The organism is Pseudarthrobacter adonitolis, assembly GCF_055412845.1.
Genome location: NZ_JBVAYW010000021.1, coordinates 1 through 57,379, shown reverse-complemented (window position 1 = coordinate 57,379; position 57,379 = coordinate 1). Strand labels below are relative to the sequence as shown.

The window sequence follows — 57,379 nt, the reverse complement described above, 5'->3', positions numbered from 1 at the left end:
CCTGCTCGCCGCGTCATTGCTAGTCATGTCCCTCGGCGGCCAATCCACGGCGTTGGCCATCGTGTTGTTCGTGAGTTGGGGACTGTCCTACGCCGCCCTGCCGGTCTGCCTTCAGGCCTGGGTGCTGAGCTCGGCACCGCATGCCACCGACGCCGCTTCCTCGTTGTACGTCGCGGTCTTCAACGCCTCGATCGCACTGGGAGCCCTCACCGGAAGCTTTGCGGTCGAATCGGCCGGCATCGCCGCCGTCACCTGGCTCGGTGCTGCCCTAGTCGGCATCGGCCTGGTGGTGGTGACCATGTTCGGCACAAACACGGACAACCAGCCCTCTGATCATGAGACCCCGGAAATGAACGAGAAGAACGTCGACGCATAACAACGCACAGCACTTCACCCACCCTTCGTTCTGTTTTGAAAGGATGACTACGATAACGACCACTATTGAAACCTCGTACCCACTCCACACAGATCTCCACCCGCCCGTCGACTACGACCACGATGAGACCGTATGCCTGGTTGGCGACCGGTTCTCCGGCATGGCGGCGGTGCCAAGAGTGCAGACATTGAGCCGGTTCTTGGCGTCAACGCGTGGGTAGATATATCGCACGTTAGCCATACGAGATGTCACAGGGGTGTCTTGAAAAGCTTTTGGTTTAAGAGGCAGAAGCATCTGGCGCGGTCTCGGCGAGCTCCGCAGTTGCTGCAGGTCCGGAGGCCCGCGCCGGGGCGCCGGCCCTTCTATCCTGGGCCGGGTATCTCATCCGTTTTCATTGCTCCTGGGTGCTAGATTCTTTGCGTGCAGAAGGACTAGGGAATCTGCTTGGTCCAGGAGGCTTTTTCGCTCAGCGGGCGAATAGTCGGCGGCACCGATGGCGTTGCGCATCCGGCCCAGGTGGTCCAGGACCTCAGTGCGGTATCGGCCCCTTTGGTCGCACCAGGTGAGCTCGTGAAGCAGCTCCAGGAGGCGCGCTGCTACAGCCGAATCTGCCGCTCCGTATTGCCGGGGCTGGTTCATCGCCATTTCGAGAAGGTCCTTTAGCTCAGGAAGCGAAACCACCACCCTCACCCGACCGTCCTCGTCAGTGAGATGCTGCTGACCGGGATCCCTCTGTGCCAGCCTGCACAGGAGAACAGAGAGGTGCCCGATAATGTGCACCGCCGTGGTGGGGTCGTTGATGCCGGGAGAGAGCGCACGTGCGGCCACATCCACCAACTGGCGGAACCCGAACCCGACGTCCTGGACGTGGGTGCGTTCAAAGCCGGTGGCCACAGCAGCGTTAGCATCTTCGGTCAGCTTTTCCAGGACTTCGGGTGCAAACCTTGATCCCGGCTTGGCGGGCCAGGCGGTGGCGAAGGGAACGCCTTTCACCAGGGAGCTGCCCGGCTCCCGGTCAATCCGTATCACTGCCCCCGCATCTTCCGCCGCCCGCATCAGTGCTCCCTTGGCGAAGGAGGTCAGGAACCCGGAGCTGGTGGAGTTGATGAGGTACGTTTCGGACACCGGGACTGGATTCTGCCCCGGTGTAGGGCGGTCTTCCGGGAAAACGCGGTCGATGGTTTCCTGGGTTTCGACATTGACCCTGCGCATCATGGTTTCCACCCGGATCTCCCGCGTAAGGTGCGCCAGGAAGAGCACCAGCCCGATGACACTGGCTATCGCGAGCACGAACGCGACGGTGACGGAAATTTCAGGTACGAACGGGCTTGTTCCGTTGCTTTCACCACGAACGCTTCGAAGGACGGTCAACGCGAAGGCGAAGGCAGCTAGAAAGAGGGCCAGCGTACCGTGGACAAATGGGTCGGAGGTGAAAGTCCGAAGCAGTCGCGGGGAGAACTGGCTGCTGGCCAGCTGCAGCGTGACCACGGTAAGCGAAAAGGTCAGGGACGTCACCGTGATGAGGGATCCCGAGATCGCCTGCAGGACAGACCTGGCCGCCTCCGGTCCTCCGCTGAAGAGAAAAACAGTAACGCTTTCGGGCAACTCTCCGTCAACTGCAGCATCCAACGCGGGCAACGCTGTCCCCAGGACCAGCGCCAGGACAACCGCTAATACCGGAAGAGGCCACAGCTGTGTCCGCAAAGAGTCCATCCACTGCGCACCACGCCCAGTCATCCGCAGACATCCGCTGGCATTACAGGTGCTTCAGTCATTGTTTCTGCTCTCGTAAAAGGACCAGTGGCCGACAGGAGTTTTCGCAGTTCGCCCTACCCCGTCCGTCGGCTCGAAGCTGGCTGAACTGGAAATACTAAGCGTACTGTCAAGTAGTTCCTCTGTCCGTGGTAGCAGCCCAAAAACTCCAAGCTCGAAGGAGCGCCATGCTGATGAAAGCCCAAGTACTGCTGGAGACAAGGCAGGAATCGTATGTGGTTGACTCCTGGGCGGAGATCCTGCGCGTCCTGATTATCGGCTCGGTTTCGTATGCAGCCTTGGTGGTGCTCCTCCGGGTCTCCGGCAAAAGGACCCTGGGGCAGCTGAACGCATTCGACTTCATCGTCACAGTCGCCTTCGGCTCAACCCTGGCAACGATCCTGCTCAGTTCCGACGTCGCCTTTCTTGAAGGACTGACGGCGCTGGTGCTGCTGGCTGCGCTGCAGTTCGTCGTCGCATGGGCGTCCGCGCACGTGCCCGGAGCAGGGATCATCAGAGTGATCCCGGAGAGCAAACTCGGCAACAGCTCAGCCCTCAAAGGCGTCCAGGGCGCGCCCATGTCAGAGGGCCCATGACCGGCTCTGGACGAGGCCCCGCGCCCGGCGGTGGCACCGCCGGAAGCGACCGGCTACGCACAGCTGAAGTATTGGCCCGCCGTCTGGATAAGCCCATGGGGATCCTCGGCGTCATTTTCCTTTTTGTGGTCCTTGGCCAGCTCATTGCAACAGAGCCGGTCATGGCGGGAGTTCTCGCCGTCGTGGGATGGCTGTTCTGGGCAGTGTTCGTGGCTGAATTCCTGCTACGCGCCTACGTCGCAGGCTTCAGCAAAGACTTCTGGAGGAGGAGCTGGTGGCAGGTGGTCTTCCTCCTCGTACCGTTCCCTGAGGTTCTTCCGTGCTCTGCAGGCGCTCAGGCTCGTCCGCATCGCCAGGCTGGCCCGCTATGGCTCGATCCTCTCAGCAGGGGTTCGCGGCTCCCGCTCGGCCGGAAAGCTTTTGACCAGCAGGATTGGATGGTTAACCGCCGTCACAGCGGTGGTCATCCTGGCATCAAGTCAGCTCCTCTATGCAACAGGCGAACACGCCTCTTACGCCGAATCCCTCTTCGAGTCAGCCATGGCCGCCATCACGGGCACCGGAATCACGGGTTCCAGCATCTTTTCCCGCATCATCCAGGTCCTTCTGGCCATCTACTCGGTGGCAGTCTTCGCAACCCTCGCCGGTACCCTGGGCGCATTCTTCCTGAGAAAGAAGGACTAAGCGTCACTACGGGCCTTAGAGCATCCAAACATAGCAGCAGCTATTTCTCAGGGCGAGTCGTCCGTGGAGATGCGTTCCGGTAGGGGACCCTGCAAATGTGCGGACCGAAGGTCACGGGCGGCGGTCCTCTTCGTAAACGTCCGGGATGCCGTCCCGGTCAGTGTCGATGGCCTCTTCCGCTTCCACAGCACGGTACTGACGATTCCGGGCGCCCAAAACTACCGCAGCAAAAAGTGCCGCCAGCAGCGAGGCGGCGAGGATCCCCACCTTGGCGTGGTCATCGTGGGCGCTGCCTTGTCCGAAGCTCAGCTCGGCCACGAGGAGCGAAACTGTGAAGCCGATCCCGGCCAAAAGGGACACCCCGAATACATCGATCCATTTCAAGGACCGGTCCAGGGACGCTCTCGTTGCCTTGGTGAGGAGCCAGGTGGTGCCCATGATCCCGACCGGTTTGCCCAGCACCAACGCCACGATGATGCCGATGGCTACAGGGTCAGTCACTGCCGAGATCAGGCCGTCCCAGCCGCCCACGGCGACACCGGCGGAGAAGAAAGCAAAGACGGGGACCGCGATCCCGGCGGAAATCGGCCGGAACCGGTGTTCGAAGATCTCGGAGAGGCCAGGACCCGCAGAGGGGCCGCCGCTGGCCTGCGACCGGATCACAGGGATGGCGAAACCCAGCAGCACACCGGCGACGGTGGCATGGATACCGGAGGCATGCACCAACACCCAGGTGATCACGCCCAGCGGAAGAAGGATCACCCACGCCGCAGCGGGTCTGGTGCCGAAGAACCGGCGGTACTTTTGGGCCAGGAAGGTATATACCGCCAGCGGAATGAGGGCCAGGAGCAGCGGCCCGGCTTGGATGTCGCTGGAATAGAACACCGCGATAATGCTGATGGCCAGAAGGTCATCGACCACGGCCAAAGTCAGCAGGAAGATCCGCAGTGCGCTGGGCAGGTGCGAACCGATGATCGCCAACACAGCCAGGGCAAAAGCGATGTCCGTTGCCGTAGGGATAGCCCAGCCCCGCAGGGTATCGGGACTGGTCAGATTGATCAGTGCATAAATAGCCGCAGGAACTGCCACACCACCGACAGCCGCTGCAATGGGCACCACGGATTTGCTGAACTGGCGGAGGTCTCCGGCCACAAACTCACGCTTGAGTTCCAGCCCCACGAGGAAAAAGAAGATCGCCAACAGTCCGTCGGCAGCCCACGCGCCCAGGCTGAGTTCCAGGTGCCACGGCTCGTACCCGATGCGGAAATCACGCAACGCGAAATAGCTAGCGGAAACCGGGGAATTTGCCCAGATCAGGGCAATGACCGCTGCTGCGACCAACAAGATGCCGCCAACGGTTTCCTTCCGCAGGATCTCACCGATGCGCAGCACTTCGCCGTAGCTTCCCCGTCCCAAAACGGAGGAACGCGGAGGAACAGACAAATTCTCACTCATAAAGGCGTCCTAAACATAGGTTCGACAAAGAGCATGCCTACCAGACCTCCCGGCTCACCTGCATCAGTCTAGTCATCGGCATCGCTCAATGACTGGCAGCTGACAACTGCGCCTGGTCGGACTCAAGCGGACCGATTATGACCGGCATGCTGAACCGTACCGGGTTTGATGCCGCTTCCTTTTTTGTGAAGGATAGCGATTATGCCCACGCGATACCCCAGGATCAGCGTGAGCGTGCCGTGCGGATGGTCCTGGACCATCTCGGTGAGTACGACTCCGTTTTTGCCGCCTGCTCCGCCATCGGACCGAAGCTGAACATCGGCAGGGAGTCCCTGCGCCGGTGGGTTCTCCAGGCCCAGATCGACGCGGACGAACGCCCCGGCGTCAGCAGTGCCGAGCAGACCCGGATCAGGGAGCTGGAGAGGGAGAACAGTGAGCTGCGGGAGGCAAACGAGATCCTGAAGAAAGCCTCGATTTTCTTCGCGAGGGAGCTCGACCCTCGCCGCCGCAAATAGCCGGATTCATCGACGAACTGCGTGCCGATGGCCACGGGGTCGAGCCGGCCTGCAAGGTCCTGCGTGAGCAGGGCGTGCAGGTCGCCCCGCGGACCTACCGGTCCTGGAAAGCCAAAGCACCCGCTGCCCGGACTGTCACGGACGCTGCTATCGTCAACGCGCTAAAGGACACGGCGAAGATACCGGAATCCCTGTACGGACGGCGGAAAATGACCGCCTGGCTGCGCCGTGAAGGCCATGACGTCGGCCAGATGCACTGTGGACCGGCTCATGCGGGATGAAGCCATGAACGGCCTGATCCGGGGCCGGAAACCCAAAGCCGGTGCAGCCCCGAAGGACTCCCCGCGTGCCCCGGATCTGCTGAACAGTGACTTCACCGCGGCCCGGCCGAACGCCGTGTGGGTCACCGACTTCACCTATGTCAGGACGTGGTCCGGCTTTGCGTATGTGGCCTTCGCGATTGATGTCTTCTCCCGGGCGATCGTGGGCTGGCACAGCGCCACGATCAAGGACACGGATATGGTGCTCACCACCTTGAAGATGGCGCTCTGGCGCCGGGACCAGGCCGGAACGCCGGTCCCTGCGGGCATGGTCCATCACAGTGACGCCGGATCCCAGTACACCTCGATCCGGTTCGGAGAGGCACTGCTGCTCGAAGGCCTGGCGGCTTCTGTCGGCAGCGTCGGCGATGCGTACGATAACGCCCTCGCGGAATCCACGATCGGTCTGTTCAAGAACGAATGCGTCCGTAAAGGCAGCCCCTTCCTGAAAGGCCCGCTCAAGCAGTTGGCGGATGTGGAGAAGGCGACCATGGACTGGGTCCACTGGTACAACACAGAGCGGCTGCACAGCACCTTGGCCATGATCCCGCCCGACGAATTCGAGCGGAACTACTATGCTCAAATAGACGCCTTGTCAGACGACGAGGCCACCAGCAAGAAGACGGCCTAAAACCCGGTACGGTTCACTCACCCCGTACGGCGCGACTCTGGCGCGCGGGGATGGAGAGAGACGATGGTTCGCGGGAGGAAGACGCCGAGCAGGGGGCCCATGCAGAGCGCGACCAGGATAGTGCCGATGCCCAAAGTTCCGCCCAGCAGCCAGCCAGTGGTGGCGACGATGACTTCGATGCAGGTTCTGACGCGCCAGACGGGCTGGCCAGTCGTCCGTGTGAGGCCGGTCATGATCCCATCGCGGGGTCCAGCCCCGAATTGCGCCCCCAGATAGACCGCATCGAAGAAGGCCAACAACACAAGCCCGGACACAAGGTAGACGACTTGCGCCGTCAGGGTGTCGGCCGCCGGCAGCACCAGCGCAGTCCAGTCGGCAGCGAGCCCGACGAGACACACGTTGAGCAGCGTCCCAAGACCTGGCATCTCCCGCAGGGGAATCCACGCGAGCAACACGACCACGGCGATCGCATTGGTCGTCCAGCCAAAGCTCATTCCCGTCTGTCGGGCGACGCCCTCGGTCAGGACATTCCAACTCGCCGCTCCGAGCCCAGACTGGACCAATGTCATGACGGCCGCGCCATAGCCGACCAGGCCGACCAGCAGTTGGATGAGTCTGCGCGCCGTTCGACCGGCGCGCAGCTGTTCGACGGCGTTGAGGTTGAGAAGCGTCGGAGAGTCCTTCGAAGGCGTAGTGGTCATGCCCCATCTTCTGGGCAGCTGGACTGGTATTCCATAGCCAGATGAACGATGCTGGACCCGTGAACACGTCCCCCCACGCTGTCGCAAGGAAGATCGCCGACTGGCGCTCCGCCGATGGGCCAGCTCACCACAAGCTGGCGGCTGCTCTGCGACTCGCCGTCCTTGACGGCCGTATTGCCCTTGGTGACCGCCTGCCCAGCGAACGATCCCTGGCGCAGGCGATCGGGGTCAGCCGAACCACCGTCACCACCGCCTACCGAGATTTGGCCGACAATGGGTTTCTGTCCACCTCTGAACGACGTCGTACACTGGCGAGCCTTCCGCCGAGCCGTCTGGGGCCCGAGCCCGACACGCCCGCCACCGATGTGATCGACCTGTCCACGGCGTCACCTCTGGCTCCCGAACGCCACATCCACGCCGCCTACTCACACGCCCTCAACCGCCTGCCGGCCCACCTTGGCCACACCGGCTATGACCGCACTGGAATCCCTGAACTGCGCGCGGCAGTCGCTCGATGGTTCACTGCTCGAGGGCTGGTCACCGCTTCAGACCAGATCCTCATAACGCATGGCGCTCAGCACGCCCTGTCCTTGGTGGCCCAGACCCTGCTGAGCGCTCACCCGCGCATCCTGGTCGAACATCCCACCTACCCCAACGCTCTCGAACTGTTCCATCTGCTCGGCGCCCGGGTGACAGCGACGCCACCCGTGAGGAGCCCCGACGACCTGGATCTATGGCGCCCTCTGCTGCAGCAAGCCGACCTCGTCTACGTTGTGCCGGACTTCCACAACCCCACTGGAACCAGTCTGCCGATCTGGGCGCGTGAGGCCCTGCACACGCCTAACCTGTTGGTGGTGGATGAGTCCATGGTCGCGCTCGGCCTCGACGGCCAGTGCTTGCCCGATAGCCCGCCCATGGCCTCGTTCCACCCTGGAGCCATCACCGTCGGATCCGCGTCGAAGAGCCTGTGGGGAGGGCTACGGGTCGGGTGGCTGCGGGCGCCCCGTCCGCTCATCACCCGCTTGGCACGTCGACGTCCCGTTTCAGACTTGGGGAACTCCGTGCTCGATCAGCTGGCCGTTGCGGACCTGCTCGATGCCGGCCTCGCAGTCGACGAGCAGACCTCTTGGCAGCGAACCGAGCGCTGCGACCACCTCCGGGCCGCGCTGCTCGAATCTGCTCTCGACGTCAGCACCATCGAGCGACCCAGCGGCGGCTTGGCGCTCTGGGTGCAGCTCGAGGAACCCGTTGCGGCTCTGATGGCCACTCGCGCCAGCGCCTACGGGCTTGAGCTAAGCGCGGGCCCTCGGTTCAGCCCTCTCGGAGCTTTCCAACGCCACCTTCGTATCCCCTACACGCTGCCCATCGCACAACTCGACCAGGCCGTCAGCCGGCTCGTTGCCTTGCGTGCATCCGTGGGTTTGAGGAGATAGGGCAAAGACTCAGGCCAGGCTCGCGCGCACCCAGGGTGCTCTGCCTCCACGAAACCGAGAGGCCGGTCGGTTCCACGGCTCGTGGGAATTGTGCCCGGGCCATCCAGGCCCGCCGAGCAGGCACTGAAGGGGTTTCCTAGGTTCCGTCCGCGAGAAGTACAGGCCCTGCTTGCGGCAGCCGCCGCCTCCCTGGTAGCAGTGCAGCAGCCCGCCGAACACCTCGATCATGGCCACCGCATTCCCAGTCACGGTGAAGCTGCCGTGACCGGGAATGTTCGCCGCCAGGCTTTGGCCAACCGTCGGGAACGCCATCAACCAGGCCTTCTCATTGATGATGACCATGGGTGGACAGTGCCGGTTCGGCCTCGGTTTTTCGCCCGCTGGGGTCGTGACGGCCTTGAGCGTCACGTCGTCGAGTTTGGGGAGCGCATGCCCGAGCCGATGCTCGGCATCCCGGACGGTCTCTTCAACCGCCGACAGGGTGTTGTCGGCAACAATGACGGTTGCCGCGCCCTGGAGTCGGTGCCGACCCATTGCAGCTGCAGCCGTGGCACGGACAGAATGCCGGGCGTGCCCTCGAGGGTGGTTTGCGCGCGGGCGACGAGGTCGGGTTCGATGCCGTCCATGAGCCGGCGGCCAACGCTGCGTACCGTGCCCCACAGCAGGGCGATGATCGCCACGGAAATCAGCAGGCCAATGATCGGGTCGGCAAGCGGGAAGCCGAGCATCACGCCCACGGCGCCGAACACCACGGCGAGGGAGGTGAATCCGTCGGTGCGTGCGTGCACGCCATCGGCTACGAGTGCGGCCGACCCGATCTTTTGTCCGACCCGGATGCGGTACACCGCCACGATCTCGTTGCCGGCGAATCCGATCATACCTGCCGCGAGCACCCACCAGAGGTTTTCGAGCGGTTGCGGGTTGAACAGCCGCTCGATCGACTGCCATGCGGCAAGGACGGCGGACAGGGCGAGGACCACGACGATGAACAGTCCGGCCAGGTCCTCGGCCCGCCCGTAGCCGTAGGTGTATCGTTTAGTGGCCGCCCGGCGGCCCAGGATAAACGCTATCCACAAGGGCACGGCCGTCAGCGCATCTGAGAAGTTGTGGATGGTGTCTGCCAGCAGGGCCACGGAACCGCCAATCGCCACCACGATGACCTGTAGCGCCGTCGTGGCCAGCAGGATGACCATGCTGATTTTCAGTGCCCGGATGCCTTCCTTGCTTGCCTCCAAGGCATCATCGATTGAATCGGACGAGTCGTGGGTGTGTGGCACAAACAGTTCAAACAGCCAGCCCTTGAAACCCGAGTGGCCCTATGCCGTTTCGGTTTCAGGATGACCGAGAAAGGCCGTGGAGGGAGTGCCTGTGCATCCCTTACAACAGGGCCGAGACCACATGGCTGGCATCGCGCCCAACTCCCCGGAGCGTTGCCGAGGCAAAAGTGCGTTGTCCTTCAAGTCCGACAAAGCCCAGACGGGGAACCACCGTTGAGACGCCTTGGGTATGTAGCGGCATCCCGGACGGATCCAAGGCGCCACTTTGGGCCAGGTATTTTCACATGGGGTCGGAAGCCCGTGGCAAAAATCAGGACATCGATCGGTTCAATGGTGCCGTCGTCCCATTCCACCCCTTGAGGGTGGATCCGATGGAACATACGACGTTGCTCTGGCTTACCGCCGGCAAGTTGCCGACGGTAACCGTTGCCGTCGACCACGGGAACCGACCGAGGGACCCACGGAGACCGATCAATTCCGGTCTTGGCCAGCCACCAATGCAAATCCTTGCCGAGCATCCGCTGGCGCTGCCAGCGAACGGGGCTGCGCGTCACGAGGCTCACCCGCGCAGTCTCCGCCAGTTCGACGGCTATCTGGACCCCTGAGTTCCCACCACCCACCACCAAGACCCGTTGCCCGGCAAACGGTTCCGGCGATACGTACTCCGATGAATGCAAAACCTTTCCCTGGAAATTCGGAAGTCCGGGGATCTGCGGGGTGTAGGGCGAATCGAAGTTGCCGCTGGCCGCGACCACCCGGTGAACACGATGGGTCACACCGGCTGACGTAGTGACTTCAAAGGAATTCTCGTTTCGGGTAAGGGCCGTTACTTGCTGGTTCCACAGAAAGTCGGCGTCCAGACTGCCGGCATACCTGGTGAGATACGAAACCACTTCGTCTCGCCCGGGGTATCGATCCTCGTCGCCAGGGAAGGGTAAACCGGGCAGCGAGGAAAAACCTGCCGGGGAAAAGAGGGTAAGCGAGTCGTAGTAGCTGGCCCACGAGCCCCCGGCGCTTGGTGCCTTGTCCAGGACCAGCGGGCGGATGCCCTGCTGCATGAAGGCGTACGCGGCGACCAATCCCGATTGACCCGCACCAATCACCACAGCGTCATGTGTTTTCATGCCGCCAACATATCGTAATATCGCGACATGACGAAATTAGGCTATTCTGACTGCATGACTACCGAGGCCCAGTTTCCCGACATAACGACGACCTTTCTCAAGGCGTTGGCAAGTCCGGCAAGGCAGCAGATTCTGATGCTTTTCGCCCAGGGACAGACGCTGACGGTCGGGCAAGTGGCCAAAGCCTGCGGCATTGCCTCGTCCACCGCATCCGAGCAATTGAGCGCACTACGAACCGCCGGCATGCTTACCTCGTCCAAGCAAGGAAAAGTGGTTGAGTATCGCCCGAACGTGGAAGGACTGAGGGAGCACCTCAAAACCCTCGAAAGTTATCTCTTGGCATGCTGCCCGACACCGGATGCCACCTAGAGCTCGAAAGGTCGGCTCGCCCTCCTTGTCGCCATCGCATCGGTACTGCGCGGCCATTCTGCACCACCGTCCCCACCCATGAACGCAGGGAACAAACCCTCGCCAGGCACCTCGCCCAGTGGGCAGAACAGCCCTACCGTTAACTAGCTGTATTTTGTACGACAATTACCCGACTTACTCCCCCCCGGCTATCCAGCATGAGCGGAGATCCGGGGCAGCGACCGGCATGCTCAGCTGTCAGATTTTGATATTCACGATTAACTGCTCACCTTAACTCCTCACGCTCGTCAGGCTCTGCCCATTCGAGTGCGGCCACGATATGTCCTTCATCCGGCAGTATGTGCTGCTCTGCTGAAGGAAGTTTGTCGTAGGTGTAGGCGGCGACGGCCATTGGTGAGGTGGAGCGTCCGAGGCTGTAGCGCACGCGGCGGTCATTTTTGGTGCCGCAGATGAGGATGCCGATGGTTTCGTTGTGGTGGTCGCGCCGGAGCATGTCGTCCACGAGGGCGACGTAGAAGTTGAGTTTCCCGGCAAATTCTGGCTGGAACTTGCCGGTCTTAAGCTCGATGACGACGTACCGGAGCTGCTCGATGTGAAAAAACAGCATGTCTACGTAAAAATCGTCCCCGTCAACATCGAAGTGGACCTGCCGGCCGACGAAGGCAAATCCTGGGCCCAGTTCGCGGAGGGTTTCCGTGATCCTGCTGGTGAGGGCATTTTCGAGGTCGCGTTCCGCCACTTCACCGGAGAGGCCGAGGAATTCGAAGTTGTAGGGGTCCTTTGCCACCTGTTGAGCAAGCTCGGAGTCTCGCGCAACAAGCTGTTGCGCGAAATTCGAGGGTGCTGCCCCAGTACGTTCCAAGGTCTTGTTCATGATCATGTTCATCAAGACGTTTCGGGACCATCCGTACTCGACCGCCGCCGATGCGTACCAGTCCCGGTCCTTCTGGCTCTTGACCTTGTCCAGTAGCAGGGTGATGTGGCCCCATGGCAATTGCGCAACAGCCTGTTGCGCAATTGAGGTCGACCAGGCTTTGGCGAAGGTGGTCATGTACTGGAGGTTCCGGGGAGAGAATCCCTTCATCTCGGGGAACTCAGCGGCCCTGTGAACGGCAAACAACACCTGCCCCACCCGTGAGGGCCTGCCGGGGCCCGCCCCGCACACGGAAGCCCCGACCGACCTGAACACTCACGAAAATCAAGGATCGATCATGCCCCGCATCCCAGCACACACCGTCGACAGCGCCCCTGAAGGCTCGAAGGAAATAGCCGGCACTCTGGAACGCCGGATGGGTAAGTTCCTGAACATCCATGCCGGATGGCCCACTCACCGGCCGTCCTCGGCGCCTATGACGGGATTTCGCAGGCCATCACCGCCCATGGATCCTTCGACGCGCGCACCAAGGAAGCCATCGCCCTGGCGGTGGGAAATCGTGATCCGGAAATTTTGGGTGGCGCTTGCGCCGGTGAAGGACCGGCTAACGGGCACGTAGCCTGCGATTGTGAGGCACCATGGAGTCATGGCTACGAGACCACGAATGGCGCCCCAGGCAGGTACGGTGCTCGACGCCCTTGAGAACTCACTTGGTGCTAAGCCGACGCAGCGAGAGCTGGCGATGCTGAGTCTCGCCGAGCTAGACCAGCTCGCGGCTGTGCTGGAGGAGTTTTGGCTGGCTCAAGCAGACGAGGCGATCCCTGGTGGCGCCTCGCTTGTTGGCGGATGGAGGAGCGCCTACGGGAGTGAGCCATCTTTTCGTGAGGATTTGAGTGACTCACTGCTGTACTACCCGAGGATGCTGTTGCTCGACCCGCTCGCCAACTTTTTCGATGATCGATCCGCGTTGCCCGACCCTAGGGGTATCCGCTATCGACGTCGTGATGGGGTCGACAACGTGGTTCATGCCGGGGCCAAGATCTGGAGCCGAGCCGGCTCCTATGAGTCGATGCGGGAGGACCCCGCGTCGGCCGCCGCCCGGTTCGCCGGAATTGTCCATAACCTGTATGCCCTCGAGGGACTGATTCACGATGGCGTTGTCGTGCTCCGCAGCCAGTGGCCGATTCTCACCCGTCGTAGGGTGCAGCTGGAAGCCGTCGTCCGGCACGATGTTGCGTCGAAGGAGCTCCAGGACTTATCGCGTCGATCCCGCCGGACAAGATCGGGCCGACGGCCTGGGACAACCTGCAAGGTCTGTCGTCGTTGTCGCTTGACGGCCCGATACGTCCCGCTGACGAAAAGTGGTGAGCTGAGCCGTTCTTCTACTACATCGACAAGATGCTCGCGATTGCCGACGCGTTCGACGCGCAATACGTGCCGTCGTCAGAAGCCGATCTGAGCTTATTGAGGAAGAAGGTCACGATTGGAGCGCATCGTGTGCACCCCGAGGCGATGCTCCGAGAGGTGTCTCGCGTCGCGGTGCCGTCGATCGAGGTGTCCGTCCGGCAGGCGGCCGCAATCCGCAGATCATCGAGCGACTTCGAGGACTGGCGCAGTGTCTTGCGGAGCATCCAGCGCGGAGCGTCAGGCGACTCACCCGACGAGCTGCGGCCCCGAGTGAATAAAGTGCGCCGCGACCTCGAGAGCTCATCGCTTAGGGACCTCGTGCGAACTGACGGCACGGACGTAATCATCGATGGCGCTCTTGGGTTCTCTGTTGCCTTCGCGACCCAGGAGCCGCTTTGGGGAGCAGCCGCCACCGTCGGTTCGGGGGTTTTGCAGTGGATACGCAAGGCGTACACAAGGGACCGGCCGACTGGGGCGGATGCTGTGTTGACCACCCTCCTACGCGACCGGAAGTAGGGGTGACGGGGAGCTCAGGGGTCCCGTAAAAGTTCCTCATGCTGGGCGACCCACGCTGCAGCGAATCTGTCCCGCTGGGCGTTCCCGTTACGGACAAGTAGTGGGGGCCGTGCGGACGACGTTGGACATTTCGTGCAGACGACTTCGGAAAATGACAATTGAGGACGTCGGTCGGCGATAGGCTCTACGCCTAGTCGAGTTGAGCGGAGAGGCCCCTGGCCTTACAAGGCGCCGGCTATCGGCCCTGTTGGAGCTTGGGCGCCGGGGGCTCCTGGACAGAGCCACCATTCTGCTGTCGATTCCCAGCCAATTCCAAGGTTCAAGAACGAATAATGGACCGAAGCTTCGGTCAACCGCTATTTGACCGGAGCTTCGCCAATTGAGCGGCTCCGTCGGGCCGTCTGCATCTGCCTGACAGGCTCGAAGGTACGCCTCCGCCGTAACGAAAATGAACAAACGCTGGGGTCATGCACCGATCTGCCATGATGGGGCATGCGTGATCACTCTGTAGAGCGACAGGACAAGACCCAAGTTGCGGCCGCTTCCAGGCTCACAGGTCCACAGTCATGACGGTAAATGAACTGGTACGGGACGCAGTTCTGGCAGAAACCGGACTTCCAATCCCTGGGCCGGACCTGGAGTTAGCTGCCCCGATTGCATCGGAACGGCTACAGAATCTGGTCGAGCTGGCCCGAACGGTATGTGGGCAGCCGGTGACGGCGATCAACATCATCACCGAGGACCTGCAGTACCAGGTGGCAACCGCCGGCATGGAGCCGCATATGTGCGCCCGCGAAGACTCGATGTGCGCCGTCGGCTTCCTCAGCGGCGCCCCGACGGTTCTCGAAGATGCCTCGCTCGACCCTCGGTACAACACCAACCCCTATGTTGACGGCCGCAGGAGCAGCATCAGGTTTTACGCCTCCATACCGCTTGTCACCGAGGACGGATTTGTCCTGGGCACATTATGCGCTGGCGCCCATGAAACGGGACGGCTCAGTGACGAACAGATCCGGGGTTTGGAAATCCTGGCAGCCCAAGTCGTTGACGTCCTGCACCTCGAACACCGTTCCCGGCAACTGGCCAAAGCTCTGGCCGAGTCCCAGCGCAGCAACCGCCTTCTCGCGGAGTTCGCAGGGCGGATCAGCCACGACCTGCGCAACCCGCTGACCTCCATCATCGGGTACGCGGAACTATGCGAAATGGACATCGAAGCAGGCCTCGACGGACCGATGTCAGAGTACTTGAGGATTGTCGGCAATACGGGACGAAGAATGCTGTCCATGGTCGAGGACGTCCTCGCCTTCGCAACAATCGGCGGAGACCTCCACCCGAAGCAGGTCTTCCTGGCGGAGCTGGTCAAGGACGTGATGGAGGATTTGGCAGCCGCCCTGGATGAATCCGGCGCGTCTGTCGACTGCGGCGACCTGACATTCACCGCGGACCCCGTCCAGACGCGGGTACTGCTCCAGAACCTGATCCACAACGCCATGGCCTACAGCCGCCCGGGCGTCCCGCCGGTCATTCACATCACCGGTCACCGCGGCGAGGACGGCGCAGTCCTACGCGTGATCGATAACGGTAAAGGCATCGCTTTAGCTGACCGTGAGCGCATCCTGGATCCCCTCGTGCGCCTCCACCGTGAGGGCGACCCTCCGGGATCCGGGCTGGGTCTGGCAACTTGTTCACGCATCGCTGCAGCAGCCGGCGGAAGGATCGAGATCGGCCCTGTCCCCGGCGCAGGAACCATAGTGGCCGTCCACCTCGGACCGCTCAGCTGACACCAGCAGGCGGAGCATGTCTTGCGATTTCTTCTGCGGAGCTCAATATGACGGTCTTGCCGATGCCTCTGGCCAACTTCGATGTTGGGGATGCGTCTCGGAGCGTTCGCCCCTGGAGGAGGCCATACTCGAATTCGGCCAACATCCGGCGCGTCCGATCAGGTCCGGCGGCGTGGCTCCGGCCGTAGGTTTGTGGGTTCCGTACGGGGCCAGCCAGCCTACCAACACTCGTCAGGGTCGAGGCGTGCATCCGACTTCTCAGGGGCAGTTACTCACGATGTGGGAGCGTTGCGTTTCATCTGATGGTTTCACGTAGCCTGATTTTTATCCCACCCGCGGTGGATTGTGGCGATTCGGGCAGAGCCGGCATGTATCTGACGCGGTGCGGGGACTGTGCAAACCCCAACATCCGGCACTGAATCAAACCCTTGGAAGAAGCTACTTTGCATAATATTATCGGCACATGAAAAAGCGCCGGGGAGCGTCGGAATGTGGCTGCTCTAAGCAAACAGTAGGTGTCTTTGAGCCATTTCGCCGCTCTCTTTGAATCCGCTCCACGCCCTCGCACGACCCGTAACGTCGATCACCAGCAGTTCACCGTTGCCATCGATGGCGGCTTTTAGATCATCACGAACGGCGGCGGCGGTTAGCGGTGTGTTGACCCCTGGTCGGCGTCTGTGGCGGGGACGTCGGCCGCCCCTTCGCGTGCGCGGCTGAAGTGAACGTGCGCCGGTGACACGAGCAGATGAAGGACTTCTACGTCGTACCTGTAGCTTGCCGTCATGCCCTAAGGCTATCCACCATCGCGATGACCGGTGCACTTGCCCGGCTCGACTTCAGCCGCACGCCACACGGGCCGCCCGCACCACCGCCGCGTCCGTCACGTAGTACGCCATTGGATCGGTTCCATTCCAGGCGCCCAGTGAGAAAGCGCGGGGTGCTGTGGGGGACGCTTTCTGCTTAGCGGACAGGTGCACGGCGTCCGTCCCGGAACGCTTTACGGCCGGAATGTCGGCAGTCCTTAGCCCTCCGCCGGCCATCACCTGAAGGCGTCCGGCAGACCGCCGGGCCATCCGCGCGAGCATGTCCAAGCCTTCGTGCACTGACGCGGACTGGCCGGAGCTCAGTACCCGGGTGAAGCCGAGGTCCACCAGTACGTCCACGGCTGCCACTGCATCAGGGGTCTGATCGATGGCGCGGTGGAACGTAAGCTGCGCCATCGGGTTTGAGTTCCGCGCGGACTCAGCGAGGCGGCGCGTGGCGGGAATATCCAGTTCCCCGCCGGGCCTCAGTGCCCCGATCACCACCCCGTGTGCCCCCTGAATCAGCAGGCTGCGGATCTCGCGCTCCATGGTGTCCAGCTCAGCGGGGGAGTAGCTGAAATCTCCGGGCCGGCAGCGGATGAGCGGATGAATCTCCAGCCTGCCGTCAACCTGTTCCGCGGCCGCCTCCATCAGGCCCTGGGACGGCGTGATGCCGCCGAGCTCCAGGCTGCTGCACAGCTCGATCCGGTCTGCACCCTCAGCGGCGGCAATCCCCGCACCCTCGGCACTGACCACGGCAATTTCAAGTTTCACGGAAAGCTCCTGTGGTAAGGGCGGTCAGCCGGTCCGGCCCACCCGGTCAGAATCGAGTCCGAGTATGAGGCCAAAGAAACCATTGCTTATTGATTGTTAGTATAGTTTACTAACAATCATGAACGAATCTCCAGGTGTTCGCACAGCCGGCTCGGCTAGTGGCATCCTTCCCTCCGATGGCCGCGCACGCAACCTTTCCCTGGTGCGCCAGACCCTGCACTCCTTCGGCCCCATGAGCCGTGCGGATCTTTCACGGGCTCTCGGTCTGACCCGCGTGACCGTTTCGGACCTCGTCGCCGATCTGATGGAACGCGGCCACGTGGTGGAGCTGGGCCAGTCCGAGAAGGGCCGCCCGGGCAAACCGGCCGTCCTGGTGGACCTCAACCGCCGCGGGCTGCAGATCATCGGTATGGACCTGGCGGGAAACGGCGTACTGCGCGCCGCCGTGCTGGACCTTGACGGCAACATCGTGGACCGGCTCGAACGTTCCATCGGACCGGAAACTGGCGACGCCGTGGTCAGCCAGGTCCTCCGGCTCGCCGCCGACGCCGTGGAGCTGGCCACCGCCACGCTTCTGGGCATCGGCATCGGAACCCCGGGCATCGTCAACCCTGATGGCGTCGTAGTCGAGGCCTCCAACCTGGGCTGGAAGAACGTGCGGCTCCGGGACCTGCTGCAGCAGCACACTGGCCTGCCGGTGCTGGTGTCCAACGACGCCGACGCCGCCGTTCACGCGGAGTACACCTTCGGGGACGGCAGTGACGACATGATCCTGGTGAAGATCGGCCGCGGCATCGGCTCCGGGCTGATCGTGGGTGGCCGGCGTGTCCGGGGCGCCCACTCCGGCGCAGGCGAGATTGGCCACGTCACTGTCGGCACCGACGGCGGGGCCATGTGCAACTGCGGAAAGACCGGCTGCCTGGAAACCTGGATGTCCGTCCCCAACCTGGAGCGGAAGATGGCCGAAGCGGCCGCAAGCCCCGAACCGGAGGCTGCAGCCGACGCTTTGTTCCGTGAAGCGGGCGAACGGCTCGCCGTCGCACTGGCACCGGTAGTCGGCGCCCTCGACCTCTCGGAGGTAATCCTGAGCGGACCGCCGCACCTTCTGGACGGGCAGCTGCTCGAGTCTGTCGAGGCGACCTTGCTCTCACGGCTGCTGAAGCAGGACCCGGCGCCGGTGTCCGTCCGGCTGGCGGACGATGCCCCCGACATCGTCCTGCGGGGAACCTCCGTGCTGGTGCTCTGGAACCAGTTGGGCGTTGCGTGATGGGACCGATACTGACCGGACCCGCGTCATGAGGCTCGGACTGGATATCGGCGGAACCAAAACAGCCGCCGTGATACTGCACGACGACGGCTCGCTGGCGGCCCTTCGCACCGCACCTTTTGGCTACGGCGGGGACCAAGTGGTCCAGGTGGCCGCAGCCCTGGCCGGGGACGCCATGGCCGAGGCCGGCCTCGGACGGCTGGACTCCATAGGGGCGTGCATGCCCGGTCTGGTGGATCCGTCCACTGGAGTGGTCCGCCACGCCGTGAATCTGGGCGTGGAAACCCTCAACCTGGCGGGTGAGCTGGAGGAATTGCTCGGATCTCCTGTCGCCGTCGAGAACGATGTGAAGGCCGCAGCCCTTGGAGCCCACGGCGCCCTCACGGCCCGAACTGCCCATCGACCGGTGGTTCCGGTCGGGATGAGACCCTCGCGTGCCTGAACCTCGGCACCGGCCTGGCCGCCGGCGTCGTCCGGAACGGCAGGGTGCTGCGCGGACCGGACGGCATGCTGGGCGAAATCGGCCACCTGCCGGTAGGTGGGGACACCACCTGCGTCTGCGGCCAGGTGGGTTGCCTGGAATCCCTCGCGTCCGGGTCTGCGCTCGCCCGGATGTGGACTCCGCCGCCGGGCGGCGGACGGGATCCCTTCGCGGCAGCGCTCGCCGGCGACGAACAGGCCCGCTCAGCGGCTGCGGTGCTGTGCCGCGGCGTCGCCCTGGCGATCCAGGTCCTCGTGCTGTCCACGGGCGCCGACCGCATCATCATCGGCGGAGACCTCGCCGCCTTGGGCCCGTCCCTGCTGAATGGCATCCGGGCCGAACTCAAACACCGTGCCGAGAAGTCCCAGTTTCTCGAGTCCCTTGGGCTCCCAGGTCGCTTTGAGCTGCTCCCGTCGGACATTCCGCTGGCCGCGCTGGGCGCCGCGGCGCTGTCGCGGCAGATAAAAACCCCTCACGATGCCCTCACCTGAACGTCCTGGCTGTCGGAATGCCTGGCCGCCCTCGCACTGACATCCTGCGCCCCGCCCACCTCGGACAACGCTTCCCCTGATTCTCTCGGCCTACGTGATTGCCTGCGGCATGCGCATCGCTCAGGGTTCGGCTACCGTAGCCATCGTGACCACGGGCGGCATCCGGGCCCCTGTCCTCATAACCGGTGACTACTCGCAGCCGCAGCTGGCGCTGATCGCGATCGCCGCCTCCTCCGGATCCATCACCGCCAGCCACGTTAACGACGGCGGCTTCTGGATCATCGCCAAGTACTACAACATGTCAGTCAAGGACACGCTCAAGACCTGGACCGTCGTGGAAACCGTGCTCTCCGTGGTCGGATTCGGCATGGCAGCACTGATCTACCAGTTCGTCTAAACACCGTAGATATGAGCCGAAGCTTCATTAAAATCTATGCTGGTGCGCCGCAACCAAATCGGCGGTCCCCACCAAGGAGGGGACCGCCGTCGGACGTTTCTGGCGCCTGGCCGGCGCCGGCCCACTCCAGCTAGATGATTGCGGCCCGCAGCTCCTTGGCCGCGAGGGCGGGATCGTCTGCGCTGTAGATGGAGCCGCCGACAACGGCGACATCCGCGCCGGCGCGCTGCACGGCTTCAATGGTGGAGATATTCACTCCGCCAGCCACGGAGAACGGCACCCGGGCCTCCTCCCCGGCGCTAAGCAGGACGTTCAGGTTGTAGCCCGGTTTGGCCTGCTCGTCCAGGCCGGCGTGGAACTCGACGAACTTGGCGCCGAGTGCGCGGGCTTCCTTGGCGCGGGTCACTTTGTCCGCAACGCCGATCAGGTCCACCACCACACCCTTGTTGTGGGCCTTTGCTGCCTTGACCGCGCCGGCGATGGTGGAGTCGTCGGCGCCGCCGAGGACGGACACCAGGTCTGCGCCCGCGCTGAAGGCGATGTCGGCTTCGAGTTCGCCGGCGTCCATGGTCTTCAGGTCGGCGAAGACGATCTTATCCGGATGGGCGGTCTTGATGGCGGTCACGGCGGACAGGCCGGCGTTTTTCACCAGGGGCGTTCCGAGTTCGATGATGTCAACGTATTCGGCAACCTTGCCGGCGAGGTCGAGGGCGGCCTCGATGGTCAGGACGTCCATGGCGACTTGGAGTTTCATGTGGTTTCTCTTTCGGGTTGGGGGAGCGGTCTTGCTGAAAACAGGGTGGGGATGGCGCGGCTTGGTTATTCGAGGTTCGCGTGGCGCTGCCAGAGGTCCTCCGGCGATGCCGCATCCTCGTCCCAAAGGCTTTGGAACACCGCTTCGGTGGTGGTGAACAGCACCTGCTCGAAGAGGCTGCCCGAATACTGCCGTGACACGGCGGAGGCGTGGTCAGTCTTTTGGGCGGCGGGGATAAGTACGACGGCGGCAGCAACGGCCGCGAGTGGGGAACCGGGGCTGGTGGTGTAGGCAGCCACCCGGGCTCCTTGGGCGGCCGCGGTTTCCGCAGCCTTGACGACGCCGGCGGTGGTGCCGGAGCCGGAGGCTGCGAGCAGCAGGTCGCCGGCGCGGATGGCGGGTGCCGTGGTCTCGCCGACGACGTGCACTGTCAGCCCGAGGTGCATGAGCCGCATGGCCGCCATTTTCAGGACAAGGCCGCTGCGTCCGGCGCCGGTCACGAAGATCCTGTCGGTCAGCCTGAGTTCGGTTACGAGGGCTGCGACCTGCGACGGGTCAACGCGCTCGAACACCGCGTTGATCTCGTTCTGGACCAGAGTCCGGTTCCGGTCAAAGGCCTTGGACGTTCCGGCCAGGGCGGCCGGATCGGTTTCTGCGACGACGCTCATGGACGTTACCTCCTTGACGAATGTTGTGACTTATTCATCCTGACCCGTCCTTTGGGCTGGGCCAACGCCATACTTGGGCGGTCTTGCCTACCAAAACGGGTAGGCAGGCCGGGCAGCGCCCGTAAACTGGGCTGGTGGAAACGTCCAATACAGACTTGCTCGAAGCCATCGCCGCCCTGACTACCGCTCCGCTGGCCACCATTGCGCAGCGGCTGCGGGAGGCCACCCTGCCCTATCTCGGCAGCAGCGCCCTGGTCATCTTCACTGAGGACTGCACGGGACGGCCCCAGAAGAAGGCCGGTGATGAAGCCATCATCAGCCGTGTGTCCATCGCCGAGCTGGACCACATCCGGGCTTCCCTGTCTGGTGCAAGCGAGCCTTGGCAGGATGAAGCAACGCTCGGCGGCGAGCCGCGCCCGGTCCTTGCCTTGACTTCGCCGAGCAAAGCGCTGCTGGTCCTCGCCGATCCGCAACCCCTGCCGGATCCGGCAGGCCACGCCGAGGCAGAACGGATGCTCCGCTACCTCTGGACGCTGGCGGCCGAGCGCATCCGGGAAAAGGTGGCCGATGCGCCGCCGTCGTACCTCATCGAATCCCGCGCGGCGTCGGCCGAGCGCGTCAGGGTGACCGCCGAACTGGTGGACCAACACTCCACCACCCTCGAAACCCTGCTCGCCGCGCTGAGGTCGCCCGCGCTGAGTGACGACGCGGCGCGGAAGTCCGCCACCGACGTCGCGGCCAAGGCCCTGGTGGGACTCCGCACGCTCAACGACCGCACCACGGAACTGGTGGAGGAGCCGGTCACAACCGCGTTCCAGCGCCTCCGCGAGGACCTGAAACCGCTGATGAACTTCAGTGGCATCGACGTCCAGTTCATCGAACCTCCCGTCAACGGCCGCGCCCTGCCCGGCGAGGTGGCCCACGCGGCCAGGGCGATCGTCCGCGGCCTGGTCCTGGCAATGGTGGACCAGGCCGGGGTCCGACGCATCCGCACACAATGGGACTGCGACGGCGAGAACCTCTTGGTCAACGTCCGCGACGACGGCCCCGGCGAACTGTCCTCGACGGCACCCGCCATGGCCCGCCTCGCCCAGCGCGTCGAAGCACTGGACGGCAGCATGTCGGTGGATGTGATGCCCGGCTGGGGTGCCGACGTCGCCGTCTCCCTCCCGCTCGACCCGCCGGTGAGGCAACTGGCCGACGTCTCCGACTGGAAGCTCGGGGACCGCGAACTGGAGGTCCTCCAGCTGCTGGCCGCCGGCCAGCGCAACCGGGCCATCGCCGCCAAACTCCACATCAGCGAAAACACGGTGAAGTTCCACCTCCGCAACATCTATCGGAAGGTGGGTGCCTCGTCCCGTACCGAAGCCATCGCGATGGCCCACAGCAACGGGCTGCGGTGATCCAGCCGCGCACCGCAATGCCGGCTCCGATGCGTGTGGCGGCATAGGATCGAAAGCGTCGAACTAACCGAGAGGACGCTCTAAGCGGCCTTCGTGTCGGGCAAGCAAGCCGCACACTACTTGAGAGTATGGATCATGGCTTCGAACAATGACCGCGAATCAGAGGTTGATGCGGACGCAGGCCAGCACGGCGGTGTCCAGTCCGTGGACCGGGCCCTCGCGGTCCTGGAGATCCTGGCGCGGGACGGCCACGCCGGCGTGAGCGACATCGCCGAAGAGATGGGCATCCACAAGTCCACCGTCTCCCGGCTGTTGGGTTCGTTGGTGAGCCGGGAAATGGTCCACCAGAACAGCGAGCGGGGGAAGTATCAGCTGGGCTTCGGCATCCTCCGGCTGGCAAGCTCCATCCCCGGGCGGCTCAGCCTGGTCCGCGAAGCCCGGCCGGTGCTGGAAAGTCTGGCGGAGGAATTCAAGGAGACGGTGAACCTCGCGGTCCTGCGCTCCAACTACGCCGTCAACGTGGACCAGGCCATGGGCCCGTCAACGCTGGCCACCTATGACTGGGTGGGCAGCCTGACACCCCTGCACGCGACGTCGAGCGGGAAAGTCCTGCTAGCGGCGCTGCCCGCGGACGAGCGGGACTGGGTCCTGAAGGAGGCCGGCCTTCCGGCCCGGACCCCGCGGACCATCACCAACCGGAACAAGCTCGAAACCCAGCTGCTCGACGTCGCCCGCGACGGTTACGGTGTGGTGCGCGAGGAGTTCGAAATCGGGCTCAACTCGATGGCCGTGCCCGTGTACAACCATCTGGCTGCCGTGATCGGAGCGGTCAGCATCTCCGGTCCGGCCTTCCGCTTTGATCCCGAAAAGGAGCCCGGACTCCTCGAGGCGCTGAAACAGGCAGGCCTGCAGATCAGTTCCAAGATGGGCTACACCGGGACTCGGTGATCGGGCCTGTCGAGATCCAGGTCTCGACAAGCCCGACCACCGGGTTCGCTCAGACGCGCGGGGCGACGTCGCCGACCTTCTCCTGTACCCAGTCGTGGAAGGCGCCGATGTGGTGCTCGCTGGGCACCAGCACCCCGCCCTTGGCGTAGACTTTCGAGCCCATGGCCGGCTGGCAGCGCTCGCAGGCGTCGAAGTCCTGCTGGTTCACGCGGTGAAACAGCTCCACGGAAGCACTGACGTCCTTGCCGCTCTCCACGACGCTGGGCACATACAGCCAGTCGCATTCCACGATGGTGTGGTCCGCGGCCATGGGGAACATGCGGTGGATGATCACGTGGTCCGGGACCAGGTTCACGAACACTGTGGGCTTGATGGTGATGGCGTAGTAACGGCGGTCCTGGTCGTCCTCGATTCCCGGAATCAGGTCGAACCCTTCGGAGCCGTCCACGGTGAAGCCCTTGATGTCCGCACCGAACTCCGCGCCGTGCCCCACGAAGTACTGCGCGGCCAGACCGTCTGCGAACTCCGGCAGGACCTCCGTCAGTTCCGGGTGGATGGTGGCGCAGTGGTAGCACTCCATGAAGTTCTCAATGATGAGCTTCCAGTTCGCCTTCACGTCGTAGCGGATGCGGCGGCCGAGGCTGAGGTTGGCCACGTCGTAGCCCTCGATCGCCTTCAAATCGCCGAGCCGCTCCTCGATGGCACCCATCACGTCCTCTTCGAACGACGGCGGCTCGTCCGCCAGGCACACCCACACGTAGCCCAGGTATTCGCGGATGTGGACCTTCACCAGACCGTACTCGTCGCGGTCGATATCCGGCATCTTGGTCAGGTTGGGCGCCGCGATGAGCTTGCCCTCGAAATCGTAGGTCCAGGCGTGGTACGGGCACTGGAACGAGCGCGCAGCTTCACCCTGCTCCTCCATGCACAGCTTGACGCCCCGGTGCCGGCAGACGTTGTAGAAGGCGCGGATCCCGCCCTTGCGTGTGCGGCTGATCAGCACGCTCTCCCGCCCGATCTGGACCGTCCGCCAGGCGCCCGGCTTGTCCAGGTCGGCCGAGCGGATGGCACAGAACCACATCTGCTCGAAGATCCGCTCCTGCTCGGCACGGAACACGCCCTCATCCACATACGTATAGCCGGGAAGAGTGGGGATCAGACTCGGGGCACTTACCTCAACAGACAATTTGTCCTCCTAACGAACAAAAATCAACTAACAACAAAGGCCATAACGAAGGGACGGGGTTTCAGGTTTGGAGCGTCGGAACAGGGATTTCAGGACACGACGGCGGCCCCCACGAGTCCGGGAACGTCCAGCCGGACGGGTGCTGCCACACCGGGTGCCGCGGCCGGCGCCGCGAGGCTCCGTCGCCACTTGGTAAACAGCCGCGGCTGGTTCATGCCGAGGACCGCCACTGCCACATCGCCGCGGTAGTAGACGGCGAGGCAGCTGTGCGCGTGGACGTCGCCTACTTCGATCTCCACGCGGTCGTAGCCGGCGGAATGGCCGGCGAACTGCAGCTTGACGCCGTACTGGTCGGACCAGAAATAGTGCGGCTTGGCCGGCCTCGGCGCGGCGTCTGCGTCCAGGAGTGCCTCGACGGCGACGGCGGCCCGCTCCAGGGCGCCGGTCCAGTGTTCCATCCGCCGGTGCGTGCCCGCTGCCTGGTCGAACCAGGCGGCGCAGTCACCCACGGCCACGATTCCCGGCGCGCCGGTGCGCCCCATGGCGTCGCACACCACCCCGCCGCGCAGCTCCAGGCCGGAGCCCTCCAGCCACCCGATGTTGGGCTCGGCTCCAATGCCAACCACCACGACGTCGGCGGCCACGTAGCGTCCGCCGGCCAGCCGGATTCCGGTGACATTGCCTTCGCCGCTGTAGAAGTCCTCGATCACGGCAGAGGAAATGAGCTCCACCCCGTTGGCGGCGTGGAGTCCGGCAACCACGCCGCCCATCTCCGTTCCGAGCTGCGCGGCGAACGGCACCGACTTGGTATCGATCATGGTCACTTCCATGCCCCGCGACGCGGCAGCGGCGGCAACTTCGGCCCCGATGAAGCCGGCACCGATCACGGCCATCCTGCTTCCGGGCACCAGCTCAGGGGCAAGGCTCTGCGCGTCCGCGAGGGTACGGAGGGTAAAGACATTGCTCAGACCGGCCAGGGTGGGCAGCCGTCGCGCCCTTGCTCCGGTCGCGATGACGATGCCGTCGGCCTGTATGGTGCGGCCGTCCTTAAGGAGGATCGTCCGGGACGATGCATCCAGGGACACGGCCTCAGCATCCAGCACCCATTCAGCCGTCAGCTCATCGGCGTCGGTTTCCAGGAAGAGGTCCTCTACCGTGATCGCGCCGAGCAGGAAGTCCTTGGACAGCGGCGGGCGGTCGTACGGCCGGTGGGGTTCATCGCCGATGATGACCAGCCGTCCGGTAAAGCCTTGGGCGCGGGCCGCCCGGGCGGCGGAAAGACCCGCCAGGGAGGCTCCGATAATCGCAAGCGTCTGCATCAATACGGCCTCTTTCAATTGCTTCTTACGCAACAACAATCGCTATATGCAACAGCGTGATCTATGCCACGGTCGCTGTCAAGGGTGGAAAGTCGGGAAGTCGGGAGGCCGCAACAGAAGGGAAAACCCTTGACAAGTGGTGTGAGCTACCGCACTCTGTTGCTTATGGCGATTGCTGTTGTTCACTACGGAACTTAGCGGCCATCGCGGCAGACACAAGGGTCCCCGAAGAAAACAAGAGGTCCACCCATGCACAAGGCATGCCCGCTCAGTGAACTGGCTCCCGGGGAAGCGCTGCGGCTTAATACGTCGCCGCCCATCGCCGTCTTCCATACCGAGGAAGGCGAGCTCTTTGCCATCGACGACACGTGCACCCACCAGGACGCCTCGCTGGCGGACGGCTGGGTGGAGGACTGCTGGGTGGAATGCCCGCTGCACGCCTCAAGGTTCAACCTGCGCACGGGAAGCGTCGACGCACCGCCGGCCAAGCTGCCGGTGCGCTCCCACGAAGTAACAGTGATCGACGGCGACATCATGATCACCGAATCCACGGAGGTCCCCAACCTTCCCCCAGGCCTGACAGTGAACGGCCACGTCTAGCACCAGCCCATGCATCCGAACAAAAGGACTTGCTCATGGCTTTGAACAGCGACACCCGCGCGGTCAGCGAAATCCGCATCGGCACAGACGCCCTTCCGATAACCGGCCACGATCAGCTCGCGGAGGCCGAGGACACCGAACAAATAATGCAGGAACTCCGCCAGAACCGGTCCGAACAGGCCGTGGCGCAACGGCGGAACCGTAGGCTCACCCTCGACAAAACCACCTTCGGCATCACCGGAGCCCTCGCCCTGGCGTTCGTGGCCTGGGGCTTCCTCGGCCGGGACAGCCTGTCCGCCGCCTCAACACTCGCCCTCAACTGGGTCATGGAGTACACGGGCTGGCTCTTTATGGTCCTGGCCTCGTTGTTTGTGGTCTTTGTCCTCTGGCTGGCGCTCGGTAAATGGGGCAACATCCCGCTGGGCAAGGACGGGGAAAAGCCCGAGTTCAGGACGGTCTCATGGGTGTCCATGATGTTTGCCGCGGGCATGGGCATCGGCCTCATGTTCTACGGCGTGGCCGAGCCGCTTTACCACTACATCTCTCCGCCGCCCGGAACCGTGGACGGGAGGACGCCCGCGGCCATCCAGACAGCCATGGCCACCTCCATCTTCCACTGGACCCTGCACCCGTGGGCCATGTACGCCGTCGTGGGCATCGCGATGGCCTACGGCACCTACCGTCTGGGCCGCAAGCAACTGATCTCCGCGGCGTTCACGTCGCTGTTCGGCATCAGAACGGTCGAAGGGCCGGTGGGGAAGTTCATCAACATCCTCGCCATCTTCGCCACGCTCTTCGGCACGGCAGCTTCCCTCGGCCTCGGTGCCCTCCAGATCGGCAGCGGACTGACATCCAACGGCTGGGTCGGCGAAATCGGCACGCCCGTGCTGGTGGCCATCGTCGCCATCCTGACGGCCTGTTTCGTGGCCTCGGCGGTGTCCGGCATCAGCCGCGGTATCCAGTGGCTGTCCAACATCAACATGGTTTTGGCCGTGCTTCTGGCGCTCATCGTCTTCATCGCCGGGCCCACCCTGTTCATCCTCAACCTCATCCCTGCCGCCGTGGGCGACTACGCCCGGGACCTTGCGGAGATGGCATCCCGCACCGAGGCCGTCGGCGACGAGGCCCTGCGCACGTGGATGTCCGGCTGGACCATCTTCTACTGGGCGTGGTGGGTGTCATGGACACCTTTCGTGGGCATGTTCATCGCCCGAATCAGCCGGGGCCGCACCATCCGCCAGTTCGTCACCGGCGTCCTGCTGGTCCCCAGCATCGTCAGCGTCCTCTGGTTCGCGATCTTCGGCGGAACTGCCTTCCACGTCCAGCAGGAAGCCGACAAGGCAAACCAGCCCGGCCTGGTAACCATGACCGACGGAACACCGTCCATATCCTTCGACGGCGCCCTCTTCGACCTGGTGAAGAACCTGTCCATGCCCGCCTGGGTGACCGCAGCCGTCGTCGTCCTCGCCATGGTCCTGGTGGCGATCTTCTTCGTGACGGGGGCAGACTCGGCCTCCCTGATCATGTCGTCGCTGAGCTCAAACGGGTCCGCGGCACCGAATCGCGGGCTTGTCATCTTCTGGGGCCTCCTCACCGGTGCGGTGGCTGCCGTGATGCTGCTGGCCGGCGGCGACCAGCCCTCGGAAGCGCTGTCCGGCCTGCAGCGCATCACCATTGTGGCGGCCCTGCCGTTCGTGCTGGTCATGCTGCTCCTGTGCTTTGCCCTCGTCAAGGATTTGCGCCGGGACCCGCTGTCACTCCGACGGCGGCTGGCGACTTCCGTCGTCGAACGCGCCATCCGCGACGGCGTGGACCAGCACGGCGGAGTCCAGTTCGACCTCGTAACCAGGCATGAGTGCAGCGGACGCTGTTCAGCCGACGTCCGCTGCCCCGGCGACGCCACGAACGGCGATGACGCGAACGGTCACCCCGCGGACGGCGATGCCCCAGACAGCCATTCCGCAACCGACGGCTCCACCAAGCCCACGCCGGCACTTTAGGAGACAATCGTGACCACCATCATTGAAAGCCGCCCCCCGCGCAGCGTCACGGTCGTCGCGGGTGACGCGACGGCCGCCGCCAAAACCCGTCCCGCCGAATTTGTCCTCACCCTGTCCTGCCCCGAACAGCCCGGCATCGTCCGGGCCGTGGCCGCCTTCCTGGCCGACCGCGGCTTCGACATCGTGGAGCACCAGCAGTTCGACGACCATGTCAGCGGCAACCTGTACCTGCGCACGGCGTTCACCGGCGGTTCCGGCGCCGGTGACCGGGCCCGCCCGGATCCGTGTTTGGGCGGGCTCGGTTTCGGCAAGCTCAACCACCGGGATGTGGAGAGCCTCACCGCGGAGTTCGCGCCGACGGCCAACGAATTCGGCATGGACTTCAGCATCCACGACGGCCGGCCGCAGCGGCTGCTGGTGATGGTCTCGAAGTTCGGGCACTGCCTCAATGACCTGATTTTCCGCTGGCAGGCGGGCAGCCTGGGTGCGGAGATCGCCGTCGTGGTTTCCAACCACGAGGACCTGCGCGCCATGGCCGAAGCCGCCGGCCTGCCCTTCATCCATGTGCCGGTGACCGCCGGCACCAAGCCCGAGGCCGAGGCCCGGCTACTGGAACTCGTGGCCGAGTACAACGCGGACCTGGTGGTCCTGGCCCGCTACATGCAGGTGCTGTCCAACGGCCTGTGCACCAGCCTGCGCGGCCGGGCCATCAACATCCACCACTCGTTCCTGCCCGGCTTCAAAGGCGCCAAGCCGTACCACCAGGCCTATGACCGCGGCGTGAAGCTTGTCGGGGCAACGGCGCACTACGTGACGCCGGACCTCGACGAAGGCCCGATCATCGAGCAGGAGGTCTTCCGGGTGGACCACAGCCTGGATGCGGATGCCCTGGTGACCGTTGGCCGGGACGCCGAATCCCAGGCCCTGTCCCGGGCAGTCAAATGGCATTGCCAGCACCGCGTCCTGCTCAACAACACCCGCACCGTCGTATTCCGTTAACGCGAACCAGGAGAACCACTTATGAGCGCATCACCACGCGTTGTCATCATCGGCGCCGGCATCGTCGGCACCAACCTCGCGGACGAACTCGCCAGCCGCGGCTGGAACAACATCACGGTTGTCGAACAGGGTCCGCTGGAGCTGGCCGGCGGTTCCACCTCGCATGCCCCCGGCCTCGTCTTCCAGACCAACCCGTCCAAAACCATGACCGAATTCGCCAGCTACACGGTGGACAAGCTGCTCTCCCTCAGCACCGACGGAGTGTCCTGCTTCAACCAGGTGGGCGGGCTTGAGCTGGCCACCACCGAGGCGCGGCTGGAGGACCTCAAACGCAAGCTCGGCTACGCCACCTCCTGGGGCATCGAAGGCCGGATCATCGACCCCGACGAGTGCGAGAAGCACTACCCGCTGCTGAACACCGGCACGCTTGCCGACGGGCGCCGCGTCCTGGGCGGCCTTTACGTCCCCACCGACGGCCTGGCCCTCGCGGCCCGCGCGGTCCGGCTGCTGATCAGCCGGGCACGCCAGGCCGGCGTGACCTTCCTCGGCTCCACCGCCGTGACCGGGATCGAACAGGCGGGCGGCAAGGTCACCGGCGTCGAAACGGCCGACGGCGTGATCCCGGCCGACATCGTGGTGTCCTGCGCCGGCTTCTGGGGCCGCGAACTCGGCAAGCTGGTGGGACTGAAGGTCCCGCTGCTGCCGCTGGCGCACCAGTACGTCAAGACCACCCCGCTAAACGAGCTGCGCGGCGTCAACGAGCTGCCCAACGGGGCCAGCAAGCCCATCCTGCGTTACCAGGACCGCGACCTGTACTTCCGCGAGCACGGTAACCGGATCGGCATCGGCAGCTACGCACACAAGCCGATGCCTGTGGACATGGAACAGCTGCCCCGCGTCGGCGCGGAGGAGATGTCGGATCACCACATGCCTTCCCGCCTGGCCTTCACGCTGGAAGATTTCGCCCCAACCTGGGAGGACTGCCAGGACCTGCTTCCGGCCCTGCACGCAACCCGGATCAATGACGGCTTCAACGGCATTTTCTCCTTCACTCCCGACGGCGGACCGCTCATGGGCGAGTCGCCCGACGTCGGGGGCTTCTTTGTTGCCGAGGCAGTGTGGGTCACCCACTCGGCCGGCGTGGCCAGGGCGATGGCCGAGTTGCTAATCGAGGGCCAGTCCCGCACCGACCTGCACGGCTGCGAGCTGAACCGCTTCGAGAAGGTCCAGACCAGCGACCAGTACGTCAGCGAAACGTCACAGCAGAACTTCGTGGAAATCTACGACATCCTGCACCCGCTGCAGCCCAAGGATTCCCCGCGCGACCTGCGCGTCAGCCCGTTCAACGTCCGGCAGAAAGAACTCGGGGCATTCTTCCTGGAGTCCGCCGGCTGGGAGCGCCCGCACTGGTTTGAGGCCAACCGCGGCCTACTCGAAGAGCTGCCGGCCGAGTGGCGCGCGCCGGAGCGGGACGAGTGGGCGGCGATGTTCCATTCCCCCATCTCGGCGGCCGAAGCGTGGAGGACGCGCACCGCCGTCGGGCTCTACGACATGACGCCGCTCAAGCGGCTGGAGGTTAACGGCCCGGGCGCTCAGGCGCTGCTGCACCGCCTGAGCACCGGCAATATCGCCAAGAAGCCCGGCGCCGTCACCTACTGCCTGCTGCTGGAGCACGACGGCGGCATCCGCAGCGACGTGACGGTGGCGCGCCTGGCGGAGGAACAGTTCCAGCTGGGGGTAAACAGCAACGTGGACTTCGACTACCTGCGCGTTGAGGCCAGGAAGCAGTCGGCCGCGGATCCCGCCCAGTGGGTGCACGTCTCCGACATCACCGGCAGCACGTGCTGCATCGGGCTGTGGGGGCCGCTGGCACGCGAGGTGATCGGGAAGGTCAGCGGGGACGATCTCAGCAACGACGGGCTGAAGTACTTCCGGACCAAGGAAATTTCCGTGGGCGGCATCCCCGTCACGGCCATGCGGCTCTCCTATGTGGGTGAGCTTGGCTGGGAGCTTTACACCACTGCCGAGTACGGTCTGAGGCTCTGGGACCTGCTGTTTGAAGCCGGGCGGGAGCACGGCATCATCGCGGCCGGGCGCGGTGCCTTCAACAGCATGCGGCTCGAAAAGGGTTACCGGCTCTGGGGCACGGACATGACCTCGCAGCACCACCCCTACGAGTCCGGTCTCGGCTTCTCGATCGCCAAGGATAAGGAAGGTTTCGTGGGCTGGGAGGCGCTGGCCGCCCGCAAGGAGCAGCCTGTCACCCGGGCACTGCGGTGCCTCACTATCGACGACGGCACGTCCGTGGTCCTGGGCAAGGAACCCGTGTACGTCAACGGCGAAGCTGCTGGGTACGTCACGAGCGCTGCCTACGGCTACTCGGTGCGCAAACCGATCGCGTACGCCTGGCTGCCGGCGTCGGTTTCCGAGGGCGACGCCGTCGAGATCGAGTACTTCGGGAAGCGCATCGCCGCAACCGTCACGGCCGAGCCGCTCTTCGATCCCGGCATGGAGCGCCTGCGCGGCTAACAACCGCTAGAACCACGCGACGGCCCCGATATGCGGCCCAAGCGGCCCGCCTCCCACGATCCGACGACTGTGGGAGGCGGGCCGTTGGTGTTCCGTTGGTTCTTTGGCTGCACCCATGGTCGCCGCGGTCCGGAACGGGTACAACTAAGTCATGACGACGTCACCCCTGGTGCTCGGCCCCATGATGCGGTTCGTGGATGAGACCTCTGCCAGCATCTGGGTGGAGACCCGGTCTGCTGCACGGGTGTCGGTTCGCGCCGGCGGCAGGGACTGGGTGGCCGGTACCTTCGCAGTGCACGGCCACCATTACGCACTGGTGGAGGCGGACGAACTCGAGCCAGGAACGGTGCTGCCCTACACCCTGGAAATCAACGGAACACAATGCTGGCCCGATCCCGCCTCGGGGTTTCCGCCGCCGGTGATCGCCACGCTGAAACCCGGCAAACCGCTGCGCATGGCCTACGGCTCCTGCCGCACCAGTGTCCCGCACGACGAGTCCGGCAACCGGACGCACGGCGTCGACGCGCTCCGCGCCTACGCGTTGGCGATGGCCTCAGGCGGAGACCTGCCGTGGCCGGATCTGGTGGCGTTCCTCGGAGACCAGGTGTACGCAGACCTGACCAGCGAGCAGATGGAGCAATTCATTCGGGCCCGGCGCGATATCGATGCACTGCCCGGCGAGGAGCTCAAGGACTACGAGGAATATGCCCACCTCTACAATCTCGCCTGGTCCGATCCTGCGAACAGGTGGCTGCTGTCCACCCTGCCCAGCGCCATGATCTTCGATGACCACGACATCCGCGACGACTGGAACGCCTCGCTGAGCTGGAAGAGGAAGATGGAAGCCACCTCATGGTGGCACGGGCGGATTGTCTCGGGACTGGCCTCCTACTGGGTCTACCAGCATCTGGGCAACCTGTCTCCGCGGGAGCGGCTTAACGATGCCATCTGGCAGCGGATCGCACGGCACCGGGGCGAGGCCGAACTCGACCTCAGCGAGGAATTGGACAGTTTCGCGGAACGCGCAGACCGGGACCCGGAATCCTACCGGTGGAGCTTCTGCCGGGATTTCGGGGACACAAGACTGATAGTTGTGGACTCCCGCGCTGCCCGGAATTTGGCGCCAGAAGCCCGCGCCCTGCTTGATGATGAGGAAATGACCTGGCTTGACGGCCAGATGCGCGGCGGATTCCGCCACCTGCTGGTGGCAACGTCGCTGCCTTTCCTACTGCCGATGGGCCTGCACCACGTCGAGTCGTGGAATGAGGCCGTTTCGGAAGGCGCGTGGGGGAAGCTTGCCGCCCGGGCCGGCGAGAAGCTGCGTCAGGCAGCGGACCTTGAACACTGGGGCGCCTTCCAAAAAAGCTTCCAGGAGGTGGCTGCCATGGCGGCCGAGGTCTCCGATGGCAAGCGTGGCCCGTCACCGGAGACAGTCACCTTCCTGTCCGGGGACGTGCACTTCTCCTACGTCGCGGAGGTGGAACGCTCCTCCGGCAGCCGGATCATGCAGGCAGTCTGTTCCCCGATCCGTAACCCTCTTCCCCGGCTGATGAGATACTTCGGGGCTGTCATGGCCTACGGCCTGGCTGCGCCGATAGGTGCCCTGGTGGCCCGCTCGGCGCGTGTGCCGGACCCGCCGTTCCGCTGGAAACGCGTCGAGGGGCCCTGGTTCACTAACAACCTGGCCACCCTCGAGGCTGCCCCGGAAGGGCTGAAACTGTGGTGGCAGACAGGCGTTGTGGAAGACGGCGACGACCTGCACCCAGGGCTCGAAACTGTGGCATCCCTTACCGTGGCTCCCCGGAGATCTCAGGAGCGTGTGGCTCGAAGCGGACGAACATTGCCTTGAAGCCGGGGGTGTTGGATTCGCGGGCCACGTTTTCTTTGTGGACCAGGGCGTTGGCTTCGGGGAAGTACGCGGCGGCGCAGCCCTTGGCCGTGGGGTAGGCGACCAGCCGGAATTTGGCGGCGTGCCGGTCGTGGCCGCGGAAGGTGCTGACCACGTCCACGAGGTCGCGGTCCTGGAAGCCCAACTCGGCCAGGTCCTCCGGGTGTACCAGGATCACGCGGCGGCCGTCCGAGATCCCGCGGTACCGGTCATCGAGGCCGTAGAAGGTGGTGTTGTACTGGTCGTGGCTGCGGATGGTCTGGAGGACCAGGTGGCCCTCGGGCGGGGTCAGGAATTCGAGCGGGCTGACGGTGAAGCGGCCTCGGCCGATGTCCGTCTTGAAGGATCTGGTGTCCCGGGGCGGGTTGGGCAGCACAAAGCCGTTTTTGGTTCGGATCCGGGTGTTAAAGTCCTGGAAGCCGGGGATGACGCGGGAGATGTGGTCCCGGACCACGTCGTAGTTCCCGGCCATGGCCTTCCAGTCCACCGGATGGTCTTCACCGAAGGTAGCGTCGGCCATCCGGGCGATGATCACGGGCTCGGCGAGCAAGTGATCGGACACTGGCTGGAGCCTGCCCTGGGTCGAGTGGACCACGGACATGGAGTCCTCCACGGACAGGAACTGGGCACCGTTGGGGTGTTTGTCGTCCTTGTCCGTCCGGCCCAGGGTGGGCAGGATGAGCGAGGTGCGCCCGTGGACCACGTGGGAACGGTTCGGTTTGGTGGACACGTGCACGGTCAGGCCGATCCGCTGCATCCCGGCCTCCAGGGCCTGGGTGTCGGAGCCGGCCAGGGAGAAGTTTCCGCCCATGGAGACGAAAACGTCGACGTCGTTGCGGTCGAAGGCCTCCATGGTTTCCACCGCGTCGTAGCCGTGGGGGCGGGGCGATTCGATGCCGAACTCGGTATCCAACGCGTCGAGGAGCCAGTCCTTGGGTTTTTCCCAGATGCCCATGGTCCGGTCGCCCTGGACGTTGGAGTGCCCGCGGACCGGGCAGGCGCCGGCGCCGGGCTTGCCAAAGTTGCCCTGCAGGAGCAGGACGTTGACCATTTCTTTGATGGTGTCCACCGAGTGCGGCTGCTGCGTGACGCCCAGGGCCCAGCAGAAGATCGTGGCCTTGGATCGGACCAGCATCCCGGCCACGTCCTCGATCTGCTGCCGGGGCAGGCCGGTCGCCTTCTGGGTCTCGGCCCAGTCCAGCTCCTGGCGGGCATCACGGTAGGCGTCGAAACCGTCCGTCTGCGCGTCGATGAACGAGCGGTCGACGACGGTGCCCGGGTTCCGCTCCTCCTCCTGCAGGAGGAGGTGGCCGAGGGCCTGGAACAGGGCAAGGTCCCCGCCGACCTTGATCTGCAGGTACTCATCGGCGAGCGGCGTGCCGCCGCCCACTACCCCGGAGATGGTCTGCGGATCCTTGAAGTTGAACAGCCCGGCCTCGGGCAGCGGGTTGACGGCCACCACCTTACCGCCGTTGTCCTTGCACTCCTTCAGCGCCGACAGCATCCGGGGATGGTTGGTGCCGGGGTTCTGCCCGACGACGAAGATGAGCTCCGAACCGTGGATGTCATCCAGGGACACGGTGCCCTTGCCGATGCCGATGGTTGGATTCAGCGCCGAGCCCGAGGACTCGTGGCACATGTTTGAGCAGTCCGGCAGGTTGTTCGTGCCCAAAGCCCGCGCGAACAGCTGATACATAAACGCGGTCTCGTTGGCCGTGCGGCCGGAGGTGTAGAAGACGCAACGGTCCGGCGCGGAGGACCGGATGTGCTCACCAATCAGCTCGAACGCATCCGCCCAGGAAATCGGCGAATAGTGGGTCTCGCCCTCGCGGATCACCACCGGTTCGCTGAGCCTGCCCTGGTTGCCCAGCCAGTACTCCGTCTTCCCCGACAACTCGGCGATGGAGTGGTCGGCCCAGAACTCCGCCCCCACGGTCCGCAAGGTGTTCTCCTCGGCCACGGCCTTGGCACCGTTCTCGCAGAACTCGGCCACTTTCCGTTTTTTATCCGATTCCGGCCACGCACAGCCGGGGCAATCGAAACCGCCCCGCTGGTTCACCTTCATCAACGAATGGGCCGTCCGGGACACCCCGGCCTGGGCCACGGCGCGCTCCAGTGCAACCATCACCGCCTTGACCCCGGCCGCTTCCCTCTTCGGTTTATGGACGTCGAGCTCGTCCTCGTTGATGTCCGCCACGGGCGCGGGCTGCTTACCGAACTTCACTTGACTGCTTTCACTGAGCCACCTGGGCCAGGGTCTCCCGCTCAGCCCCGATGGTGGTGTTGTCGCCGTGGCCCGTACGGACGACGGTCTCGGGCGGAAGGGTGAGCAGCCGTTCCCGGATCGAGGCGAGGATGGTGGGGTAGTCGCTGAAGGACCTGCCGGTGGCACCCGGCCCGCCGTTGAACAGCGTGTCTCCCGTAAAGACCGCCCCTTCTCCCTCCAGGAGGAAGCACATGGACCCGGGGGAGTGGCCCGGGGTGTGGATGGCCCTCAGGGTGGCGCCGCCCATGCGGAAGACTTCGCCGTCGGCCAGCTCCCGGTCAGGTCTGTCGTCCGGGTAGACCTGCTCCCACAGGATCAGGTCAGCGGGGTGCAGATGGATGGGGGCGTCCACCGCTGCCGCGACCTCGCGTGCAGCGCCGATGTGGTCGTTATGCGCGTGCGTGAGCAGGATGGCCAGGACCTTCCGGCCCCGGACCTGGCCGATGATCGCCTCCGCATCATGCGGGCAGTCGATGATCACGCATTCGTCGTCGTTCCCCACGATCCAGACGTTGTTGTCCACGTCCCAGGTGCCGCCGTCGAGCGAAAACGTTCCGGAGGTGACCAGGTTCTCGATGGTGACGCTCATGCGGTCTCCGCTCCCGACGCGATGCCAGCAGCCGGGCGGATTTCCACCACGGAACGCAGCACCTTGCCCTCGTGCATCTTGGTGAAGGCTTCCTCCACCTGGTCGATGGTGATGCGTTCGGTGACGAAGGCGTCCAGGTTCAGGTTGCCCTGCTTGTAGTGCTGGACCAGCATCGGGAAGTCGCGGGAAGGCAGGCAGTCGCCGTACCACGAGGACTTCAGGGATCCGCCGCGGCCGAAAACGTCCAGCAGGGGCAGCTCGAGCTTCATGTCCGGCGCCGGAACGCCCACCAGCACCACACGGCCGGCGAGGTCGCGCGCATAGAACGCCTGCTTGTACGTTTCGGGACGTCCCACCGCCTCGATCACGACGTCGGCACCGTGGCCCCCGGTCAGGGCCCGGATGGCCTCGACGGGATCTTCCTTGCTGGAGTCCACACCGTGCGTGGCGCCCAACGACCTGGCCATTTCCACCTTGTTGGCGTCGATGTCCACGGCGATGATGGTGGTGGCGCCGGCCAGCTTGGCGCCGGCGATCGCGGCGATGCCCACACCGCCGCAGCCGATCACGGCCACGGATTCGCCCCGCTTGACCTCACCGGTGTTGATGGCGGCGCCAATGCCCGCCATGACACCACAGCCGAGGAGGCCGACGGCGGCGGGATCGGCGTCGTTGTCCACTTTGGTGCACTGCCCCGCGGCAACGAGCGTCTTCTCCGCAAAGGCGCCGATGCCCAGCGCGGGGGAGAGTTCCGTGCCGTCCTCGAGCGTCATCTTCTGCGTCGCGTTGTGCGTGTTGAAGCAGTACTGCGGCTGACCCTTGGCACAGGCGCGGCACTCCCCGCAGACGGCCCGCCAGTTCAGGATGACGCGGTCGCCGGGAGACACCTCGGTGACGTCCGGACCGACGGCGCTGACCACGCCGGTGGCCTCATGGCCCAGCAGGATGGGGAAATCGTCGGTGATTCCGCCCTGCTTGTAGTGCAGGTCAGTGTGGCAGACGCCGCAGGTAAGGATGTCCACCAGCGCCTCTCCCGGACCGGGATCCGGCACGAGGATGGTCTCCACCGTGACCGGTGCGTTCTTTTCCTTGGCGATGACGGCCTTTACTTTGTGAACCATGATTCTGTGTTCCTTTCCTGAGCCCGGGGGACTCGTGGCTGACGGCACTCCAGGCAATCTAGCCGACTCGTTGTGGTTCGAAATCATCTTCCCGCGGTTCCTGGGTTTGCTGGGCACTCGGTGCTGCGGCCGCGTGCTCGGCGAGGACGCCGGTCTGGTGCCTGAGCTTCAGCCGGTACATCAGGACGCCAATGACGACGACGGCGCCGACGAAGAGGACTCCGCCCCACTGCAGGTACCACTCAAACGGCGCTACCGAGTTGTAAATCTCCGGCCGTGGCCAGACCAGGTTCAGGGTCATGCCGCCGCCCCAGAGCACGGCGAGGATATTTACCGGCAGGCCCCACTTGCCCAGGCTGAAGCCAGGCTCGGAATCGTCGTCCGGCAGCGGCCATTTCTTCGCGAAGCGGCGGCGGAGCATGGGCACGGTGACCAGCAGGTAGGACAGGTAGATCAGGACAATGCTGATGCTGGAGAGGATGGTGAAGATGGCCGGCTGCGAGACGTTGACGATCAGCGGGATGACGGCGACGATGCCGATCACGATAGCGGCGACCGTGGGGGTTTTTCGGACCGGGTGTACCTTGCTGAGCTGGCGGCTGAACGGCAGGTTGTTGTCCCGTGCCATCGCAAACATCATCCGGATCGCGGCGGCGTGGACGGCCAGGGTGCAGACGAAAACGGCCACCACAATGCACGCCAGGAACGCCTTGCCGAACGGGCCGCCCAGCACGGAGAGCACGATGTACTGCAGGCCGCCGTCGGCAGCACCCAGCTTGGGGTCGCTCAGGTCCGGGGCGGCGAGGAGCCCGCCGAGAATGATCAGCCCGCCCAGGACGAAGGATGCGGTGATGGCGCGCAGGATGGCCTTGGGTGCAGTCCGCTTGGGGTCCTTTGTTTCCTCACCGAGTGAACTGGCGGTGTCGAAACCGTACATCACGTAGCCGGAGGCCATGGCCCCGATGAGGAACACTCCGAAGAACCCCAGCGGGTGGTCTTGGCCGAAGCCCGTGGTTTCAAAGAGGACGCCCGGCCCGCGGACCACATGCCAGGCGAGGGCCAGGATGAGCAGCACGGCCGCGGCGAGCTCCACGAAGACTCCGATGCTGTTGATCTTGGTCATGAGCTTCACGCCGAACGCATTGATCAGCGTAGAGATGGAGATCATGATGCTCGCCAGCAGGACGCCGTTGACCGCGAAATCGGACGGGCCCGTGCCGTCACCCACCAGCTGGAAGCCGGACCAGATCTGCGGCAGGGTGAGCTGCAGGGCCAGGGCCACTGCTCCCAGCGCCACGATGGAGGAAATCAGCAGGAGCCAGCCTGCAAGCCAGGCGAAGGTGCCGGAGGAGAGCCTCTTGGCCCAGTTGTAGACGGACCCGGCCACGGGGTAGCGGCCGGCGAGTTCGGCGAAGCACAGGGCCACCATCAGCTGGCCGGCGAACACGATGGGCCAGGACCAGGCGTAGGCCGGACCGGCCATGGCGAAACCAAAGTAGAACAGTTGAAAAACGCCGGTGAGGATGGAGATGTAGCTGACCCCGGCGGCAAAGCTGGCAAACTTGCCGATGCTGCGGTCCAGGGTCTGGGCATAGCCGAACTCGTCCATGCCGCTTGCGTCAACGCTGTTGCTGGGTTTTAACATCTGAGCTCCTAAGTCGAATAGCACGATGGTGATGGCCCGGCCTTGCCGGCGCAGGCATCATCTACGGTCCGGCGCGAAGCGATGCGCGCCGGACCGGTTCCCCCTGGTTGTTGCGTAGCTGTTACTGCGTGGCTGTTAGCCGTTACTGCCCGTCCTATTCCTCTTTAGCCGGCCCGAACCAGCCGCTGGGAGCGGGCCGGGTGTTCTGCCAGATGTGCTTGGTTTCCCGGTATTCGGCCAGGCCGAGCGTTCCCAGTTCCCGTCCGTTGCCGGACTGCCCAAAGCCGCCCCATTCCGCCTGCGGGACGTAGGGGTGGTAGTCGTTGATCCACACCGTGCCGTGCCGCAGCGCCTGCGCCACGCGCTGCGTGCGGGAAGCGTCGCCGGACCAGACAGCTCCGGCGAGGCCATAGACGGTGTCGTTGGCGAGTCGGATGGCCTCGGCCTCGGTCCGGAAAGTTTCCACGGTGAGCACGGGGCCGAAGGATTCCTCCTGCACCACGCGCATGCCGCTGCTGCAGCCATCCAGGATGGTCGGCGGGTAGTAGCTTCCTGCTGCCAGGTCCGCCCCGCCGGGGGAGGTGCCGTCCGGGATAAAACCACCGCAGATGAGCGTGGCGCCTTCCTCCACCCCTGCCTGGACGTAGGCGTGCACCTTGTCCCGGTGGGCGAAGGAGATCAGCGGACCGGTCTCGGCCTCGGTGTCGAAGGGCCCGCCAAGGCGGATCTTCCTGGCCCTTGCGGCCACCTCGGCCACGAAATCATCGTGGATTGATTCCTCCACGATCAGGCGCGCCCCGGCTGAGCAGACCTGCCCGGAGTGCAGGAAGATGGCGGTCAGGGCGAAGTCGACGGCGGCTTCCCAGTCGGCGTCGGCGAAGACGATGTTCGGGTTCTTTCCGCCCAGCTCCAGCGCCACACGCTTGACCGTGCCGGCAGCCGCTTCCATGATGCGCTTGCCGGTGGACAGGCCGCCGGTGAATGACACCAGGTCCACCCGGGGGTCTGTGCTGAGGACGGCCCCGACTTCAGGTCCGGTTCCAGTCACGAGGTTCGCCACGCCCGCCGGCACGCCGGCCTCGGCCAGGGTATCCATCAGAAGCACTGCCGTGGACGGCGTCAGTTCGCTGGGCTTGAGGACGAACGTGTTTCCTGCCAGGAGGGCAGGCGCTACCTTCCACGAGACCTGGAGGAGGGGATAGTTCCAGGGGGTGATAAGGCCGCAGACCCCCACTGGCATGTGCACGATGCGGCTGATCGCGTCGGGGTTGCCGGTATCGATGACCCGCCCGGCGTCGGTTCCGGCAATCCCGGCGTAGTAGCGGAAGCAGGCAGTGATGTCATCGATGTCGTATTCGGCCTCGACGTAGCGTTTCCCCGTGTCGAGCGCCTCGGCCCTGGCGTAGGCTGCCTTGTCGCGCTCCAGGAGGTCCGCGACCCGGTGAAGCACCCGTCCGCGCTCCTTTTCAGGGGTGCGCGGCCAGTCGCCGTCGTCGAATGCGCTCCGCGCACTGGCGACCGCGGCCTCGGCATCCGCCGCCGTTCCTTCGGCGACGACGGCCACGGTGGTTCCGTCGGCAGGACAGCTGATGGTGCGAGTCCGGTTTCCCGACGACGGCGACCACCCGCCGTCGACATAGACGCCGCGGGCTAGCTGGACTTGCGTATCAATCATCATTTCCTCGCCTTTGTTGCTTCGTGGTTCCGGTCGGCCTCATCCCGGACCAGCGGGCTGATGCCGTGCCGGTAGAACTCAGTGTTCTGTGGCGCGAGCGGCGTCTTCCCCGCAATGAGGTCGGCCGCCTTTTCGGCGAGCATCATGACCGGGGCGTAGATGTTTCCGTTGGTCACGTAGGGCATGGCTGACGCGTCCACCACCCGGAGGCCTCGCGTGCCGTGCACGCGCATGTCGAGCGGGTTCACCACGGCCATCGGGTCCGATTCCGGCCCCATTTTTGCGGTGCAGGACGGGTGCAGGGCCGTTTCAGCATCGCGGGCCACCCAGTCGAGGATCTCGTCGTCGGTCTGGACTGCCTGGCCCGGGGAGAGCTCGCCTCCATTGAAGGGGCCCATGGCCGACTGGCCGAGGATGTCGCGGGCAATGCGGATTGCCTCCACCCATTCGCGGCGGTCCTGTTCGGTGGAAAGGTAATTGAACAGCATTGACGGGTGGACGGTGGGATCCGTGGACTTGATTTTGAGGCTGCCGCGGGCATCCGAATACATGGGGCCAATGTGCACCTGGTAGCCGTGCTTCGCTTCCGCCTTCTGGCCGTCGTACCGCACAGCCACGGGCAGGAAGTGGAACATCAGGTTTGGGTAGTCGACCTCGTCGTTCGAGCGGACAAAGCCGCCGCCTTCGAAGTGGTTGGTGGCCGCGGGGCCCTTCCGGCCCAGGATCCACTGCAGGCCGATCAGCGGGTAGCGCCACAGGTCCAGGTTGGGCTGCATGGAGACGGGCTGCGTGCAGGCATGCTGGATGTAGACCTCAAGGTGGTCCTGCAGGTTTTCGCCCACGCCGGGCAGGTTGACCACGGGGTTGATCCCGAGCGATTTAAGGTGTTGCGCATCGCCCACACCGGAGAGCTGAAGCAGCTGCGGCGTGTTGATGGCGCCGCCGGACAGGATGACCTCGCCGGCGTTGACGGTGTGCAGCTTCCCGTTGCGGCGGTAGGTAACTCCGGTGGCCACGTTGCCGCTGAAGTTGACCTTTGTGACCAGGGCGCGGGTCAGGACAGTGAGGTTGGGCCGGTTGGTATTGGGGCGGAGGTAGGCCCTGGAAGCCGAAAGCCGCTGGCCCTTGTGCACATTCCGGTCGAAGGCCGCAAAGCCCTCCTGGCGGTAGCCGTTGACGTCGTCGGTCGGCGGGTAGCCAGCCTCCTGGGCAGCTTTGAAGAAGGCCTGGAAGAGCGGGTTGGTCGCGGGGCCGCGCTCCAGGACCAACGGACCGGAGTGGCCGCGCAGCTCGTCCTCAGGATCCGCGGCCAGGGCGTTCTCCATCCGGTTGAAGTACGGCAGGCAGTGCGCGAAGTCCCAGGTGCCCATTCCGGCGTCGGCGCCCCAGCGTTCGTAGTCGAGCGGATTTCCGCGCTGGAAAATCATCCCGTTAATTGAGCTCGACCCGCCGAGGACCTTGCCACGCGCGTGCGCTATCCGCCGTCCGCCCATGTGCGGTTCGGGATCAGACTGGTATCGCCAGTCGTAAAGCGGGTTGCCGCTGGGGAAAGTCAGGGCGGCAGGCATTTGGATGAAAAGGTCCCAGGGGTAGTCGCTTCGTCCGGCTTCCAGCACCAGGACACTGTGCGAGCCCTCAGCGCTCAGCCGGTTGGCCAGCACGGAGCCGGCGCTGCCCCCGCCGACGATGACGTAGTCGTAGTTGGTCTCTGTCATGGTGCAAAGTCTCCTGTACGTCGTGCGGGCCCATCGTGGTGGCGCCCATTGGGAACTCCTCGAAAAGTTGGCGAGGTGCCGCCACCGCGTCCATTCAATTGCGTATTACACAACGCGGTGCATATAGCGCGTACTCGAAAATATGGCAGCCATCACACCGAGGTGTCAATAGAACGCCGAAGTACAGCGTCGGCGCCATTGGCTGGAAAAGTTCAGGCTCCGGACTTCTACGCAACTCGGATTCGTCTGATGCAACTCACTGTCATTCCTGCCTGCCGACCACCTCCTGCACGCAGCTTCCTTATCGCTGCGTCAGTTCACTAGTCTGAAACACAAAGCCTTGACTGTGTTACATGTCATTCCTACTCTGGTGCAACAGGGTTGCTCCCATTGCAACTGGGAGTCTTCAATATCTGCTCACAAAGATATGGCCAGCGCGAAACTTTTCCCGATAACGGAACTGCACTACAGAAAGGCATCACCCCAACAGCAGAGAACACAACATCAATCGACGAACTGGAGCGACTGAGGGTTTTGAAAAACGGCGAGAAAGACAGCCTGACGTTCTCAGACACCGAGTTTGAACGCCGCCTCGCGGGCCTGCGCCTGATCATGGCCGAGAAGGAACTGGACGCCGTCGTCCTCACCAGCTACCACTCCGACTTCCTGTGCACCACCTTCGGCCGCTCCTACGGCATGGTGGTCACCAAGGACGACACCGTGACCGTCACAGCCAACATCGACGCCGGCATGCCCTGGCGCCGCAGCTACGGCGACAATCTGGTCTACACAGACTGGCGCCGGGACAACTACATCCACGCCATCAAAGAAGTCCTGCGAAGCCGCGGCATCAACCCGCGCTGTCTCGGCGTCGAGGACGTCTCGCTGCCGCTGGACAACCGCAACAAAATCCGGGCCGCCTTCTGCTGCGCGACGCTCGTGGACATGGCCAAGGCTGCCATGCGCCAGCGGATGATCATGTCAGCCGAAGAAATCGAGGTCATCAAGCTCGGCGCCCGGATCGGCGACCTCGGCGGCGAGGCCATCCGCAACGCCATCAAGGCCGGCATCACCGAGTAGGAGGTTGCCCTGATCGGCACCGAGGCCATGGTCCACGAGATCGCCCACACTTTCCCGGACTCCGAGATCCGGGACACCTGGGTCTGGTTCCACTCCGGCATCAACACGGACGGCGCCCATAATTGGGCCACCACCCGCAAGATCCAGGAACACGACATCCTGTCCCCTGAACTGTTTTCCCAGGACCAGCGGGTACTACACGGCCCTGGAGCGCACCCTGTTCTACGGCGAACCCGATGCCCGCTCGCTGGAACTGTGGAACATCAAGGTTGAGGTCCACAAACGCGGCCTTGAGCTGATCAAGCCCGGCGCCGTGTGCAAGGACATCGCCGCGGAGCTCAACGAGATCTACGTGGGCCATGGGCTGCTGGCGAACCGGACGTTCGGCTACGAGCACTCCTTCGGTGTCCTCAGCCACTACTACGGCCGCGAAGACGGCCTGGAACTCCGCGAGGACATCGACGCCGTCCTGGAACCGGGCATGGTGGTCTCCATGGAGCCCATGATTACCGTCCTTGATGGCCGGCCGGGTGCCGGCGGCTACCGCGAACACGACGACCAAGTGAGCGGCGCCGTGTCTGACACGGCGCCGCTTTCCGCTGACTATGCGCAATGATAGTGAGGATCATGACCAAACTAGATTCCAGCGACACCAACGGCAGCGACACCAACGGCAAAGGCGACACCAAGGGCGCCTCAGTCATCGTCAACGCCATCGCCGTCCTGCGATCGTTCACGGCCGACGACCCCTTGCTGGGCGTCACGGAGATCGCCAACCGGGTGGGCCTGCACAAGAGCACGGTGTCACGGATCCTGGCAACCTTCGAACAGGAAAACCTCGTGGAGCGTGATGCGGACACCCGCCGTTTCCGCCTCGGACTGGGCCTGATCGCCGTCGCCGGCCCGCTGCTTGCCGAACTGGAGGAGCGTCGCGTAGCCTATCCCGTCCTGCGCGAACTAACCGAACTGACAGGCGAAACCAGCGCCTTGATGATGTGGGAGGGCAACGAGTCAATCTGCGTGGAGCAGATTACGAGCCGTCACCAGATCAAGCACTCTTCCCCTCTGGGGGCGCGGTACAGCGACGCTTTGAGTTCCTCGGTTCAGGTGTTCCTGGCAACGCAACCGGAGGAAAGGGTGCGTTCCCTCCTGCGCAGCGGTGCCATTACTTACCCCGGGCTGGACGAGGCCTCCCTCGAGGACTATCTGCTTCGCCTCAAGGACGACTCCAGCCGGGGATGGGCTATCAACTACGGCGAATCCTCCATGGATGAAGTCGGCGTTGCCGCCCCCGTCTACGATCACCGCGGCGACCTGGTGGCAGCAGTCCTCATCCCCGCCCCGCGGTTCCGCGTTTCCAAGGACCGCATGCAGAGCCTCGGCGAATCCTGCAGGGCAGCGGCGGACAAAGTCACCGCACGGCTGGGCGGCAACGCACCCGGCGCCGGCCGGGGAGACCGCTAGGAATCCTCGGACCGCGGATCCCCTGACCCGAGCTCGTCCGCATAGGGCGCGCGCGGGCCGGCCTGGCCAGAGGAAAGTTCGTGGCCGCCACGGCCAGCAGGTCCCGCTGCAGTTCGGGCAGGGAGAGGAGGCCCTGCAGATAGGCCTCCACTTCATACTCGCCGACTGAGCCGCCGATGCCGAAGTAGTAAAGCCACACGTCGCATTAATCACGGATGTTGGCTATTCGTCGTAAGTGGTGGGAAATACCCGTTCGCCGGCAATTCCGGAAATGATGCCGGCGGCCACCTCCTTTAACTTGATATTGCGGTGACTGGACGCCTTGACCAATATCTGGAATGCCGAATCGCGGCTGCAACGGTTCTGCGCCATGATGGCCCCAATGGCCGTGTCAATGACGGTGCGGGACTTCAGGGCCGCGGAGAGGTCGTCACGCGCGTCGCGCAACCGCGCGATGTTCGGGGCAAGGTCCAGCGCCTTGGCGGCGATGCCGGTAAGCCCGACAGCCGCATCAATTCCGTGCTGGGGGAACCCGCTCGCGTTGGGGGAGTAGAGGTTTACCACCGCCTGCGAAGGCGCCTGCAGATGCATTGGGACCGCCAGAATGGAGCCGATGCCCGTCGGGCGGGCGGCCCGGTTGTATTTCGGCCAACGAAGATCGCCGTCCAGGTCCGGGACATGGACCATGGTTTCTGTCCGAAGGGCTGCCAGGCACGGTCCGTCGCCGATGCTGTTTTGCAGTTCGTCCAGATTCCGGGCGAGGGTATCGCTGCTGGCCACAGCGACCGGCCGCTTCTGCCTGACTACCGTGATTCCACAGGACAAGTGGTTCTCGGGCTGTGACAGTTGCGTGGCTATAATCGCGGCCGTGTCCGTCAGGAATTCACGGACGTCGGAGCTTGCCATGACCAGGTCCTGGAGGCGCACAAAGTCGTGCAGGCCGGCGCCGGAACGTCCAAAACTGCCGAATTGGGGGTCTCGGATATCAGAGTCCTGGGACATGTGCGCTTCCTTCACGGTCCGTTCGCCGTGATCTCCTTGATGGCGGTCTGGATGAGATCCATCTGCAGTGGGGCCAATTCCGTCGACTCGTGCAGATAGGCATCCACCCCGAGCTGATCGACGTTTCCGCCGATCCCGTAATAGTAGGTCCATAAGCCGGGGAGGCTGATGTTCCCGTTCTTGAACTGTGCGGCGGCTAACTTGCGCTGGTCCGCCTCGAAGGCAGGCTGGGGGGTGCCCAAGCCGCCGTCGTCGGTCATTTCTCTCCGCCTCCTGTGATGACGGGGATGTCTGACGCGTGGTGCAGGATGTCCTCGGCGATGTCATGCAGCCGGCGGTAGCTGCTGCGGGAGGCAAGGTGCAGGAGTTTGGCGGCGGTTTCATGGCTGCCGCGGTTCTGCACCATAGGCAGGGCCACGGCCGAGTCCACAACGGCCCGGGACCGCAGCGCCGACCTTAAATGCTCCGGGTATGGGTCCGAAGGGTGCACGCGGATTGCCAGGCGCAGGATCCGGGAAAGCGACGCAGCGTGGTCCTCAATGGCGGTCACCATGTCCGGGCTAAAAGTATCGAGCTGGTTGAATAGCAGTTCAGGGCGGAGCGGGAACCGTTGTCGGTGGGGATGGGGACAGCCAGGATTGTCCGGATGCCTTCGTCTGCGACCGCCCCGGCATACCAGGCCCAACTCTCGTCCGCCTGAATCACGGATGAGGACTGTGCGCTGCTCCCGTAACGCCGTCAGGCAGGGACCGTCGTCGAAAGCGTACTGGCGTTCGTCCAGGGTCCGGGCCGTCTCCGTGCTGCTGGCTACCGTCACGGGACCGGTCTCCCGTTCCACCGTGATGGCACACAGCAGGGGCCTCTCCCCGCCAGCAAGGACGCAGAAATCGCTGTCAGTCCCAAGAGGAATTCCGTGAAGCCCGGACTTTCAAGGAGAAGGTCCTGCAATTGCTCCGCCGTCGACAGAGCATCATTTTCGGCCATGGGGCCTCAATTCCAAGCATCGCCGGGGTCCACGACTCGGCTGCCGGCAGTGCGCTCTTGTTCGCACGCGGTCCGTACATTCAACCCGGACCTGTTCACCACCCGAAATCTCCTACCACTGACACTACGCCCTTCCCGGGCGGCCGCCGGTGGTCCCGGCGAAGTATTAGTAGCCGGTAGCGCCCGCGGAAAATGGGGTCAGCGCGTGTTCGCCACTGCGGAAAGCAGCGGGCCCAGCCGTGCGGCCATCAGCCGGTAGCCCGTGTTGCCAGGATGGAGCGTATCCGGCATCAGTTCGGCGGCTTCGGCGGCAGTGAAGACGGCGGCGCTGCCCAGGCAATGGATCCCCTGGTCGCCGCGTTCCCGCTGGACACGCACGGCGGCGGCTGCGTCCCGGTAGTCCCTCAAGGTCATCCCGACGGCGTTGGGCAGCTCCTCCCGTGGCAGCGACAGCATGGGGGTGATGACGGCGACCGGCGCCAGGGGATGGGCTTTGCGGATGTTCGCCAGGGACCCGGGACCTGGCTGGCGTAGCTGCGTTCTGAAAAGATGGCAGCGTTACGCCACCAGGGCCGGCCAGGTTTCCGATGGGTGGTCGGCCTGCTGGCAATGCGTCAGCGAGCTGCCGTCCGTCAGCCAGCGTTTGCCGGACTCCGTCGCCGGCTGCACTGCCTCTCCCCGCAGCGACGCTTCGTGGATTCTGACCGTCCCAAACTGTGGGAGCCACAGCTGGACCGATGTCCCGGGCTAGAGGGTTCCCAAGGCGAGTCCGTAACTCACCCGGCCAGCTGCGGGGAACCGGTGGGCGAGTTTGCCATCCGCCAGGACGTCAAGCGGTGAGCTATCAGCGGTGCCTTCTGCGTCCAGGACCAGCGTTCCTGACGACGTCGTCCAGCTTGCCCGGATGCCGGCGCCCGTAGTGGCGCGGTCCTTGAGTCCGTCGGTGGCCGGGGAAACAAGCAGGGCCGGATCGAGTCGCCGGAAGTGCTGCCAGCCGCCGGTGTCAGTGATGACCTGGAAGGCCCCGGCCCAGTGCGCGTTGATGGAATTTACGGGCACAAATCCACCGATTTCTGACTCGACGCCGGGGCTACCCGCATCACGCTGTAGGCTCGGCACATGGCTGATTTGCGGCGTCGGACCTTTGTCTTCCGCGCGCTGGTTGGCGCGGCGGCCGCGGCGGCCGTTGGAACTCTAGGCGCCGCGTGTTCGCCCGGCGCAGAGCGGGACGGTACCGCCGGTGACGGCGCCAAGGGGGATGCGGTGAAGCGGCACAAGTACCAGTACGGCGAGGACGCCAGCCAATGGGGCGAGCTCTTCCTGCCGGAGCTGCCGGCCGGCGGTGAGCACCGCGGGGTGGTGGTGGTGATCCATGGCGGCTACTGGCGCTCGCAGTACGGCGCAGAGCTGGGGGAGCCGATCGCCAAGGATCTGGCCGCCCATGGCATGGCTGCCTGGAACCTTGAATACCGCCGGGCCGGAAATGGCGGGGGCTGGCCACATACCTTCGTGGATGTGCTCGCCGGAATTGACAAGCTCGGCGACCTCGCGGCCGACCATGCCCTGAACCTTGGCCCGGTGGTGGCGCTGGGTCATTCGGCCGGCGGGCATCTGGCTGCCTGGGCTGCCGGCCGGGGCAAGCTCGCCCAGCTGGGAGTGCCGGACGCCGACCGCCAGGTCCCGCGAAAACCTGATGCCTCAGCGGTGCATCTGACTGGCGTGGTCAGCCAGTCCGGCCTCCTCAACCTGGCCGAGGCGGAGAAGCTGAACCTCAGCAACGGTGCGGTAAGCAACCTGCTGGGCGGGTCGTCGTCGAAATATCCGCACCGCTACAGGTACGCTGACCCGATGACCGCCCTTCCGCTGGCCGTGCCGATCGTCGCTGTCCATGGGTCGGAGGACACCACCGTTCCGCTGGGCCAGTCCGAGTCCTACGTCAATGCCGGAACCGCCGCGCGCATGGAGACCCGGCTAGTCAGGGTTCCCGGGGACCATTACGCGCTTATCGATCCCAAAACGCCTGGTTTCCGGGCGTGCCGCGAGCTTGTTAGGTCCCTTTTGGGTTAGATTCGGCGCCCTGGGGTTAGCTTGCGTCCCTCCGGGTTGAAACTGCTCAAATAGGTTCGTCAGTTCTAGACATTGGACGTCCCATCTCCTGTAGCCTTGAGATGTAAAACGAGTCGCGACCCCTAAGCGCGGCAAGGAGAGTACCCACGTGGCCATCGCATCGCAAGAAGTATCGCCCGCCCGTTTCAGCGCGCAGCTCCGTTCGCATGCCCTGCAGACACGGATCATGGACCTTATTCTGGACCGCGGACTAGACGTCGGTGACGCGCTGCCCACCGAAAGTGAGCTCTCCGCCGAACTGGGTGTGGGCCGCAACACCGTCCGCGAATCCCTGAAAGTGCTGCAGGCCCTCGGCGTGATCGAGATCCGGCACGGCTTTGGCATGTTCGTGGCGCCCAACAACTTCAGTGCCCTCGTGTCAGGCCTGACCTTCCGTGGCCGGCTGTCCCTGCGACACAAGGGCGAGGAAGCCATGGAGCTCATCGATGTGCGCCAGGCTCTCGAATCTGGACTGATCGGTTCGGCCATTGACCTGCTCACTGACGAGCACCTGGCTGACCTGCGCTCCACCATGGAAGCCATGGAGGACGCGGCCAAGAAGGGGGAGCCGCTGTATGAGCACGACGCCGAATTCCACCGCCGCCTTTACGCCCCGCTTAACAATGAGCTGCTGATCAACCTCATGGACGTCTTCTGGCAGGTTTACCGCAAAATCCATCTGGCCCTCGGTAACGGCCCGGTCAACCTCGAGCAGCAGACGCAGGACCACTGGGACATCTTCGAGGCCGTGGCCAACAAGGACAAGGCCCTTGCGTCCGAACGCTTGCAGCGTCACTTTGACGGCATCCGCCTGAAACTCAAGGACGTCGCGGCCGCTTAGCCTGTTTTTCCTTCGACGCCCGCGCCCCGGGCGGACTTAGCCCTGCCCGCCCGCTGTTCGCAGAGAGTACCTTTTGCGTGGAAATTTTCGTTGTTCCTACCGCCTCAGCCACCGGTTCCGTCGCCGCCGGGATCCTCGCTGCTGTCATCCGCAGCAAGCCCGACGCCGTCCTGGGCGTGGCCACTGGGCGGATGGCCGCTGCCCATCTACGCGGCGCTCGCCAACCACCTGCTGGACATGTCCTCCGTCCGTGCTTTCAGGCCCTCGGCGGCTTTGCGGGCGTCTACGGCGGAGTCGAGGAGGGGCCTAACGACTGCAGCGACGGATGAGCCCTCCGGCATCACTTGCTCATCGCGGGCTAACAAGCTGTCTGGATGCGGTGAATATGACAGCTTGTTAGCTGACCGGTCCTGCGTCTTCTGGAGCCATTGGCCCAGCCCTTCCCAGTCCGAGGATGATGTCTCTTGGTTCGGCATGCTCAAAAGTGTGTCAGAAGGGGCTGACCCCTGGCGCACTCTGAACCCGCCCTGTAAGTGCGTTCAAATACGAGCGTTGTCGTCCTGACGCGGGGCCGTCCGCCACTCCACACCGATTCGAGGGAACAGTTGGCGGCGGGCCCCTACGTGTCAGGCTGGAACGGTACCAAGAATTGCCGTCCGGTTAGGGCATACCCCAGGTGGACGTCAGGGAGGGGCGGATATTGGTGTTGAAAGTGGGGCAGCGGGAACGCGCCACTTCTTCCGAGCTCTCACCTTAGACTTGGCGGTGAGGAATTAGCTTGGGGGGCTCATGAATTCACGCGGCGTATGCCTGGTAATTGAAGATGAACCTGGTGCGAGGGGACTTCAGTCCCTGAGCATTCGGACATCAGGAACGCTCGCGGAACGACTCGAAGGGTCGGCAGGCCAGAACCGATGATCGAGTCATCCACGTTCACCTTAACCCTGACCTACGTCGGCACCCTCGGGGTGGCCGCGGTCATGTTCCTCGGCCAGATCATCGCGTTCACTGCGATGCTGGCTCTGGCCGGAATTGTCGGCCTCCTCAGCCACGCAGCCCGACTAATCACACGCAGCCGGCCCGGTTCCTGAAACGCTTCCCGGCACATTGGAAGAGCGGAACCCGCTGTACTCCAGTTCCTAGGAAGTGGGACACCATCCGCCGCGCGCACTGGTGTGCCGTGTACCACCCCCTTCGCTGGACACTTCGGCTTTCGGGCGGGACCTATGCGCGCCCACGGTGCAAACGCCACTGGGGTCAGTCGGCCTGTAGGCTCTGGTTCGTGATTGCTCAAGTCTCAGGAGAAGGCCTCCCGCTCGTCGCCATCCACGGATTCGGGGTAGATCATCGGATCATGCTCCCGCTGGAGGACGCCATTGATGATGCCGGGTGGCAGCGCATCTATATTGACCTCCCTTGGGCTGAAGGAAACGGTGACATCCACGCCGCCAGCGCAAACCATGTCGCGCAAGGGGCACTGGACGACATCCACGAATATCTCGGAGACCGACAATTCGCGGTGATCGGCAACTCCTTCGGCGGCATGATTGCCCGGCACGTCGCTCACGAGCTCCGAGATCAGATCCTTGGCCTGGCCACTCTTGCGGGTGTGTTCGAGCCGATCCATAAGTCGCGCAGCCTTCCCTGCCGGCAGGTTGTCCGGGAGGACCCGTCCATCCTGGCCATGGCTGGCCAGGTGAGGGACGACTACGAGGAGATGACCGTCGTCCAGAGCGAGGCCACGCTCGATGCATTCATCCGGTATGCACTCCCTGGCCTTCGCGGCGCGAACCAAACCGTTCTCGAACGGGTGGCAGCGGAGTATGCGCTCTCTGTCGAACCGGAGGTCGCTCACCCTGCTCCCTTCGAAGCGCCTTCTTTGCATCTTTTCGGGCGTCAGGACCATGTAACTGGATATGAGGATGGGTGGAAACTTCGCGACCACTATGTCCGGGGCACCTATGCGGTGCTCGATGCCGCCGGCCATAATGCTCATCTTGAACGCCCGGATCTTACTGCCGCCCTAGTGAAGGATTGGCTCGTGCGGGCCGAACGCCTGCCCTTGGCCCTGCCCCGTGAGGGTCACTCAAACGGAATGCCCTGAGACCGCCCGTGAGCTAATGCAGGCACTTTTGGACATGCTGTACAGAGGGATTCGGATACTGACAGATTTGGATCCACGGGGGGTGTCCCGGTTCCAAGGAAGTGGGATGGGGTCGACGCTGGCCTTTGGCCAACTTGGTTGCCACCCAGTAGCCTGCTGGGGTGGTTGAGGAAGAGGAAGAACTGACAGGTGGAAATGCTTCGGAAAGTGTTGTCCGCGTTGGTAACACCGTCCGAAAACCGTGGTTGGAAAACTCTTCCGTGGTTCAGACCTATCTTGGTGCGCTCCGCTCGGCTAGCGTGGATGTTCCTGAGGCCCTCGGCCGGTACGAAGAAGGCCGACATGTGATCGAGTACGTAGAAGGCGCGTCTGCTCTGGATCAGCTGCCGTTCGGACACGATGACTTGCTACGGATGATCCGGCAAATCCATGACGCGAGCGAAAACGTTGCTATTCCCAGTCCGGGGGGGGTTGGAACGTGCTGCTGCCCGCCGAGAATCCGGACCTGATGTGCCACGACGACCTCGCCCCGTGGAACCTCCTCATGGGGGAGCGGTGGGTCTTCATCGATTGGGACGCAGTCGGCCCGAGCACCCGGCTGTGGGATCTGGCGTACGCCGCGCAGTCATTCGGCGTGCTCTTTGACGGGCAGCCGGTGGATGAAGCTGCGTTGAGATTGCGTGCAGTCATTGACGGGTATCGAGCTAATGACGCGCTACGTAGGGCGTTGCCGGCCGCTATGGCGAAACGAATGGCCGCCATGTACAAGCTCCTGAAGTCGTGGCACGAGACCGGGTTCCAGCCCTGGGCTGACATATATGTCGACGAACACGGCGAGCACTGGCGTGCCGCTGCTGAATATGTCCTCCAGAACCAAGTGATTTGGGAACAAGCCCTCGCGCGGCAATAGAAGCTTGGGGGAATCCACCTCGCGACAACTGCCAGACCAAGTGTCCCGGTTCCTAGGAAGTGGAACAACGTCGCTGTAATGTCGAAGCTCGCTCAGTTCGGCTGGCTTGGTGGGACTGAGGGATACTCCCGCTAGCTTCGAGTTCGCGACCTCACATTGAGGTGAATGGATGGCCCTCCGGACCGTTTTATGTGCGGTCAGTCTGTGAAGGGCCGGCCGGCCGCCGGATAGGGTATGCGATCAGTCTGGCGATTCCGACGACGGCTAAGAGGATGCCGCACGCGGCCAGTTGGCCGAGGAACATGAGGAACGCCAGCTCTAGGATGCCTTGATGATCCCTTTCGTTGTCGCTCTTCACTACTTCATAGACCTAATGAATCCGTTGATCTCCGGTGAACTGGCATATGGTCATCCCGGTACTACGAATACCAGGCAGCGAAGGATCAGGCCCTCATCGTCCTGGCCGTCCTCGTCATCATGGTTATGTACCTGACGCACCGCTGGTACAAGAAACTGATCCGCGCCCTTGGGCCGCGGCCTGGGGGGATACCCCGGCAAATGGAAGCGCTGGCTCGGCGCCGTATAGAGCTCCGAAGGACCTGCCGTGCGGACGGGTTTCCCACGGTCCAAAACTTATGCAGCCGGGGAACCCCTGACATTGTGGCGAGCGACACATCAGATGTGGGGTTGTGGCTTTGTGAGGAAAGGAACCGTAAGCAGCGGGGGAGACTTCCATGCGCTCGGGGGGCTTCTCCTGGACCACTTGCGGGGACAACCACAAGCTGCGGCTCGGCGCTCCATCACCACCAGACACCCGCGGGACTACGAGACGCTATGTGTCAGAAAGTGTACGAACCGGACAAGTTGTGCGTCCGTCAAGTATCCGATGAAGCGGCGCAACTGATGGATCATTTCGGAACGGAGCTATAGGAGCGCGGCCGTCATCTGGATGCGACGACCGTACAGGTCAAGTCCTAGTCGTTCTTCTACCTCGGCGAGGTGTTTGTGGAAGTCGGTCGACGGCCTCGTTTCGACGAATCCGGCGCGCGCGTAGAAGGGCCCGTTCCAAGGGACGTCGGCGTAGGTTCGCAAACTGATCGACTGGTATCCGCGGCGGCGTGCTTCGTTCTTCGCGGCCTCGACAAGCGCCCGGCCGTGTCCGCGCCGGCCATGTTCGGGCAGCACCGACAACTGCTCCAAGTGGGCAGCCTGGTCGAGTTCGAGGACGTGTACGAACGCGATTACGGCGCTTCCCTCGGTCTCATCCGCGACCAGAATGTAACCAGGGTCCGCCGCCCTCGACCCAGCGGAGGGGGCTGGCTCCCATCTGTGGGGCGTCAGTCGGTCAATGAGCAGTTGGTCGGCGGCGTTCTCTATCTGCTCGATCGTCACATTGTCCGGTGGGGCTGCGAAGCGGATACGAAGGGTCACCGGCAGAGTCTACGGTCCGTCCCCAGAGACGGGCCATCCCCGGGCCACACGTCGAGATCTCTGATCAAGCATTTGGCCACCGTAGCGCCCGGTGTGACTGTTGGGCGGCCGTCGTTGTGTTCTCAGAAACAAGGGATTGCGAGAACAGTTTGAATCGAGAACTGCGACTTCCGAACATCGTGGATGTGGATTTGATCGTTTTCTGGCTGCTTTCTGTGAGCGGTCGATGGCGGCCCCATGTTCGATAGAGGATCCCTCAGCGGTCGGACATCTTGCGCGGGAGCCGGCTCGCGATGTCGTGTGCGCATTCTTCGGTTGAGCGGTCTGTGGTGTTGACCTCTAAGTCGTAAACGACTCCGCTGTGCACGATTAAAGCCTGTTGTCGCGCCATTCCTTCCACGCGGTCAGCGCGTTGTGTTTCGCGGGATGCGGCGACATCCGGGTCGCAGTGGATTCCCACCCACATCAAGCTCACGTCGCTAAACGTAGACTGCAGACGTTCCTGTCCAGCACACCCGGAAAGCAGAACCTCATCAAGGATCATGTGGGCCCCTGCCCTGGCCATACTGCTGAGCCCGGTGTACCAAGTACGTTCTAGGGCCCGGTGCTCAGCGCTGAAGGTGATAGTGCCGTCCTGCTCGTACGTTATTCCCGCCCGCGGGCTACTACCCCGACCGGGAAGCGCTTCGATGAACGTGTCGACGCCGAAGGTCAACCAGATGCCCGGAAGGATTTCCTGAAGAGCTCGAGTAATCGAGGACTTACCGGAGCTCGAACCCCCGTTCAGCACGATCACTTGAGGGTTCTGGTCAGTAGACATTCCGCGAGCCTAGCTCAGAACAGAAGGCGCAGACCATGTCCGTAAGCCGGTGCCTCAGCGGGCGCGGGCGACGAAGATCATGATTGATGCATCTTCAGTGAATGGACCGCGCTCCCAGTCGCCGTAGACGGATTCGACGACGAACCCTGCGGCGTTTAGTTGCTGCTCAAGGGTGTTCTGGTCACGAAAGACGAGCAGCAGGGACTCTGTAACGGTCTCCTTGGTCGCCGCAAACAGGTTGTGAGCTACAAGTTCGACGGTTCCCGGCGCTGTCTCTGAGACGTCCAGCCACTCGACGAGCTTGCCGTGAGGGGTCTCCCGCGTGGTGCGTTCACCCGATGCCCAGTTCTCCCACTCACGTACGGCAGGATTCCGGCTCTCAAACGCGAGGGTTCCGCCCGTCTTCAAAGCTTGGCGCAACCCATGGAGAGTACGCTCCCAGTCGCTATCGGGAACGTGCTGAGCGACGTTGCCCGTCATCACTGCGTAGTCGAATCCGTCTCGGGGAATGCTGCTGCTATCGCCCAGGATCCACTCCACAGCATCGGCTCCCACTCTGCGACGTGCGTAGGCAAGCATGGTGGCTGACGGGTCTAAGCCCACGATATCTCGACCCTCGCGCGCGAAGGTGACAGTGAGGATGCCAGTTCCACATCCGAGATCGAGGACCGACTCTGCAGAGACCTCGTCCGCGAGGGTGCGGTAGAAGTCGTGATCTGGCCCGTCCGGATTGTCCTGGTCATAAAGGTCAACGAGGCGCTGGTCGTAGTCGGTCATACGAATGAGGCTACAGCGCATCATTAACCGCCCCTCGCTGTGCGTAAGCCGGTCGTCCAGCGAAGCAAGCTAGTCCGAAAGTTTTTGAATCGCGATCGCCGGGTTTCCGCGGCCGCTCGATTCCCGTAAGGCCCGCCCGCAAAATGCCCGGTGAGCAGAGACCGTACTCCTTTTCGATCGCCAGCACCTGTTCCACTTCCTTGGTACCGGGACACTTCAAACGGGACGCTCCCGGCCTATAGATGTGAAGTCACGTGAACGGCGCTACCCCCGGTGGTGGGGACGCTCGCTTCGGGGAACCTTTCCGGGTCCTGCGGACGCTAGAAGGCATGAGGCTGATGGCGGAGAATGAACGACGTGTGGCGCAAGTGCCATGGAGGCAACGCTGACGCATTCGGGGTCCTGTAGGTTCTGCATATGGAACTGTTCCACCTTGCAATATCCGATTCCGAGCTTGTCGACCTGCAGGATCGGCTCAGACGAACGCGTCTTGTTCCAGGGACGCCGGGAAGTGAGTGGGCAGCCGGTGTC

50 protein-coding genes, 4 pseudogenes and 1 other annotated feature (1 of these 55 cut by a window edge) are annotated in these 57,379 nt (G+C 64.0%); of the genes and pseudogenes, 27 read left to right on the top strand and 27 right to left on the bottom strand.

Annotation, left to right across the window (positions count from 1 at the left end; genetic code table 11):
* A protein-coding gene (locus tag ACZYZ4_RS16575; protein ID WP_463862621.1) for an MFS transporter crosses the window boundary here: on the top strand, positions 1 to 376 show its 3' portion. Its footprint begins 896 nt before the window's first position; 376 of the gene's 1,272 nt are visible here — the last part of the coding sequence; its start codon lies beyond the left edge, outside the window; it ends in the stop codon at positions 374 to 376.
* Positions 377 to 757: 381 nt separating this feature from the next.
* Here ACZYZ4_RS16575 and ACZYZ4_RS16570 read toward each other — a convergent pair whose 3' ends face one another.
* Positions 758 to 2,089, bottom strand: a complete 1,332-nt coding sequence (locus ACZYZ4_RS16570; RefSeq protein WP_463862619.1) for a DUF2254 domain-containing protein — start codon at positions 2,087 to 2,089, stop codon at positions 758 to 760.
* A gap of 233 nt (positions 2,090 to 2,322) precedes the next feature.
* Between ACZYZ4_RS16570 and ACZYZ4_RS16565 the strand changes: the two genes are divergently transcribed.
* Positions 2,323 to 2,724, top strand: a complete 402-nt coding sequence (locus tag ACZYZ4_RS16565) for a DUF421 domain-containing protein (RefSeq protein ID WP_463862617.1) — start codon at positions 2,323 to 2,325, stop codon at positions 2,722 to 2,724.
* Positions 2,725 to 3,144: 420 nt separating this feature from the next.
* Complete coding sequence (locus tag ACZYZ4_RS16560) at positions 3,145 to 3,408, top strand: hypothetical protein (protein ID WP_463862616.1); 264 nt, start codon at positions 3,145 to 3,147, stop codon at positions 3,406 to 3,408.
* A gap of 111 nt (positions 3,409 to 3,519) precedes the next feature.
* Here ACZYZ4_RS16560 and nhaA read toward each other — a convergent pair whose 3' ends face one another.
* Entirely contained in the window at positions 3,520 to 4,863 is a 1,344-nt protein-coding gene (gene nhaA, locus ACZYZ4_RS16555) for a Na+/H+ antiporter NhaA (RefSeq protein WP_463862614.1), read from the bottom strand.
* A gap of 245 nt (positions 4,864 to 5,108) precedes the next feature.
* Here nhaA and ACZYZ4_RS16550 point away from each other — a divergent pair.
* Positions 5,109 to 6,329 (top strand): annotated as a pseudogene (locus ACZYZ4_RS16550) (IS3 family transposase).
* Positions 5,333 to 5,467: a sequence feature (AL1L pseudoknot), on the top strand. It overlaps the preceding pseudogene by 135 nt.
* A 17-nt stretch (positions 6,330 to 6,346) precedes the next feature.
* Here the strand turns inward: ACZYZ4_RS16550 and yczE are convergent.
* The gene (yczE, locus tag ACZYZ4_RS16545; RefSeq protein ID WP_463862612.1) at positions 6,347 to 7,030 is read right to left on the bottom strand and encodes a membrane protein YczE; all 684 of its coding nucleotides are present in this window, start codon (positions 7,028 to 7,030) and stop codon (positions 6,347 to 6,349) included.
* Between the two features lie 59 nt (positions 7,031 to 7,089).
* Between yczE and ACZYZ4_RS16540 the strand changes: the two genes are divergently transcribed.
* A complete protein-coding gene (locus ACZYZ4_RS16540) occupies positions 7,090 to 8,463 on the top strand; it encodes an aminotransferase-like domain-containing protein (RefSeq protein ID WP_463862611.1) in 1,374 nt (457 codons plus the stop codon).
* Positions 8,464 to 8,472: 9 nt separating this feature from the next.
* Here the strand turns inward: ACZYZ4_RS16540 and ACZYZ4_RS16535 are convergent, their stop codons facing one another.
* From ACZYZ4_RS16535 to ACZYZ4_RS16525, 3 genes are all read right to left on the bottom strand, one after another.
* Positions 8,473 to 8,805, bottom strand: coding sequence for a hypothetical protein (locus ACZYZ4_RS16535; protein WP_463862609.1), 333 nt, complete (start codon positions 8,803 to 8,805; stop codon positions 8,473 to 8,475).
* 62 nt (positions 8,806 to 8,867) lie between these two features.
* Positions 8,868 to 9,740 (bottom strand): cation diffusion facilitator family transporter, encoded by an 873-nt coding sequence (locus ACZYZ4_RS16530; protein ID WP_463862607.1) that lies wholly within the window; start codon positions 9,738 to 9,740, stop codon positions 8,868 to 8,870.
* Positions 9,741 to 9,919: 179 nt separating this feature from the next.
* Positions 9,920 to 10,864, bottom strand: a complete 945-nt coding sequence (locus ACZYZ4_RS16525) for a flavin-containing monooxygenase (RefSeq protein ID WP_463862605.1) — start codon at positions 10,862 to 10,864, stop codon at positions 9,920 to 9,922.
* 54 nt (positions 10,865 to 10,918) lie between these two features.
* Here ACZYZ4_RS16525 and ACZYZ4_RS16520 point away from each other — a divergent pair, with 54 nt between their 5' ends.
* Positions 10,919 to 11,233 (top strand): ArsR/SmtB family transcription factor, encoded by a 315-nt coding sequence (locus ACZYZ4_RS16520; protein WP_463862603.1) that lies wholly within the window; start codon positions 10,919 to 10,921, stop codon positions 11,231 to 11,233.
* 265 nt (positions 11,234 to 11,498) lie between these two features.
* Here ACZYZ4_RS16520 and ACZYZ4_RS16515 read toward each other — a convergent pair.
* Positions 11,499 to 12,332, bottom strand: a pseudogene (locus ACZYZ4_RS16515) (PDDEXK nuclease domain-containing protein); the annotation flags it as partial.
* A 1,173-nt stretch (positions 12,333 to 13,505) separates the two neighbouring features.
* On the opposite strand from ACZYZ4_RS16515, the gene ACZYZ4_RS16510 reads away from it, so the two are divergent.
* On the top strand, positions 13,506 to 14,030 hold the full coding sequence (locus ACZYZ4_RS16510; RefSeq protein ID WP_463862601.1) for a hypothetical protein: 525 nt from the start codon (positions 13,506 to 13,508) through the stop codon (positions 14,028 to 14,030).
* A 566-nt stretch (positions 14,031 to 14,596) separates the two neighbouring features.
* Positions 14,597 to 15,811: a sensor histidine kinase gene (locus tag ACZYZ4_RS16505; RefSeq protein ID WP_463862599.1), complete on the top strand. Its 1,215-nt coding sequence runs from the start codon at positions 14,597 to 14,599 to the stop codon at positions 15,809 to 15,811.
* A 664-nt stretch (positions 15,812 to 16,475) separates the two neighbouring features.
* On the opposite strand, the pseudogene ACZYZ4_RS16500 reads toward ACZYZ4_RS16505, so the two are convergent.
* Both ACZYZ4_RS16500 and ACZYZ4_RS16495 read right to left on the bottom strand, forming a co-directional pair.
* Positions 16,476 to 16,595, bottom strand: a pseudogene (locus ACZYZ4_RS16500) (molybdenum cofactor biosysynthesis protein); the annotation flags it as partial.
* Positions 16,596 to 16,647: 52 nt separating this feature from the next.
* Positions 16,648 to 17,388, bottom strand: coding sequence for a copper homeostasis protein CutC (locus ACZYZ4_RS16495; protein ID WP_463862597.1), 741 nt, complete (start codon positions 17,386 to 17,388; stop codon positions 16,648 to 16,650).
* A gap of 118 nt (positions 17,389 to 17,506) precedes the next feature.
* On the opposite strand from ACZYZ4_RS16495, the gene ACZYZ4_RS16490 reads away from it, so the two are divergent.
* The 4 genes from ACZYZ4_RS16490 to ACZYZ4_RS16475 all read left to right on the top strand — a co-directional run bounded on the left by ACZYZ4_RS16490 (position 17,507) and on the right by ACZYZ4_RS16475 (position 20,024).
* Positions 17,507 to 18,655: an ROK family protein gene (locus tag ACZYZ4_RS16490; protein WP_463862596.1), complete on the top strand. Its 1,149-nt coding sequence runs from the start codon at positions 17,507 to 17,509 to the stop codon at positions 18,653 to 18,655.
* A gap of 28 nt (positions 18,656 to 18,683) precedes the next feature.
* Positions 18,684 to 19,097, top strand: a complete 414-nt coding sequence (locus ACZYZ4_RS16485; RefSeq protein ID WP_463862594.1) for an ROK family protein — start codon at positions 18,684 to 18,686, stop codon at positions 19,095 to 19,097.
* A gap of 44 nt (positions 19,098 to 19,141) precedes the next feature.
* Entirely contained in the window at positions 19,142 to 19,627 is a 486-nt protein-coding gene (locus ACZYZ4_RS16480; RefSeq protein ID WP_463862592.1) for an ROK family protein, read from the top strand.
* 76 nt (positions 19,628 to 19,703) lie between these two features.
* Positions 19,704 to 20,024 carry a GntT/GntP/DsdX family permease gene (locus ACZYZ4_RS16475; RefSeq protein WP_463862629.1) on the top strand — a complete coding sequence of 107 codons (321 nt, stop codon included), beginning with the start codon at positions 19,704 to 19,706 and terminating at the stop codon, positions 20,022 to 20,024.
* A gap of 130 nt (positions 20,025 to 20,154) precedes the next feature.
* On the opposite strand, the gene hxlA is transcribed toward ACZYZ4_RS16475, so the two are convergent.
* Entirely contained in the window at positions 20,155 to 20,778 is a 624-nt protein-coding gene (gene hxlA / locus ACZYZ4_RS16470) for a 3-hexulose-6-phosphate synthase (protein ID WP_463862591.1), read from the bottom strand.
* 65 nt (positions 20,779 to 20,843) lie between these two features.
* Complete coding sequence (gene hxlB, locus ACZYZ4_RS16465; RefSeq protein WP_463862589.1) at positions 20,844 to 21,446, bottom strand: 6-phospho-3-hexuloisomerase; 603 nt, start codon at positions 21,444 to 21,446, stop codon at positions 20,844 to 20,846.
* A gap of 134 nt (positions 21,447 to 21,580) precedes the next feature.
* Between hxlB and ACZYZ4_RS16460 the strand changes: the two genes are divergently transcribed.
* Together ACZYZ4_RS16460 and ACZYZ4_RS16455 are read left to right on the top strand one after the other, a co-directional pair.
* The gene (locus tag ACZYZ4_RS16460; RefSeq protein WP_463862587.1) at positions 21,581 to 22,849 is read left to right on the top strand and encodes a helix-turn-helix transcriptional regulator; all 1,269 of its coding nucleotides are present in this window, start codon (positions 21,581 to 21,583) and stop codon (positions 22,847 to 22,849) included.
* 135 nt (positions 22,850 to 22,984) lie between these two features.
* A complete protein-coding gene (locus ACZYZ4_RS16455; RefSeq protein ID WP_463862586.1) occupies positions 22,985 to 23,797 on the top strand; it encodes an IclR family transcriptional regulator in 813 nt (270 codons plus the stop codon).
* Positions 23,798 to 23,846: 49 nt separating this feature from the next.
* Here the strand turns inward: ACZYZ4_RS16455 and ACZYZ4_RS16450 are convergent, their stop codons facing one another.
* Positions 23,847 to 24,983, bottom strand: a complete 1,137-nt coding sequence (locus ACZYZ4_RS16450) for an aromatic ring-hydroxylating oxygenase subunit alpha (RefSeq protein WP_463862585.1) — start codon at positions 24,981 to 24,983, stop codon at positions 23,847 to 23,849.
* A gap of 89 nt (positions 24,984 to 25,072) precedes the next feature.
* Positions 25,073 to 26,302, bottom strand: coding sequence for an NAD(P)/FAD-dependent oxidoreductase (locus ACZYZ4_RS16445; RefSeq protein WP_463862584.1), 1,230 nt, complete (start codon positions 26,300 to 26,302; stop codon positions 25,073 to 25,075).
* A gap of 249 nt (positions 26,303 to 26,551) precedes the next feature.
* Here ACZYZ4_RS16445 and ACZYZ4_RS16440 point away from each other — a divergent pair, with 249 nt between their 5' ends.
* From ACZYZ4_RS16440 to ACZYZ4_RS16420, 5 genes are all read left to right on the top strand, one after another.
* Positions 26,552 to 26,902, top strand: a complete 351-nt coding sequence (locus tag ACZYZ4_RS16440) for a bifunctional 3-phenylpropionate/cinnamic acid dioxygenase ferredoxin subunit (RefSeq protein ID WP_463862583.1) — start codon at positions 26,552 to 26,554, stop codon at positions 26,900 to 26,902.
* A gap of 146 nt (positions 26,903 to 27,048) precedes the next feature.
* On the top strand, positions 27,049 to 28,902 hold the full coding sequence (locus ACZYZ4_RS16435) for a BCCT family transporter (protein WP_463862627.1): 1,854 nt from the start codon (positions 27,049 to 27,051) through the stop codon (positions 28,900 to 28,902).
* 9 nt (positions 28,903 to 28,911) lie between these two features.
* The gene (purU, locus tag ACZYZ4_RS16430) at positions 28,912 to 29,901 is read left to right on the top strand and encodes a formyltetrahydrofolate deformylase (protein ID WP_463862582.1); all 990 of its coding nucleotides are present in this window, start codon (positions 28,912 to 28,914) and stop codon (positions 29,899 to 29,901) included.
* A 21-nt stretch (positions 29,902 to 29,922) separates the two neighbouring features.
* Positions 29,923 to 32,430 (top strand): GcvT family protein, encoded by a 2,508-nt coding sequence (locus ACZYZ4_RS16425; protein ID WP_463862580.1) that lies wholly within the window; start codon positions 29,923 to 29,925, stop codon positions 32,428 to 32,430.
* A 151-nt stretch (positions 32,431 to 32,581) separates the two neighbouring features.
* Positions 32,582 to 34,279 carry an alkaline phosphatase D family protein gene (locus ACZYZ4_RS16420; protein ID WP_463862579.1) on the top strand — a complete coding sequence of 566 codons (1,698 nt, stop codon included), beginning with the start codon at positions 32,582 to 32,584 and terminating at the stop codon, positions 34,277 to 34,279.
* Here ACZYZ4_RS16420 and ACZYZ4_RS16415 read toward each other — a convergent pair.
* The 6 genes from ACZYZ4_RS16415 to betA form a co-directional block, all read right to left on the bottom strand.
* On the bottom strand, positions 34,218 to 36,542 hold the full coding sequence (locus ACZYZ4_RS16415; RefSeq protein WP_463862577.1) for an FdhF/YdeP family oxidoreductase: 2,325 nt from the start codon (positions 36,540 to 36,542) through the stop codon (positions 34,218 to 34,220). The genes ACZYZ4_RS16420 and ACZYZ4_RS16415 overlap by 62 nt on opposite strands.
* A gap of 10 nt (positions 36,543 to 36,552) precedes the next feature.
* Positions 36,553 to 37,173 (bottom strand): MBL fold metallo-hydrolase, encoded by a 621-nt coding sequence (locus ACZYZ4_RS16410; protein WP_463862576.1) that lies wholly within the window; start codon positions 37,171 to 37,173, stop codon positions 36,553 to 36,555.
* Positions 37,170 to 38,294 (bottom strand): S-(hydroxymethyl)mycothiol dehydrogenase, encoded by a 1,125-nt coding sequence (locus tag ACZYZ4_RS16405; protein WP_463862575.1) that lies wholly within the window; start codon positions 38,292 to 38,294, stop codon positions 37,170 to 37,172. Before ACZYZ4_RS16405 ends, ACZYZ4_RS16410 begins: the two co-directional genes overlap by 4 nt.
* A 58-nt stretch (positions 38,295 to 38,352) precedes the next feature.
* The gene (locus ACZYZ4_RS16400) at positions 38,353 to 39,939 is read right to left on the bottom strand and encodes an APC family permease (RefSeq protein ID WP_463862574.1); all 1,587 of its coding nucleotides are present in this window, start codon (positions 39,937 to 39,939) and stop codon (positions 38,353 to 38,355) included.
* Between the two features lie 154 nt (positions 39,940 to 40,093).
* Positions 40,094 to 41,617, bottom strand: coding sequence for an aldehyde dehydrogenase family protein (locus ACZYZ4_RS16395; RefSeq protein WP_463862572.1), 1,524 nt, complete (start codon positions 41,615 to 41,617; stop codon positions 40,094 to 40,096).
* A complete protein-coding gene (gene betA / locus ACZYZ4_RS16390) occupies positions 41,614 to 43,329 on the bottom strand; it encodes a choline dehydrogenase (RefSeq protein WP_463862571.1) in 1,716 nt (571 codons plus the stop codon). Before betA ends, ACZYZ4_RS16395 begins: the two co-directional genes overlap by 4 nt.
* Before the next feature lie 477 nt (positions 43,330 to 43,806).
* Here betA and ACZYZ4_RS16385 point away from each other — a divergent pair.
* Positions 43,807 to 44,980, top strand: a pseudogene (locus ACZYZ4_RS16385) (aminopeptidase P family protein); the annotation flags it as partial.
* A 56-nt stretch (positions 44,981 to 45,036) separates the two neighbouring features.
* On the top strand, positions 45,037 to 45,873 hold the full coding sequence (locus ACZYZ4_RS16380) for an IclR family transcriptional regulator (RefSeq protein WP_463862570.1): 837 nt from the start codon (positions 45,037 to 45,039) through the stop codon (positions 45,871 to 45,873).
* Between the two features lie 222 nt (positions 45,874 to 46,095).
* Here ACZYZ4_RS16380 and ACZYZ4_RS16375 read toward each other — a convergent pair whose 3' ends face one another.
* From ACZYZ4_RS16375 to ACZYZ4_RS16355, 5 genes are all read right to left on the bottom strand, one after another.
* A complete protein-coding gene (locus tag ACZYZ4_RS16375) occupies positions 46,096 to 46,875 on the bottom strand; it encodes a GAF and ANTAR domain-containing protein (RefSeq protein ID WP_463862569.1) in 780 nt (259 codons plus the stop codon).
* Between the two features lie 11 nt (positions 46,876 to 46,886).
* A complete protein-coding gene (locus ACZYZ4_RS16370; RefSeq protein WP_463862568.1) occupies positions 46,887 to 47,135 on the bottom strand; it encodes a hypothetical protein in 249 nt (82 codons plus the stop codon).
* Positions 47,132 to 47,428, bottom strand: coding sequence for an ANTAR domain-containing protein (locus tag ACZYZ4_RS16365; protein WP_463862567.1), 297 nt, complete (start codon positions 47,426 to 47,428; stop codon positions 47,132 to 47,134). The genes ACZYZ4_RS16370 and ACZYZ4_RS16365 overlap by 4 nt, the downstream gene beginning before the upstream one ends.
* Positions 47,429 to 48,057: 629 nt before the next feature.
* On the bottom strand, positions 48,058 to 48,315 hold the full coding sequence (locus tag ACZYZ4_RS16360; protein WP_463862566.1) for an SGNH/GDSL hydrolase family protein: 258 nt from the start codon (positions 48,313 to 48,315) through the stop codon (positions 48,058 to 48,060).
* 291 nt (positions 48,316 to 48,606) lie between these two features.
* Positions 48,607 to 48,918 (bottom strand): hypothetical protein, encoded by a 312-nt coding sequence (locus ACZYZ4_RS16355; protein ID WP_463862564.1) that lies wholly within the window; start codon positions 48,916 to 48,918, stop codon positions 48,607 to 48,609.
* Positions 48,919 to 49,122: 204 nt separating this feature from the next.
* Here ACZYZ4_RS16355 and ACZYZ4_RS16350 point away from each other — a divergent pair, with 204 nt between their 5' ends.
* The 6 genes from ACZYZ4_RS16350 to ACZYZ4_RS16325 all read left to right on the top strand — a co-directional run bounded on the left by ACZYZ4_RS16350 (position 49,123) and on the right by ACZYZ4_RS16325 (position 53,820).
* Positions 49,123 to 49,926, top strand: a complete 804-nt coding sequence (locus ACZYZ4_RS16350; protein ID WP_463862625.1) for an alpha/beta hydrolase — start codon at positions 49,123 to 49,125, stop codon at positions 49,924 to 49,926.
* A 154-nt stretch (positions 49,927 to 50,080) separates the two neighbouring features.
* Positions 50,081 to 50,806, top strand: a complete 726-nt coding sequence (locus ACZYZ4_RS16345; RefSeq protein WP_463862623.1) for a FadR/GntR family transcriptional regulator — start codon at positions 50,081 to 50,083, stop codon at positions 50,804 to 50,806.
* Positions 50,807 to 50,883: 77 nt separating this feature from the next.
* Entirely contained in the window at positions 50,884 to 51,135 is a 252-nt protein-coding gene (locus ACZYZ4_RS16340; protein WP_463862563.1) for a hypothetical protein, read from the top strand.
* A 585-nt stretch (positions 51,136 to 51,720) separates the two neighbouring features.
* Positions 51,721 to 51,897, top strand: coding sequence for a hypothetical protein (locus ACZYZ4_RS16335; RefSeq protein WP_463862562.1), 177 nt, complete (start codon positions 51,721 to 51,723; stop codon positions 51,895 to 51,897).
* A gap of 263 nt (positions 51,898 to 52,160) precedes the next feature.
* Positions 52,161 to 52,910 (top strand): alpha/beta fold hydrolase, encoded by a 750-nt coding sequence (locus tag ACZYZ4_RS16330; RefSeq protein WP_463862560.1) that lies wholly within the window; start codon positions 52,161 to 52,163, stop codon positions 52,908 to 52,910.
* Positions 52,911 to 53,388: 478 nt separating this feature from the next.
* Positions 53,389 to 53,820, top strand: coding sequence for a phosphotransferase (locus tag ACZYZ4_RS16325; protein ID WP_463862559.1), 432 nt, complete (start codon positions 53,389 to 53,391; stop codon positions 53,818 to 53,820).
* A gap of 924 nt (positions 53,821 to 54,744) precedes the next feature.
* Here the strand turns inward: ACZYZ4_RS16325 and ACZYZ4_RS16320 are convergent.
* From ACZYZ4_RS16320 to ACZYZ4_RS16310, 3 genes are all read right to left on the bottom strand, one after another.
* The gene (locus ACZYZ4_RS16320) at positions 54,745 to 55,251 is read right to left on the bottom strand and encodes a GNAT family N-acetyltransferase (protein ID WP_463862558.1); all 507 of its coding nucleotides are present in this window, start codon (positions 55,249 to 55,251) and stop codon (positions 54,745 to 54,747) included.
* Between the two features lie 256 nt (positions 55,252 to 55,507).
* Positions 55,508 to 56,071 carry a chloramphenicol phosphotransferase CPT family protein gene (locus ACZYZ4_RS16315; RefSeq protein WP_463862557.1) on the bottom strand — a complete coding sequence of 188 codons (564 nt, stop codon included), beginning with the start codon at positions 56,069 to 56,071 and terminating at the stop codon, positions 55,508 to 55,510.
* Positions 56,072 to 56,125: 54 nt separating this feature from the next.
* Complete coding sequence (locus ACZYZ4_RS16310) at positions 56,126 to 56,848, bottom strand: class I SAM-dependent methyltransferase (RefSeq protein ID WP_463862556.1); 723 nt, start codon at positions 56,846 to 56,848, stop codon at positions 56,126 to 56,128.
* Positions 56,849 to 57,379 lie beyond the last annotated feature (531 nt).

Coding starts and splice junctions, on each gene's coding strand:
- ACZYZ4_RS16570 (WP_463862619.1), bottom strand. CDS start 2,089: ATGGACTCTTTGCGGACACAGCTGTGGCCTCTTCCGGTATTAGCGGTT.
- ACZYZ4_RS16565 (WP_463862617.1), top strand. CDS start 2,323: ATGAAAGCCCAAGTACTGCTGGAGACAAGGCAGGAATCGTATGTGGTT.
- nhaA (WP_463862614.1), bottom strand. CDS start 4,863: ATGAGTGAGAATTTGTCTGTTCCTCCGCGTTCCTCCGTTTTGGGACGG.
- yczE (WP_463862612.1), bottom strand. CDS start 7,030: ATGACCACTACGCCTTCGAAGGACTCTCCGACGCTTCTCAACCTCAAC.
- ACZYZ4_RS16535 (WP_463862609.1), bottom strand. CDS start 8,805: ATGGTCATCATCAATGAGAAGGCCTGGTTGATGGCGTTCCCGACGGTT.
- ACZYZ4_RS16525 (WP_463862605.1), bottom strand. CDS start 10,864: ATGAAAACACATGACGCTGTGGTGATTGGTGCGGGTCAATCGGGATTG.
- ACZYZ4_RS16520 (WP_463862603.1), top strand. CDS start 10,919: ATGACTACCGAGGCCCAGTTTCCCGACATAACGACGACCTTTCTCAAG.
- ACZYZ4_RS16510 (WP_463862601.1), top strand. CDS start 13,506: ATGCTCGCGATTGCCGACGCGTTCGACGCGCAATACGTGCCGTCGTCA.
- ACZYZ4_RS16505 (WP_463862599.1), top strand. CDS start 14,597: ATGACGGTAAATGAACTGGTACGGGACGCAGTTCTGGCAGAAACCGGA.
- ACZYZ4_RS16490 (WP_463862596.1), top strand. CDS start 17,507: ATGAACGAATCTCCAGGTGTTCGCACAGCCGGCTCGGCTAGTGGCATC.
- ACZYZ4_RS16485 (WP_463862594.1), top strand. CDS start 18,684: ATGAGGCTCGGACTGGATATCGGCGGAACCAAAACAGCCGCCGTGATA.
- hxlA (WP_463862591.1), bottom strand. CDS start 20,778: ATGAAACTCCAAGTCGCCATGGACGTCCTGACCATCGAGGCCGCCCTC.
- hxlB (WP_463862589.1), bottom strand. CDS start 21,446: ATGAGCGTCGTCGCAGAAACCGATCCGGCCGCCCTGGCCGGAACGTCC.
- ACZYZ4_RS16455 (WP_463862586.1), top strand. CDS start 22,985: ATGGCTTCGAACAATGACCGCGAATCAGAGGTTGATGCGGACGCAGGC.
- ACZYZ4_RS16445 (WP_463862584.1), bottom strand. CDS start 26,302: ATGCAGACGCTTGCGATTATCGGAGCCTCCCTGGCGGGTCTTTCCGCC.
- ACZYZ4_RS16440 (WP_463862583.1), top strand. CDS start 26,552: ATGCACAAGGCATGCCCGCTCAGTGAACTGGCTCCCGGGGAAGCGCTG.
- ACZYZ4_RS16435 (WP_463862627.1), top strand. CDS start 27,049: ATGCAGGAACTCCGCCAGAACCGGTCCGAACAGGCCGTGGCGCAACGG.
- ACZYZ4_RS16425 (WP_463862580.1), top strand. CDS start 29,923: ATGAGCGCATCACCACGCGTTGTCATCATCGGCGCCGGCATCGTCGGC.
- ACZYZ4_RS16420 (WP_463862579.1), top strand. CDS start 32,582: ATGACGACGTCACCCCTGGTGCTCGGCCCCATGATGCGGTTCGTGGAT.
- ACZYZ4_RS16410 (WP_463862576.1), bottom strand. CDS start 37,173: ATGAGCGTCACCATCGAGAACCTGGTCACCTCCGGAACGTTTTCGCTC.
- ACZYZ4_RS16405 (WP_463862575.1), bottom strand. CDS start 38,294: ATGGTTCACAAAGTAAAGGCCGTCATCGCCAAGGAAAAGAACGCACCG.
- ACZYZ4_RS16400 (WP_463862574.1), bottom strand. CDS start 39,939: ATGTTAAAACCCAGCAACAGCGTTGACGCAAGCGGCATGGACGAGTTC.
- ACZYZ4_RS16395 (WP_463862572.1), bottom strand. CDS start 41,617: ATGATGATTGATACGCAAGTCCAGCTAGCCCGCGGCGTCTATGTCGAC.
- betA (WP_463862571.1), bottom strand. CDS start 43,329: ATGACAGAGACCAACTACGACTACGTCATCGTCGGCGGGGGCAGCGCC.
- ACZYZ4_RS16380 (WP_463862570.1), top strand. CDS start 45,037: ATGACCAAACTAGATTCCAGCGACACCAACGGCAGCGACACCAACGGC.
- ACZYZ4_RS16375 (WP_463862569.1), bottom strand. CDS start 46,875: ATGTCCCAGGACTCTGATATCCGAGACCCCCAATTCGGCAGTTTTGGA.
- ACZYZ4_RS16370 (WP_463862568.1), bottom strand. CDS start 47,135: ATGACCGACGACGGCGGCTTGGGCACCCCCCAGCCTGCCTTCGAGGCG.
- ACZYZ4_RS16365 (WP_463862567.1), bottom strand. CDS start 47,428: ATGGTGACCGCCATTGAGGACCACGCTGCGTCGCTTTCCCGGATCCTG.
- ACZYZ4_RS16360 (WP_463862566.1), bottom strand. CDS start 48,315: ATGCTGTCGCTGCCACGGGAGGAGCTGCCCAACGCCGTCGGGATGACC.
- ACZYZ4_RS16335 (WP_463862562.1), top strand. CDS start 51,721: ATGATCGAGTCATCCACGTTCACCTTAACCCTGACCTACGTCGGCACC.
- ACZYZ4_RS16330 (WP_463862560.1), top strand. CDS start 52,161: ATGCTCCCGCTGGAGGACGCCATTGATGATGCCGGGTGGCAGCGCATC.
- ACZYZ4_RS16315 (WP_463862557.1), bottom strand. CDS start 56,071: ATGTCTACTGACCAGAACCCTCAAGTGATCGTGCTGAACGGGGGTTCG.
- ACZYZ4_RS16310 (WP_463862556.1), bottom strand. CDS start 56,848: ATGACCGACTACGACCAGCGCCTCGTTGACCTTTATGACCAGGACAAT.